At 61.4% G+C, this 55,859-nt stretch carries 51 protein-coding genes, 1 tRNA gene and 1 pseudogene (1 of these 53 only partly in view); 25 read left to right on the top strand and 28 right to left on the bottom strand.

The annotated features are described in order from the left end of the window. The 7 genes from Q6A47_RS05750 to Q6A47_RS05720 all read left to right on the top strand — a co-directional run. Positions 1-1,448 carry the 3' portion of a formylglycine-generating enzyme family protein gene (locus tag Q6A47_RS05750; RefSeq protein WP_369811419.1) on the top strand. The gene continues 313 nt to the left of window position 1, outside the view, so the window shows 1,448 of its 1,761 coding nt (coding positions 314-1,761); its start codon lies off the left edge, out of view; it ends in the stop codon at positions 1,446-1,448. A gap of 68 nt (positions 1,449-1,516) precedes the next feature. Then, positions 1,517-2,434: a type VI secretion system-associated lipoprotein TagQ gene (tagQ, locus tag Q6A47_RS05745; RefSeq protein WP_304483473.1), complete on the top strand. Its 918-nt coding sequence runs from the start codon at positions 1,517-1,519 to the stop codon at positions 2,432-2,434. A 126-nt stretch (positions 2,435-2,560) separates the two neighbouring features. Next, entirely contained in the window at positions 2,561-3,463 is a 903-nt protein-coding gene (ssp4, locus tag Q6A47_RS05740; RefSeq protein WP_039582649.1) for an Ssp4 family T6SS effector, read from the top strand. Continuing rightward, positions 3,463-3,894, top strand: a complete 432-nt coding sequence (locus tag Q6A47_RS05735; RefSeq protein WP_304483470.1) for a hypothetical protein — start codon at positions 3,463-3,465, stop codon at positions 3,892-3,894. The genes ssp4 and Q6A47_RS05735 overlap by 1 nt, the downstream gene beginning before the upstream one ends. Positions 3,895-3,976: 82 nt before the next feature. Next, positions 3,977-4,210 carry a hypothetical protein gene (locus Q6A47_RS05730; RefSeq protein WP_304483468.1) on the top strand — a complete coding sequence of 78 codons (234 nt, stop codon included), beginning with the start codon at positions 3,977-3,979 and terminating at the stop codon, positions 4,208-4,210. Continuing rightward, positions 4,207-4,665, top strand: a complete 459-nt coding sequence (locus tag Q6A47_RS05725; protein WP_304483466.1) for a hypothetical protein — start codon at positions 4,207-4,209, stop codon at positions 4,663-4,665. The genes Q6A47_RS05730 and Q6A47_RS05725 overlap by 4 nt, the downstream gene beginning before the upstream one ends. 53 nt (positions 4,666-4,718) lie before the next feature. Continuing rightward, complete coding sequence (locus tag Q6A47_RS05720; protein WP_295486416.1) at positions 4,719-5,120, top strand: hypothetical protein; 402 nt, start codon at positions 4,719-4,721, stop codon at positions 5,118-5,120. Position 5,121: 1 nt separating this feature from the next. Here the strand turns inward: Q6A47_RS05720 and Q6A47_RS05715 are convergent, their stop codons facing one another. Next, positions 5,122-6,489, bottom strand: a complete 1,368-nt coding sequence (locus tag Q6A47_RS05715; RefSeq protein ID WP_304483463.1) for an ATP-binding protein — start codon at positions 6,487-6,489, stop codon at positions 5,122-5,124. A 1-nt stretch (position 6,490) separates the two neighbouring features. Next, positions 6,491-7,207, bottom strand: coding sequence for a response regulator (locus tag Q6A47_RS05710; protein ID WP_029612677.1), 717 nt, complete (start codon positions 7,205-7,207; stop codon positions 6,491-6,493). A gap of 136 nt (positions 7,208-7,343) precedes the next feature. Here Q6A47_RS05710 and Q6A47_RS05705 point away from each other — a divergent pair, with 136 nt between their 5' ends. After that, on the top strand, positions 7,344-9,641 hold the full coding sequence (locus tag Q6A47_RS05705) for a TonB-dependent siderophore receptor (protein WP_304483459.1): 2,298 nt from the start codon (positions 7,344-7,346) through the stop codon (positions 9,639-9,641). 413 nt (positions 9,642-10,054) lie between these two features. Here Q6A47_RS05705 and Q6A47_RS05700 read toward each other — a convergent pair whose 3' ends face one another. Together Q6A47_RS05700 and Q6A47_RS05695 are read right to left on the bottom strand one after the other, a co-directional pair. Next, positions 10,055-10,519, bottom strand: coding sequence for a GNAT family N-acetyltransferase (locus Q6A47_RS05700; RefSeq protein WP_304483457.1), 465 nt, complete (start codon positions 10,517-10,519; stop codon positions 10,055-10,057). A 51-nt stretch (positions 10,520-10,570) separates the two neighbouring features. Next, entirely contained in the window at positions 10,571-11,677 is a 1,107-nt protein-coding gene (locus Q6A47_RS05695; protein ID WP_304483455.1) for a hypothetical protein, read from the bottom strand. A gap of 20 nt (positions 11,678-11,697) precedes the next feature. On the opposite strand from Q6A47_RS05695, the gene Q6A47_RS23240 reads away from it, so the two are divergent. Beyond that, positions 11,698-12,120, top strand: coding sequence for a DUF365 domain-containing protein (locus Q6A47_RS23240; RefSeq protein ID WP_501985952.1), 423 nt, complete (start codon positions 11,698-11,700; stop codon positions 12,118-12,120). Then, entirely contained in the window at positions 12,111-12,638 is a 528-nt protein-coding gene (locus tag Q6A47_RS05690) for an AAA family ATPase (RefSeq protein WP_304483453.1), read from the top strand. Before Q6A47_RS23240 ends, Q6A47_RS05690 begins: the two co-directional genes overlap by 10 nt. Positions 12,639-13,012: 374 nt before the next feature. Here Q6A47_RS05690 and Q6A47_RS05685 read toward each other — a convergent pair whose 3' ends face one another. The 11 genes and pseudogenes from Q6A47_RS05685 to Q6A47_RS05635 form a co-directional block, all read right to left on the bottom strand. Continuing rightward, complete coding sequence (locus tag Q6A47_RS05685; RefSeq protein WP_304483452.1) at positions 13,013-13,978, bottom strand: hypothetical protein; 966 nt, start codon at positions 13,976-13,978, stop codon at positions 13,013-13,015. Continuing rightward, the gene (locus Q6A47_RS05680; RefSeq protein WP_304483451.1) at positions 13,960-14,235 is read right to left on the bottom strand and encodes a hypothetical protein; all 276 of its coding nucleotides are present in this window, start codon (positions 14,233-14,235) and stop codon (positions 13,960-13,962) included. Before Q6A47_RS05680 ends, Q6A47_RS05685 begins: the two co-directional genes overlap by 19 nt. Further along, a complete protein-coding gene (locus Q6A47_RS05675; RefSeq protein ID WP_304483517.1) occupies positions 14,232-15,212 on the bottom strand; it encodes an integrase domain-containing protein in 981 nt (326 codons plus the stop codon). The genes Q6A47_RS05680 and Q6A47_RS05675 overlap by 4 nt, the downstream gene beginning before the upstream one ends. A 927-nt stretch (positions 15,213-16,139) precedes the next feature. Then, positions 16,140-17,114 (bottom strand): annotated as a pseudogene (locus Q6A47_RS05670) (tyrosine-type recombinase/integrase); the annotation flags it as partial. Between the two features lie 478 nt (positions 17,115-17,592). Next, a tRNA-Thr gene (locus Q6A47_RS05665) sits at positions 17,593-17,668 on the bottom strand. Positions 17,669-17,765: 97 nt separating this feature from the next. Continuing rightward, on the bottom strand, positions 17,766-18,017 hold the full coding sequence (locus Q6A47_RS05660; RefSeq protein WP_039582662.1) for a hypothetical protein: 252 nt from the start codon (positions 18,015-18,017) through the stop codon (positions 17,766-17,768). A 416-nt stretch (positions 18,018-18,433) separates the two neighbouring features. Next, positions 18,434-19,651, bottom strand: a complete 1,218-nt coding sequence (locus Q6A47_RS05655; protein ID WP_304483448.1) for a methyltransferase — start codon at positions 19,649-19,651, stop codon at positions 18,434-18,436. A 63-nt stretch (positions 19,652-19,714) separates the two neighbouring features. Beyond that, on the bottom strand, positions 19,715-20,404 hold the full coding sequence (locus Q6A47_RS05650; protein WP_029612671.1) for an ABC transporter permease: 690 nt from the start codon (positions 20,402-20,404) through the stop codon (positions 19,715-19,717). Beyond that, positions 20,401-21,096 carry an ABC transporter permease gene (locus Q6A47_RS05645; protein WP_029612670.1) on the bottom strand — a complete coding sequence of 232 codons (696 nt, stop codon included), beginning with the start codon at positions 21,094-21,096 and terminating at the stop codon, positions 20,401-20,403. Before Q6A47_RS05645 ends, Q6A47_RS05650 begins: the two co-directional genes overlap by 4 nt. 57 nt (positions 21,097-21,153) lie before the next feature. Further along, the gene (locus Q6A47_RS05640; RefSeq protein WP_304483445.1) at positions 21,154-21,909 is read right to left on the bottom strand and encodes an ABC transporter substrate-binding protein; all 756 of its coding nucleotides are present in this window, start codon (positions 21,907-21,909) and stop codon (positions 21,154-21,156) included. 11 nt (positions 21,910-21,920) lie between these two features. Then, a complete protein-coding gene (locus Q6A47_RS05635) occupies positions 21,921-22,694 on the bottom strand; it encodes an ABC transporter ATP-binding protein (RefSeq protein WP_039582666.1) in 774 nt (257 codons plus the stop codon). Between the two features lie 616 nt (positions 22,695-23,310). On the opposite strand from Q6A47_RS05635, the gene gabP reads away from it, so the two are divergent. Next, positions 23,311-24,699, top strand: a complete 1,389-nt coding sequence (gabP, locus tag Q6A47_RS05630; RefSeq protein WP_029612667.1) for a GABA permease — start codon at positions 23,311-23,313, stop codon at positions 24,697-24,699. A 154-nt stretch (positions 24,700-24,853) separates the two neighbouring features. Further along, complete coding sequence (locus Q6A47_RS05625) at positions 24,854-24,988, top strand: hypothetical protein (RefSeq protein WP_275898074.1); 135 nt, start codon at positions 24,854-24,856, stop codon at positions 24,986-24,988. Between the two features lie 60 nt (positions 24,989-25,048). Here the strand turns inward: Q6A47_RS05625 and trmL are convergent, their stop codons facing one another. After that, a complete protein-coding gene (gene trmL / locus Q6A47_RS05620) occupies positions 25,049-25,504 on the bottom strand; it encodes a tRNA (uridine(34)/cytosine(34)/5-carboxymethylaminomethyluridine(34)-2'-O)-methyltransferase TrmL (protein ID WP_039582668.1) in 456 nt (151 codons plus the stop codon). Here trmL and Q6A47_RS05615 point away from each other — a divergent pair. Then, on the top strand, positions 25,503-25,940 hold the full coding sequence (locus tag Q6A47_RS05615) for a hypothetical protein (RefSeq protein ID WP_029612666.1): 438 nt from the start codon (positions 25,503-25,505) through the stop codon (positions 25,938-25,940). The two genes, trmL and Q6A47_RS05615, sit on opposite strands and share 2 nt — an antisense overlap. Before the next feature lie 519 nt (positions 25,941-26,459). On the opposite strand, the gene ntrC is transcribed toward Q6A47_RS05615, so the two are convergent. From ntrC to glnA, 4 genes are all read right to left on the bottom strand, one after another. Next, positions 26,460-27,896, bottom strand: coding sequence for a nitrogen regulation protein NR(I) (ntrC, locus tag Q6A47_RS05610; protein WP_039582669.1), 1,437 nt, complete (start codon positions 27,894-27,896; stop codon positions 26,460-26,462). After that, on the bottom strand, positions 27,893-28,978 hold the full coding sequence (gene glnL, locus Q6A47_RS05605) for a nitrogen regulation protein NR(II) (protein ID WP_039582670.1): 1,086 nt from the start codon (positions 28,976-28,978) through the stop codon (positions 27,893-27,895). Before glnL ends, ntrC begins: the two co-directional genes overlap by 4 nt. A 251-nt stretch (positions 28,979-29,229) precedes the next feature. After that, positions 29,230-29,772: a chorismate mutase gene (locus tag Q6A47_RS05600; protein WP_304483440.1), complete on the bottom strand. Its 543-nt coding sequence runs from the start codon at positions 29,770-29,772 to the stop codon at positions 29,230-29,232. 150 nt (positions 29,773-29,922) lie between these two features. Further along, positions 29,923-31,329 (bottom strand): glutamate--ammonia ligase, encoded by a 1,407-nt coding sequence (glnA, locus tag Q6A47_RS05595; protein ID WP_039582672.1) that lies wholly within the window; start codon positions 31,327-31,329, stop codon positions 29,923-29,925. 427 nt (positions 31,330-31,756) lie between these two features. Here glnA and thiI point away from each other — a divergent pair, with 427 nt between their 5' ends. Next, on the top strand, positions 31,757-33,211 hold the full coding sequence (gene thiI / locus Q6A47_RS05590) for a tRNA uracil 4-sulfurtransferase ThiI (RefSeq protein WP_304483437.1): 1,455 nt from the start codon (positions 31,757-31,759) through the stop codon (positions 33,209-33,211). A gap of 127 nt (positions 33,212-33,338) precedes the next feature. Continuing rightward, positions 33,339-35,159, top strand: coding sequence for a translational GTPase TypA (gene typA, locus Q6A47_RS05585; RefSeq protein ID WP_029613514.1), 1,821 nt, complete (start codon positions 33,339-33,341; stop codon positions 35,157-35,159). A 96-nt stretch (positions 35,160-35,255) separates the two neighbouring features. On the opposite strand, the gene Q6A47_RS05580 is transcribed toward typA, so the two are convergent. After that, on the bottom strand, positions 35,256-36,956 hold the full coding sequence (locus tag Q6A47_RS05580) for an acid phosphatase (RefSeq protein ID WP_304483434.1): 1,701 nt from the start codon (positions 36,954-36,956) through the stop codon (positions 35,256-35,258). Between the two features lie 61 nt (positions 36,957-37,017). Here Q6A47_RS05580 and Q6A47_RS05575 point away from each other — a divergent pair, with 61 nt between their 5' ends. Next, positions 37,018-37,347: a hypothetical protein gene (locus Q6A47_RS05575; protein ID WP_304483520.1), complete on the top strand. Its 330-nt coding sequence runs from the start codon at positions 37,018-37,020 to the stop codon at positions 37,345-37,347. A gap of 103 nt (positions 37,348-37,450) precedes the next feature. Here the strand turns inward: Q6A47_RS05575 and Q6A47_RS05570 are convergent, their stop codons facing one another. Continuing rightward, positions 37,451-37,849 carry a YkgJ family cysteine cluster protein gene (locus tag Q6A47_RS05570; RefSeq protein ID WP_029614709.1) on the bottom strand — a complete coding sequence of 133 codons (399 nt, stop codon included), beginning with the start codon at positions 37,847-37,849 and terminating at the stop codon, positions 37,451-37,453. Between the two features lie 185 nt (positions 37,850-38,034). Here Q6A47_RS05570 and Q6A47_RS05565 point away from each other — a divergent pair, with 185 nt between their 5' ends. From Q6A47_RS05565 to Q6A47_RS05545, 5 genes are all read left to right on the top strand, one after another. Beyond that, on the top strand, positions 38,035-40,485 hold the full coding sequence (locus tag Q6A47_RS05565; RefSeq protein WP_039582687.1) for a glycogen/starch/alpha-glucan phosphorylase: 2,451 nt from the start codon (positions 38,035-38,037) through the stop codon (positions 40,483-40,485). Between the two features lie 174 nt (positions 40,486-40,659). After that, positions 40,660-41,670, top strand: coding sequence for a class 1 fructose-bisphosphatase (locus Q6A47_RS05560; protein ID WP_039582689.1), 1,011 nt, complete (start codon positions 40,660-40,662; stop codon positions 41,668-41,670). A 3-nt stretch (positions 41,671-41,673) separates the two neighbouring features. Then, the gene (locus Q6A47_RS05555) at positions 41,674-42,270 is read left to right on the top strand and encodes a DUF924 family protein (RefSeq protein ID WP_029614710.1); all 597 of its coding nucleotides are present in this window, start codon (positions 41,674-41,676) and stop codon (positions 42,268-42,270) included. A gap of 205 nt (positions 42,271-42,475) precedes the next feature. Continuing rightward, positions 42,476-42,730, top strand: a complete 255-nt coding sequence (gene bamE / locus Q6A47_RS05550; protein WP_029614711.1) for an outer membrane protein assembly factor BamE domain-containing protein — start codon at positions 42,476-42,478, stop codon at positions 42,728-42,730. Continuing rightward, positions 42,727-43,299, top strand: a complete 573-nt coding sequence (locus Q6A47_RS05545) for a lipocalin family protein (protein WP_304483428.1) — start codon at positions 42,727-42,729, stop codon at positions 43,297-43,299. The genes bamE and Q6A47_RS05545 overlap by 4 nt, the downstream gene beginning before the upstream one ends. Positions 43,300-43,344: 45 nt before the next feature. Here the strand turns inward: Q6A47_RS05545 and Q6A47_RS05540 are convergent, their stop codons facing one another. Beyond that, positions 43,345-44,709 (bottom strand): formimidoylglutamate deiminase, encoded by a 1,365-nt coding sequence (locus Q6A47_RS05540; protein WP_304483426.1) that lies wholly within the window; start codon positions 44,707-44,709, stop codon positions 43,345-43,347. Positions 44,710-44,850: 141 nt separating this feature from the next. On the opposite strand from Q6A47_RS05540, the gene hutC reads away from it, so the two are divergent. Together hutC and Q6A47_RS05530 are read left to right on the top strand one after the other, a co-directional pair. Then, complete coding sequence (gene hutC / locus Q6A47_RS05535) at positions 44,851-45,561, top strand: histidine utilization transcriptional repressor HutC (protein WP_162889581.1); 711 nt, start codon at positions 44,851-44,853, stop codon at positions 45,559-45,561. Next, the gene (locus Q6A47_RS05530; protein WP_304483424.1) at positions 45,558-46,133 is read left to right on the top strand and encodes a HutD/Ves family protein; all 576 of its coding nucleotides are present in this window, start codon (positions 45,558-45,560) and stop codon (positions 46,131-46,133) included. The genes hutC and Q6A47_RS05530 overlap by 4 nt, the downstream gene beginning before the upstream one ends. Positions 46,134-46,468: 335 nt before the next feature. Here the strand turns inward: Q6A47_RS05530 and Q6A47_RS05525 are convergent, their stop codons facing one another. From Q6A47_RS05525 to Q6A47_RS05510, 4 genes are all read right to left on the bottom strand, one after another. Continuing rightward, positions 46,469-46,678: a hypothetical protein gene (locus Q6A47_RS05525; RefSeq protein ID WP_304483423.1), complete on the bottom strand. Its 210-nt coding sequence runs from the start codon at positions 46,676-46,678 to the stop codon at positions 46,469-46,471. Between the two features lie 340 nt (positions 46,679-47,018). Continuing rightward, positions 47,019-48,281, bottom strand: coding sequence for an OmpP1/FadL family transporter (locus Q6A47_RS05520; RefSeq protein WP_039579414.1), 1,263 nt, complete (start codon positions 48,279-48,281; stop codon positions 47,019-47,021). Between the two features lie 146 nt (positions 48,282-48,427). Then, positions 48,428-48,910: a hypothetical protein gene (locus Q6A47_RS05515; protein ID WP_029612001.1), complete on the bottom strand. Its 483-nt coding sequence runs from the start codon at positions 48,908-48,910 to the stop codon at positions 48,428-48,430. A gap of 247 nt (positions 48,911-49,157) precedes the next feature. Continuing rightward, positions 49,158-49,382: a hypothetical protein gene (locus Q6A47_RS05510; protein ID WP_039579408.1), complete on the bottom strand. Its 225-nt coding sequence runs from the start codon at positions 49,380-49,382 to the stop codon at positions 49,158-49,160. A gap of 952 nt (positions 49,383-50,334) precedes the next feature. Between Q6A47_RS05510 and Q6A47_RS05505 the strand changes: the two genes are divergently transcribed. Both Q6A47_RS05505 and Q6A47_RS05500 read left to right on the top strand, forming a co-directional pair. After that, complete coding sequence (locus tag Q6A47_RS05505; protein WP_304483420.1) at positions 50,335-50,751, top strand: tetratricopeptide repeat protein; 417 nt, start codon at positions 50,335-50,337, stop codon at positions 50,749-50,751. Between the two features lie 62 nt (positions 50,752-50,813). Then, the gene (locus tag Q6A47_RS05500; RefSeq protein ID WP_304483419.1) at positions 50,814-52,286 is read left to right on the top strand and encodes a DNA recombination protein RmuC; all 1,473 of its coding nucleotides are present in this window, start codon (positions 50,814-50,816) and stop codon (positions 52,284-52,286) included. On the opposite strand, the gene Q6A47_RS05495 is transcribed toward Q6A47_RS05500, so the two are convergent. Continuing rightward, a complete protein-coding gene (locus tag Q6A47_RS05495; protein ID WP_304483418.1) occupies positions 52,258-55,734 on the bottom strand; it encodes a hybrid sensor histidine kinase/response regulator in 3,477 nt (1,158 codons plus the stop codon). The two genes, Q6A47_RS05500 and Q6A47_RS05495, sit on opposite strands and share 29 nt — an antisense overlap. Positions 55,735-55,859 lie beyond the last annotated feature (125 nt).

Below are 55,859 nucleotides of genomic sequence, written 5' to 3'. Positions count from 1 at the left end.
TCATCAACGGTCAGTTCAGCGTGAAGGACCTGTCGTCCGACTGGCAGAAACAGATCGCCGGCAGCCTGCCCAAGGTCGAGGCCGGCAGCCCGCTCAAACCGATGATGTACTTCATCGGCAAATACGAAGTCACCGCGCGGCAGTACGCGCAGGTGATGGCCCAGGCCCAGTCGCTGGCCAGTGGCGAGGCGGCGCCGACCTGCGAGCCGGTCACCGAAGCGGCCGGGCGCCTGCCCAAGGTCAAGTTGTCGCGCTTCGAGGCCGAGCGCTTCGCGGCGGTGTACAGCGCCTGGTTGATGAAGCATCACCGCGACCTGCTGCCGGTCAGTGGCCGGGGCAGCAAGGCCGAGGACGGCGGCATCGGCTTCGTGCGCCTGCCCACCGAAGTGGAATGGGAATTCGCGGCCCGTGGCGGCTCGGCGGTCAGCCGCCAGCAGCTCGACGGTCGGTTGTTCCCGCGTCAGGTCGAGGGCAGCGACAGCGAGGGGCCGCTTGCCGACTGGGCGGTGTACAACCAAGTGGCCGGCGGCACCGGCCAGGCGGCGCGGCTGATGCCGATCGGTACCAAGCTGCCGAATCCGCTGGGGCTGTTCGATGTGATCGGCAATGCCGCCGAGATGGTCCAGGAGTCGTTCCAGTTGGTGCATGCCGGGCGTCGCCAGGGTGCCTATGGCGGCTTCGTGGTCAAGGGCGGCAACTACCTCGAAGGCGAAACCACACTGTTCACCGGCATGCGCCGCGAGTACCCGCTGTTCGGCGCCGACGGCACCGAGCAGCGCAACGAGACCACCGGCTTCCGGGTCGCCATCGGTGCGCTGTCGGCGCCGCGTTCGCGCTATCAGGAACTGTTCGAGCAGTGGCAGAAGGAAGGCCGATTGGCGGGCCTGACCGATGACATCGACGCCGCCGCCGACCCGACCCAACGCCTGGACAGCATCATCGCCGGCTCCGGCGATCCGCGCCTGCAAGCCGAGCTGGGCCTGGTCAACGAAGAACTCAAACGCAATGTCTCGCTGATCGCCCGCCAGCGCGAGGAAGCGGCCGGCAACCTGATCCAGTCCGCCGCTTTGGTGGCCGAGACCATCAACAACTACAACATCCGCCTGACCAACCTGCAGAACACCCAGGCCAAGGCCCAGGCGGCGGGCGACCAGACCAGCGCCAAGCTGTACGGCGCGGCCATCGCCAACGGTCGCAGCGCGCTGGACGGTGCGCTGGCGATCTACATCGACAACCTGGCCAGCGGCACGCGCTACACCGATGCGGTGATCCAGGCGCAGTTCCAGCAGGTCAAGCAGGAACTGGAGCGCAAGCCGGTACTGGGCCGAAGCCTGGAGGCGCGCGCGACCCTGTTCGTTCGCCACGTCGGCGAATACCGCCAGAACCGACGGGCCGACCCGGCGACGATTCTCAAGGAGCTGCTGGCCTCGGCCGCTCCACGACCCTGAACCCTTTGCCCAACCTCCGGCCGGCATGACGCTGGCCGGATTTGCACAACCCGAGAGAGAACCCGACCATGCGCATGAACCGCACCTCCCTGATCTCCGCTTCCAAGGCTCGAACTGCCCTGCTGCTCGCCGCCGGCTTCAGCACCGTGCTGCTGACCGGCTGCGCCGGCTCGCCGGTGTCCAAGGTGGGCGCCAGCACCAAGGTGGAGTACTACCCCAACTGCTACGAGCCGGTGCAGCACCTGCGCTCCACCGACGGTGACATGACCCGTTCGGTCGCCACCGGCGCGCTGCTGGGGGCTGTCGGCGGTGCCCTGACCGGTGCCATGGTCGATGGCGACAAGCGTGGCCGTAACGCCGCCATCGGCGCGGCCGGCGGTGCCTTGGTAGGCGGCGCGGCGGGGTACTACACCGAGCGTCAGAAGCAGATCAGCGACGACAAGCAGCGCATCGCCTCCTACGCCGCCGACATCGACAAGAGCGCCGCCGACCTGGACCGCACCACCCAGTACGCCAAGGCCTCGCAGTCGTGCTACCAGCGCGAGTTCGCCAGCCTGATCCAGAACCGCAAGGCCAACCGCATCAACGACACCGAAGGCCGCAAGCGCCTGGCCGAGATCGTCTCGGGCCTGCAGGAATCGAACAACCTGCTGACCGCCGTGAACGGTCGTCTGGGTGAGAACCTGAACAACTACACCCAGGCCTACGAGCAAGACCTCAAGCAAGTGGGCGTGCAGCGCTCGCAAGTGGTCGCTGCGGTCGAGCCGCCGAAGGCCACCGGCAAAGCGGCTGGCAAGAAAGCCTCGTCCAAGGCCAGCAGCACCGTGCCGAGCGAAGCCGTAACCACCGAGAAGACCCTGCAGAACGCCAGCAGCAAGAAGGCCCAGGCCCAGCAAGTAGCCAAGGCTGGTACCGATCAGGTCAACAGCATGTGCCGCAACCCGGACATGGGCGACTGGGCACCGGTGCCTTGCCCGAACGTTTGATGGGATGCCATGGGGCGCTGCGCGCCCCTTTTCGCGACGCCGGTCCGCCCCGTGCGACCGGTGGCGCGTCGGGTGCAGCGCCGAGGTTTCAGGCGTTGCGCTGCGTGTTGAACGGGGACGCTTTCAATGACGGATCTTCTGGTCAATCAACTGGCCAACTCTTCGCAATTCATGGCGCGGCAGCGTCTTCAGTCACGTATCAATCTGCCGCAAATGTTCGCTGCCATCGATGCGGATCCGCGCATCGTGGGGGCTGGGGTGGTTTACGTAGATGCCGATTACAACGTCATCACCCTGCGTGAATTCCAGCCGATTTGCAGCATCAAGCCCAAGCGCGTGATTCTTCGTGAGATCAACAAGTACCAGACACCTGCACAGTACACAGAGCAGCTACAGAACAATCCGCGAGAAACACGCGTGGTGAAGGAGGCGGTCAACACGACGCTGTCTTGCGCAGGTGCAATCATCGGCTGGTGGGTGGTTTTCAGTGGCACCATTGCGGCACCCTTCACAGCAGGCACCAGCTTGGTGCTGACGTACATCGGGGGAGCGGCAGCCACGGCGAGCACGGCCCAGTGCCTCATTGGCGGAGTACGTACGGTGCGTGAGGTCACTAATCCTGCAGCCAATGACGCAATGGACGACAGTAAGTGGTATCAGGCGACTTCCACGGTGCTCGATGCGGTCTCGCTCATGGGGGTAGGGGCTTCCGGCCTGACCACTCTCAAATACCTTCAGGTTCACAAGGCTGCGACGGGCCGCAGTTGGTTTGAATTGACCAGATCTCTCAGCCGTCAGCAGCGCAAGGCGTTGACCGATGAGTTGCTCTCGATCAAGCACCCGTCACTGACGCCCAAGCAGCTCAAGTTGCAGCAGGCCGCCGGGACCATGACCAAGCGATATACACCCACCCAGATCAACCACGCGACCCAGACACTGTTGCGCGACTCGCTGGGCGCATCGTTCGGCCTGGCGGGAAGTTCGACGGTACAGAGCATTGCCGTGGGGCTCTACGAGGAAATCGACTGATGATGAACTTCAGCGCTTTCCAAGCATTCATGCGGCAGTACTTTCCCATCTTCCTGACGGGGCTGTTCGTTTCGATCCTATCGATGGTCTTGGCGGTTGCGCTGTGGGTCGATAATCATTGGCGCGACCACCCGGATAATTCCCTCTACACCCTGCTGACGTGTGGTGTGCTATCACTGCTGCTGTGTGTAGGTCACTTCGCGATGATTCGCGGCTTGGGCTGGGCGATATGGGTCGTGCTGTTATCGCTGGCACTCACTTGGCTGATGGCCTTGAGCCTCGTAGGCACGGGGTTGAGCCCAATTCTCTTGATCATTGTGACGGCGATGCCGTTGCTGGCGGTTCTGGTGTTGAACAGCTCGCGGCATCGCGAAATGCGCCGAGGCCTGGCGCATCTCCGCGAACAGCGGCGCGCCGCACGCAAACCCTGAATCACCGCACCGCAGTTATCATCGGTCCGCCGCTCCCGCGCATGACGCAGAGCGGTTTTGTGCAACTCGAGAGAACCCGGCCATGCGTATGGACCGCGCCACCCTCATATCCGCCTCCAAAGCTACCAAGCAAATCAAGTTGAAGCAGAGGACGGGCGCCCTCACCAAGCGATACACGCCGACCGAAATCAAGCACGCCACCCAGACGCTGATCAAGGATTCGATCGGTGCATCCCTGGGCTTCGTCGGCAGCAGCACTGTCCAAGGCCAAGCTCAAAGTATCGCGCTGGGGCTTTACGAGGAGTTCGGCGAATGAGCCGTGATCCTGAGCTGCAAAGATTTCTCGATCGGTATCTGCTGATCTTTCTAGCCGCCTACTTTCTGTCCCTCTTTGCTATGGCGGGCACCTTTTCAATGGTATGGAGTTCGTACTGCCGCGAATGCACTCGGGAGATCGCCTACCCTGCGAGTCTCGCCGTTTTGATCCTGGCACTTTCCACGGCGCATGCTGCGGTAGTTCGAGGCTTCTACTGGGGGGCATGGTGGGTCGCTGGGCTGTGTATCGGATCAATTGCATTTCTGATTCCGACCTATGCCTACGGACCTCACAAAATGGTCTTCACAAGCATTCTGATCGCAGCGTTGCTTGGCTTGTTGGTGCTCAATAGCCGCACTTATCGGCAGATGCGGATCGTGTTGGCGGAGTATCGAGCCAAGCGTAGGCAGGAGCGTGCGGGGCGAGATTCAAAAGGGCGTACCCCGAAACCATGAGCACTAAGTCACACAACGAAAATCCATCGCCCGACTCTGAACGGTCTTCGTTCATGCGCCGTTATTTTCCGATGTTCATTCTGGGCTTTCTATTGTCCTGCGTGAGCTTGAGTGGCGTAGTGTCGCTGACATTCGCCACCTACCTTCGCGATTTTGAGGGAGATGGGACGTTCTCCTTCGCTGTGACGTTGGGCATTGCTCTGATTGTTGCAGGATCACACATCGCTATCGTGCGAGGCCGCTATTGGGGTGCATGGGTCATGTTGGCGGTATTGGCCGCAGGTATGGTCGCGGTGGCTCCCTGCTATGCATACACCTCGTTCAGAGGCTCCTTGATAGCGATCGTGCTGCTTATTTTGGTTGCCTTGCTGGTATTCAACACTCGCCGCTACCGCGAAATGCGCCGAGGCCTGGCGCACTACCGCGAGCAGCGCCGCGCCGCACGCAAACCCTGAATCACCGAGCCACCGTCACCGTCACCACCAGTCCGCCGCCCTCCCGATTCTCCAGATGCAACGCGCCGCCATGGCTGGCGGCGATGCGCTGGGCGATGCTCAGGCCCAGGCCGTAGCCGCCGGAGCGGTGGTTGCGCGAGGTCTCGCCACGGACGAAGGGGTCGGTGACGGTCGCCAGCAATGCCGGGTCGATACCGGGGCCGCGGTCTTCGACGTGGAGGCGGATGTGTGTCGAGTCAGCGTCCAGTCGCAGCGTCACCTGGCGCCCATAGCGCAGCGCATTGACCAGCAGGTTCTGCAGGCAGCGCTGCATCAGCAACGCATCGACGCGCACCTTGCCGACACTGCCCTGCACCGGCAGCGGTTCCTCGGCGCTGGCCAAATCGGCGCACACCCGCGCCACCAGCCGATCCAGATCGACCTCTTGCAGATTCTGCTGCTCCCCGGCATGCAGGTAATCGAGGACCTGGCCGATCATCGCGTCCATCTGCGCGATGTTCTGCTGCAGCCGTACCTTGTGCTCTCCGTCCTCGAGTCGTTCCAGGCGCAGCCGCATGCGCGTGAGTGGGGTGCGCAAGTCGTGGGACACGGCGGCGAGGAAGTAGGCCTTGTCGTTGACCATGGCGATCAGCCGCTGCTGCATGGCATTGAACGCCTGGGCGGCCTGGCGCACTTCCTCCGGGCCTTCCAGCGGCAGTGGCGGCTGCTCGAGGTTGCGGCCCAGGCCCAGCGCGGCGTCGGCCAGGCGCCGCAGCGGGCGCAGGCACAGGCGCACCGCCACCAGGCACACCAGCAGCACGGCCAGAATGCGCAGGGCATAGACCCGCAGCAGGTAGTCGCTGATCAGCACCCAGGCCGACTCACCGCTCCAGCCCTGCAACTCTTCGCCATCGACCAGCAACCAGTGGCCGTCCTCCAGCGGTACGGCGAACTGCAAGTGCGCCTGGGCGATGCGCAGGCCGAACAGGCTGCGCCACAGCACCGGTCGGCCCAGTTCGTCGGTGAGCTGCAGTTTGAGCACGCGCGCCTTGAGCGCGTGACCGAGTTCGTAGCTCAGGGCCTGATTGAGCAGCAGCTCGATGCGGTGGCGGCTGTGCGGGTCGTCGGCCTGTGGCGAGGGCAGTGATTCGGCGCAGCGCAGGTGATAACGGGCAGGGATACGCGGCGGTGTGGCGTGGCAATCGGCCTGGGCGATCAACGGCGCGCTACGCGCCGCGATCAGCCGCACCGGCGCTTCGAACACCTGGGCGAAGCGCACGTCGAACCAGATGCTGCTGGACACCAACTGCACCAGCAGCGTGCCGCTGATCATGATCAGCAGCAGTTGGCCGAACAGGGTACGGGGCCACAACCGGCGCAGCAGGCGCACCTTAGACGCCCGGCCTCTGGGCGATGCTGAGCAGGTAGCCTTCGTTGCGGATGGTGAGGATCTGCGCGCTGCCCTCGGCGCCACGGCGCAGTTGCTGGCGCAGGCGGCTGATGCACATGTCCACCGAGCGGTCGTCGGGCAGGTGGTCGCGGCCGAAGGCGCTGCGGGTCAGGTGATCGCGCGACACCACACGGTCGTTGGCGTCCAGCAGTTCGCGCAGCACGCGGTAGTCGGAGCGGGGCAGGTTCAGGGTGTGGCCGTCGGGGAGGGTGAGCAGGCGCTTGATGTGGTCGAGGCTGAAGCCGGCGAAGCGCTGCAGAGACTGGGCCTGTTCTTCGGCAGGGGCGTCCAGGCGCTGGGGGCGGCGTAGCACCGCCTTGATCCGTGCCACCAGCTCGCGCGGCTCGAAGGGCTTGGCCAGGTAGTCGTCGGCGCCCACTTCCAGGCCGATGATGCGGTCCAGGGTGCTGCCCTTGGCCGAGAGCATGATCACCGCCAGGCCCGGTTGGGTTTGCAGGTAACGGCACAGGCTCAGGCCGTCTTCGCCGGGCAGCATCAGGTCGAGCACCACCAGCTCGACCTTGTGTTGCGCCAGTTGCTCGCGCATGCGCTCGCCGTCGGCGGCAGCCAGCACGTGGTAGCCGGCATCTGCCAGGTAATCGCAGAGAAGTTCGCGGATCTCGTCGTCGTCGTCGACGACCAGCAGGGTCGTGCTCATTGCGGGGGCACCTGTGTGGCGCGCGCTGGCGCGCCGTTACGTTCCATTACATCCCCGTACATGTCGGGCATGGAGCCCGGAGGGCACATCCCTAGAATCGTAGCAAAAACCATCTGCGAATACGAAACCTTCCCAAATGAATCCCCTGAAACTTTCCAGCGATTGCGCACGCTCAAGCCGTGGCGGCAGTCGTCTCTCGCCGCTCGCCCTGTGCGTTGCCTTCAGCCTGTGCACCAGTGCTTACGCCGCCGACGGCCAGCCCATCGAACTGAGCGCGACCAGCATCGAGGACAGCGCGCTGCCCAGCGCCGACGCTACCGGGCAGCTTGGCTACACGGTCGAGAGCACACGCAGCTCCACCGGGCTCGATCTTACCCCACGCCAGACCCCGCAGTCGGTGACCACGATCACCCGTCAGCAAATGGACGACCGCGATGTGCACAGCATCGAGCAGGCGTTGGAGACGGCGCCGGGGATCAGCGTCAGCAAAATGGAAGTGGGCGGGCGTACCGACTTCCGCGCCCGTGGCTACGCCATCACTAACTGGAAACTCGACGGCCTGCAGTTTCCGGGCGGCTCGGACTTCAGCGGCAGCGGTAACGCCCTGAACCTCGACTTGTACGAGCGCATCGACATCGTTCGCGGCGCCAACGGCCTGCTCGGCGGTACGGGCGACCCGTCGGCCACCGTGAACCTGATTCGCAAGGCCCCGACCCGCACCTTCGGTGGCAGCGCCTACGCCACCTACGGCAGTTGGGACAAACGGCGCCTGGGCGCCGACCTCAACGTTCCGCTGTCCGAAGACGGCCGCCTACGCTCGCGCTTCGTGGTCACCCAGCAGGACGCCAACTCGTTCCGCGACAACGAATCCCAGCGCGCCCGCGCCGCCTTGGCCAACTTCGAGTTCGATCTGGACGACGCCACCACCCTCGGCGCCGGCTACCAGTACGAATACAACAAGGTGGTCGGCGGCGGCTGGGGCGCGAACATCCCGATCTGGTACGGCGACGGCAGCAAGACCCACCTGCCGCGCAGCAGCAACGTGGTGCCGAGCTGGAGCTTCGGCGAATACGTCACCCGCACCACCTTCGGCTCGCTGCAGCACCGCTTCGACAACGACTGGACCCTGGACCTCAAAGGCGCCCAGAGCACCACCGATGCGCTCAACCATCGCGGCCTGGCCAAGGTCAACTCATCGGGACGCGGGGTGTACGGCGGCTACTGGGACCAGGACGGCAGCGGCGCCGTGCTCAATGGTTTGCACAGCTCCAGCGACACCACCCAGCAATCGGCGCAGATCGACCTCTCCGGCCCGTTCCAACTGCTGGGCCGCACCCATCAGGCGATGGTCGGCTACAACGACAGCCGCACCGTGGCCTGGTCGCCGGAGTACACCTGCACCCTGACCAGCGCCAACCGCGTCAGCGCGCCGGCGCTGGGCTGTCAGTTCCGCGCCAACAACGGCTTCCCGTTGAGCAACTGGCTCAACGGCGTGGACAGCGACTACAACATGCTCGCCTCGCAAACCGGCCGCCACAGCAAGACCACTACGCGTTTGCAGGGCATGTACGCCGCCACCCGGCTGAGCATCACCGATCCGCTGTCGGTCATTCTCGGCGCCCGCGTGACCGACTATTCCTCGACCACACGCAGCGTCGGCGGCGTGCGCAGCAACCAGCAGAACAATGGCATCGTCACTCCCTACCTGGGCGCGGTGTATGACCTGAACGACACCTACTCGATGTACGCCAGCTATACCGATATCTTCAATCCACAGACCCAGGAAACCGCCAGCGGCAGCAAGGTCGAGCCGATCCGTGGCCAGAGCTACGAAACCGGCCTGAAGGCCGCCTGGTTCGACGGTCGCCTCAACGCCTCGGCGGCGTACTTCCGCACCAAGCAGGAAAACAAGGCGGTCACCGAAGGCGACCTGCTCACCCCGACCGGCGCCACGGCCTACAAGGCCGGCTCCGGCCAGGAAACCGACGGCATCGACCTGGAACTGGCCGGCGCCCTGACCGAAAACTGGAACGTCTACGGCGGCTACACCTACCTGCACTTCCGCCGCCTCGACAGCGACGGCCGCAGCGACCCGTCGCACCTGTTCAAGGCCTCCACCACCTATCGCCTGTCCGGCCCGCTGGACCGCCTGACCCTGGGCGCCGGCGTCACGGCGCAGACCAACATCCGCGCACTGTCCACCCCGGCGGGGCAGCCGACCAATGGCGTAAGCCGCAGCGCCACTGACGTGAACTGGTCGGGTTATGCGATCTGGAACGCCATGGCCAAGTATCAGGTGACCGACGACACCAGTGTCAGCCTCAATGCCGATAACCTGTTCGACAAGCGGTACTACACCCGCTACGGGTTCTACGCGGGGGCAATCTATGGGGATCCGCGGAGTTTGTCGTTGACGGTGAGTACGAATTTTTGAGGTGATTTGGGTGAGGGGTGTTTAAATGTTTTTCGGCATGCCGGTCCTAGTGACCGGCATTGTTGTTTTTAGGGGATTCGGGACATGACGGGAGGGGTTTAGTCTGTGGCAGCTAAAATGCTGGGGCACCAGGAGTCGAACTCAGATTTAACTTGTTGTTCAACATAATTTTTTCTGAGCTGCCGCTCTCCGCTATCTCTAAAAATATCCTTTACGACTTTTATCGGCTCCGAGGTGATATATCAATCATTCGCTTCGTAGTAGATATAACATAGAGGTTAGAAGAGTATTTTGCGGAAAATGCGAATCACTATATGTGAGGCGTGTGCTACAGGCTTGAGGGAGTGTGATATTTACAAGTGTAAGGCTACCCCTATAAGGGATAGCCTCTCGAAACTGGGTGTGGCGCTTTTTTATAAATTATAGAAAAATTCAGATTTTTCGCTTCTATAATGCCCCGGCATTACCGAAGTAAGCGAGAATCCGCATGAGCGAAGCAGAGGGCTCAGCTCACTATTCCTTTCTTCAGAAACAGAAATGCCGATATCACTATGACCTAGAGTTTGCATCGCTTCGTGCATAAGACTCCGGCCAATACCATCCTCTCGGTATTCTGGAAGAACGTAGAACGTACAGATTTTTTTCTCGCTGCTGGAGTTTTTCAGGAGCGCTAAACCTGCAATATCTCCATCAGAGTGAGCGACGAGAATTTTCCGCTCACCCACGAAAATACCGGCCCGGAAAGTAAAGTAAAGCCAGCTTTTAAATTCAGGGTAATAGGAAACAACATCGGAAAGTGATGCAGCAATCTTTTTGAAGTGAAGATCACTTTCAATTATTTCAAAGTCAGCGGTGGCCTTCGAAATTATAGCTAGCACGACATTTTCCTTTAGTTGCTATACAAGCACAAGCACGCGTATTATAGCTGGCTATCTGGCGTCCGTCAAATTCGACTTTTTTGAGTCTTCTGAATCTGAGCTTTTCTCAGCGCATACAACCGGCTGATTGCTACTGGTTAAGTATGAATAAATATAATTGCCTATAATGCCGGAGCTTGCACCAAGCACTAAAACGGAGATAATGAACCAAAATATGGTTGCGCGAGTTATAACGGTTTTAGAGAATTTCGCAAAGGCGGAAAAGTTTTCAAGGTGCTCAAGCAGTTCTCCATCGGAATCCCTCTTGGATTGCTCTCTCCAGTGGTAAATAAGCATCTGCTCAGGAAGATTGATTTCTTCATTGTTCTCTTTGAGGTATGTCTCCCAAAGATCTTTTTCTAATACGCGGCAACGTTTAAATTCAGTGTGTGAAAGCTTATGCTCTGAGTTAGTTTCCCGGATTAAAAAAAAGTGAACGCTAGAAATAAACGAGTCATATTCTAATTTTGATCGAATTTGCGCGGGGAGATTTCTGATTTCGTTGACTCTGAAGTCGACAATTTCTGTGGAGTCAAACCGACTGAGAAGCTTCGAGTCTTTTTGTTTAGATAGCTGAGAAATTACCTTCTTGTCTTCAGCGCTCATTTTTATTCGAAATCTGAAGTAGTGTGGAATGCTCTCTAGGGAGGGTTCCTTTTCTTTTTTAAATAGCACTAAGGGGAAAGACAACGTTGTTCCGTCGCCCTCTCTGTTGAGTCTGTTAAGCGTTACGCCTTCGCCATGTGGTCCAACCTCGATTTGGCAATGAAAGCGGAGTTTGGATTCCTTCTCGTGCCGGAAGGTTATATCCATTCTTTCGCCATCTAATAGCGTTTCTTTAACGCGAGTGTTGAAAATTGCCGAGATTAGGGTTGGGGTGTTGCAAACAGCTCTGCCTAAGTTAGCGGCGTAGTTTTGTTCGGTGACATGGAATGGGATGAAGATTTTAATTGCGTCAAAGGTTTCTAGTCCCGAAAATTTTACACCGACATCTAAATAGTCGATTACGGTTTCGGATTTCCCGGAAAGAGACCAGTAGTTGAAGTGCAACTCAACATCTGGCTTGATGTTCTCTACGGGCTTGCTGCCTTCGACCCAAAAGGCTAAGCTTTTAGCCATCTCACTACGCCCTTTTCATCATGAAAAACATAATTATTAGTATAAAGCCGAAGTTTTGTAAAGAAATATATTCTGGGGCGAAAGCTTTGGAGTTAAGAAAAATCGTTGGTAATGAGTTCGTTTCGGGCGCGAGGATGTATATATATGAGAGCGCTCCAGCTAAGTCAATTACTGGGGAAGCTGTTATAAATAAGGTGTCCAGGTTATCGGTTGAGTACATAAAAGATCAGTATCTATCTGCCGCGTGCATAGCTGAAAGGGAGTTTGATAAGTATTACTTCGGCAAGTCCTTTGGGTACGTAATTTTCTTGCGAGAGGTAAAGCATTATAGTAATAGGATTCCATTGGCGGAATTGAAAAAACTAGGGTTTCATGCCCCGCAATCCTTTGCTTATGCGAGTTCTGGAGTCGCAGAATTTATTGAGGTTAACAAATGCACGTAGGGATTTTTGGGTTGGCCGGGGCGGGGAAAACAACCGTAGCTAAGTGCTTGGCTCGCGAAAATATTAACTACGTAGCTATATCGGCCTCGAAACTAATTAAAGACTATGGGGGGGTGATTGAGTACGAGAAATTAGAAGGGCGTATAATCTCTTCAAATCAAGATTCATTGGTAATGGCCTATTCGAATTTCAAGAGGATACATGAAAATACTTTGATTGAGTTGCATTCAATAATAGAGAGCGAGTCATCTGTTACAGATGTCGATGTTCGCATCTTGCAAGAGCTAAATTTGGATACTGCTTTTTTTATAAAAGTTGAGCCGCATGAACTGGGGCGTAGAAGGCGGTTGGATGCCACTAAAAAAAGAAAGCAAGTTTGTGATGATGAGCTAGAGATTTTACAGTTGCGTGCCATTGATGTATGTCGGAAGGCTCTGGGAAGTAAGCTTCGCGTTGTGGATAGTGTGATTGCTTTGGCGGTGATAGACGAATTTATACAATCAGTGCCTGCGGAATAGTTTGGCTTTTATATCTGATATTTCTGTTTGGATGATGCGCCTCGGGAAGCTTATAATGCTTGGGACTTTGGAGAAAGGGCAGAATTTATTTGTTTTCGATTAGGGTGTGTCGAGAAAGTATATTTTCCATCTTTTTCTGGGGGGCAGTTAAAGCAGGTTTGCTGCCCGAACAAAGACAAGTTTCTAAGCAACGTTTTGATCTGATGGCTAGACAAGACTTGGCAAAATTTACGTAGTAATGCAGGTTTCCCAAACCGTGCTTACGTGTTTGCCCACCCTCTACCAAGTTGGTCGTTTAGTATCAACTATTTTTCGAGGGGAAATTCACTCAGCCCCCCTTCGCGTTTCTTTTAAGTCGGGTTTAGGTGATCATCTCACTGCGTGGTCGCGAGCTCGGCAACAAGTTGTCGCTGAATTTGCTCGTCACTCTTAGCGATGCCTAAGCGCGGACTTATTGCCCATTGTGAAGTATGTACAATCAGGTTCCTGGCTTCCGAAGTAGCCATGAATGAGAACTTTATGATCGTTCCTATGATATTCTTATTTCTTCTTTCGTAAATTCGCTCCCAAATGTGATAGTGTTCCTTAATGAAATCATCCATTAGCTGATTCACTGATGTTAGTAACGTACTATCGTTACTAGTCATGAAAATCGAGTCGCCACGATTTAGAATTTTGGAAACATCTAATGCGACTATCCCACGATGACCAGAGCCTACCTCATCTGCAAAGATTCTCTCTAGCTGACTTGAAGCTTTTCGAACATTGCTCTCAATTTTTTCGACGGTTGTGACACGTTTGCATTCAATCCATATTTTTTTGCTGCCAATACTGATTCCTGTATCGGACCTTGCGTCGAGTATAGCCTCAACACCTCTATCAGGACGATGTGCCTTTGCTGCAACCGCAGCCTCAAAAAGAAAGTTTCGAGCAGCGGAAGATTCTGGTGTCTCGCTTGTAGCGTTGACCGGACCATTCACACCTTTTTGAAGTTTCTCAACGATAGCTTTCACCTCATGGTTCGGGAGGTTATGAAAGGCTTTGTGAATGTTCACAAATTCAAATACTTCAAACATTGAGCTGACAAAGTCTGGAAATATTTTTTGCCCTTCATGTACAGTTGCGTTTTTGTACGCATCTTTCCAGTAACCGATGATTCTTTCGTAATGAGATGTTCTTCCCGGACCCAGTTTTATGCCAAGCGCCTCCATCCATCTCAAAGCTGCCGAGTATTGTTTAAAAATAGTTTCGTAATTTTCTGTAGGAATGGACATAGCAGCCTGCCGTAAAGTTAAGTGGTCTTGTGAGCTTTTACGCAAGCTCAGAGATAGAAAACCCATGGCTTTCCTAGGCGTCGAGCGAGCAGCTGGACCGTCAGCATGTAGTAATACCGTGTAGCCTCCTTGCGGTGGCGCATGTGGTGTTCCAGGAACCAAGCTACATGCTTTCTCTGCCAACCCCAAGGCGTCTCTCGCTGCCAGCGCTCTGCAATGTCAGCCTGAATGACTTTCGCCTGCCGCAAGTGGCGTTGCCGTGTCGCGTGCGACCCGCTCAGCACGCCAGTCAAGAACAACTCCATATCGAATGGCTTGCTCATGTCCGTCCTCCAATGTAGGCAGCGACCACATCGATCCGTCCGTGCCCCAGCTCATAGCTGATTTGCCTCCGGGCCTCACGATCAATGTTCCTATCTACCTGGCAACACTGACCGCCGTTGATAGGCGCGGGGTGTTGGGTGATTTGCTCATAGCGTTCACATGCATACGCTGCTCGTAGCTCATGGAAGCCTTTGAGCTTGTGTGCATGCAGGACGTCCCGCGCTGGGCGGATGATTTCCTGCAGAACATTCAGATAGCTTCCGTCTGGCGCAATCAGGTTGCGGCTATTCGCAGGCGACACCTGCCGTGCAAACCCAAGCGCGTCTTGAACATGGTGGTCCACCGCAATCCATCTTGGCGCTGAGGCGCCAGCTCGGCCGCCTTTGGTGCCATCCTGGATGTTGATCCTGCCTAGGTCGTTAGCCTCACGGCTCAGCCGTGGCAAGTCGGCTAGGATGGCCTCACGCAAGCGCATGCCGGTGGCTCGCGCCAATAGAACGATTGCAGCGACCCGTAGCTGATGATCGCGGCAAAGCACATCGACAATCTGCTTAACCTGTTCGCGGTCTTGGCCTTGCGGAGCCGATTGGCGAACTCCGCTGCGCTGCATACCCAACGCCTTGTTCGGACTTGGCAGTTTCACATGCTGATCACCGCGAAGCGCTGCCATGGTCCTGTTAACGCTGGATAGTCGGTTTTGCGCGGTACTGACGGCGAGATCACCGCGCTTAACAATGTCGCGCAGATACGCCGCGTAGTCGGCCAATACCTTTCGATCAATCTGCCGCGCATCATTGATACCGGGCCCCTGTTCGGAGCGGCACCACTTCACGAATGCCTGCCAGCGATCACTGTGCGCCTTGACCGTGCCGTAGTGGCCGCCGCCGAACATGTCTCTCAACGCCTGCGGCCCTGCATAACTTAGTTGCCTGCCGTAGCCGAAATTGCGGCCATTGCGTCTACCCACCAATGCCATGTCGGTCACCTCATCTTCCGCTCTCCGATCCTCGCCCCACGTCATCCCGCCAAGAATGCTGGGTGTTATCAGGGATCAAGGCCCCTGCGGCCTGTGGGGAATGTCCTCTTCGCGGGACTGGCGGCTCCTTACGTCCGGGAGCAAGGGCATCTCATGATCTGGCCTCCTGAGCACCGTTACCGGTGGGCGGGTGGAGGCTGCATTGGCTGACGAGACCAGCGCCGCGAGATCCTGAGCCATGTGCAAGCAGCAATGCGATGACCGGGGCATGCCTGACTGTCAGTCGGGTGCAGTCCATTCCGTGGTCTGCGGCACCATCATCTACATGGCTGTTGCTGGTGACATCGGCGTTTGTCACGCCGATGTCACGAGGGGGAATGCCGCAAAGCCTTGTGCGATCAGGGCTGCAGCAGTGGTAGAAGTGCCCGTCTCTTTCCAGAAGAAAGAGACGGGCACAGGTTGGCGCAATATGCGGCCAAGCGGATAGGTTGCTGCAGGGCAGCGAGGTACGGTGCATCTGGCGCACGAGCGCTATATGTGTAAGAGCATCCATCACATGGGTAGTGACCGGGCGAGCTGCCGGATGCGAATCGCCCTTGGGGAGAACCACCGCGGGAGCGGCGTGACCTTTAAGGTTCGGGTCACCTGGGGTGCTGTCATCGACAGCGCTTGCAACTCCCGGTCTACGCCTGTGGACAATGTTCGTCAAGCAAAGCGATTTCAGGAATTTAGCACCTGTGGATAAAACTATCCCCCGGTGGACATCAGTGGTTTTCCACAGACGTACGCTGTGCCAGCAGTTTTTTCTTAGGTATGGTCCTTTCAAACGGGGCGGCTTTGCAGCCCCGTTTGAAAGGACCCGCGCGGAGGAGCTTCATGCGGTGCTGTGGGTAACTTCACTGCGAGTTGAGGTGGTGGTGCGGCGGGCTACTCGGTCCTTTTGGCACTGCGAAGCCGCGTGACGTTCTCGCCCGTCTGCTTGGCAAACTCATGCGGCGTCACATGGTCCTCGCGGTTCGCTTCCAGAAACCGGCTCCACCAAGTCATGATCATCCGGCGCTCTTCGAGGAACTCGGCCTTGTGGGTATAGGCGGCGCGCACGTTGTTGCGTTCCTTGTGACTCATCTGCCGCTCGATAGCCGTCTCCGACCACAGCCCGAACTCCACCACCGCCCTGCACGCCATGGCTCGCAGCCCGTGGCCGCAGATATCCACCTTGGTGTCGTAGCCCATCGTCCTGAGCGCGGCATTCACCGTGTTTTCGGACATCGGTTTCCACGGTTTGGCATCTTCAGGGAACACCAGCTCGAAATTGACGGTGATCGTGTGGTTCTGCTCACGCGAGGTCACTGTCTGCGGAGATTAAGGGTACAACGTGGATGTCCTCGGCCACCTTCATGTCCCCTGTGGAGAACGGAGAGCCGTCGAGCGCTGGGCGGCTGCCGGGGATCTCCCAGACGCCGCGCTTGAGGTGGAACTCGTTCCAACGGATGAAGCGCGGTTCGCTGGAGTGCACGAGTACGTACAGCATCACGATGAGGCACGTGAGCGGGTAGCCTCTGTAGTCCTCGGTGCATGCCAATTGCACTGGGAGTTGCGATAGGGGCGGTTCAAGATGTGGTGTCTTGATCAAGCCATCGAGGTGGTGAGCCGGGGGCGCTATGATCAGTCGCAGCCGTTTGGCTTCACGCGGGATGCTTTGCAGGTAGTTATAGATGTTGAGTGCAGTTTCTATGGTGCCGCGTTTCATCACGGTAGTCAGAAGCCGCATGAGGTGGCCGGTCTGGAGGATGTCTTGGCGTGGTCGGGCAGCTATTTGGGCGCCATGTTGGAATGCCAGTCGAGTGCAACACCTCTGAAGGGGTAGTCGTTAATCATGGCGTGGGTATTGGGCTCTGTGCGAAAAGTTTTGAGAGGTGAGGTTGCCGGGCGATGGTGGGCTCAGCGCTTGTTTGCCTGATATTCAATGGTGCCAAAGACGCCGTGGACTCAGGCTTTGCTGCCGCTTTGCGGCAGATCGCGGGGCAAGCCCGCTCCCACAGGGTTCTGTGCTGGCTTTTTGGAATTGGGTGGGGCAGTTGCCTTAACGGCGATGGATGGCCGTGCTTTTGGCATTGAACCGAGCGTGTTACTTGGGCTGGGAGAGGCTATTGCCGTCGAAGCGCGTCTACCCGCGCGTTCAGGGCTTGGCCATGCGGCAAGTGGTGTCTATCAGCGGGACTAGTGTGCGAGCTTCGGGCATACCTTTGGCATAGAACTAGACCGTTGCCAGCGCTGGCTGCCCTCCAAGCCCAACGGATCACCAAAACGAAAAAACCCGCCAAAAGGCGGGTTTTCCGTGTGTTCCAGAGATTTAAACAGCCTTCTCCGAAACCTTATATGGTGCCGGCACCAGGAATCGAACCCGGGACCTACTGATTACAAGTCAGTTGCTCTACCATCTGAGCTATACCGGCACAGGGGCGTCATTATAGCGATTGCCGGGCTGCTGTAAACCACTTCCTTGCAATTCGCTCGCAATCACCTAAGTCACCGCCGCGAAAGAAGAAAATCCTACCAGCCGCGATGGATGCTGGTGACGTTCGGCTCGGGTTCGGCTGGGTTGAAAAACAGCTTGTGATTGTCGCAGCCGCGCTTGCGGCACGGGGCGTCTGCTTGCAGGGGCAGGCCGCGGTCGCCGCCGAGCTGCATGGCAGGGGTTTCCCAGCCGAGGTTGGCGGTTTTCGGGGTGGAGGCGCTGTTGGGCGTGCAGCCGCCGAGGGCCAGGGCGAGGGCCAGGAAGGTGAGGGGTGTGGTCTGTTTCACGAGTCGAGATCCGTTCATCAAGCTATCCGGGTGGGCGGATGCGCAGGTGGGTGGGCGCGGGCGGGATTTTAACGGGTTGCGTGGGGCAGTGGGTAGGGTGAGGTGTGGTGGGTGTGATGGGGTTCTTGTTTGACTCGGGCGAGGGGCTGAGATGGCGGGGGCTGCCGTGCAGGTTTTTCGCGGCGTGTGGGGTGGTGTCGTGAGCGCTAGGCGCGGGGCTTATTCACAAGCGCGAAGCACAGCTTGGGGGAAAGGCAAGGATTTATGACAGTCCGTTGGTCTTTGCGCAAAGGCCTGTTTTTGCTGGTGTTAGATCAGCGATGTGGAATAAGCAAAGAGGCAAAACGTCGCGGGTTAGAGATGAACGGAGAGATTCATCAAAAGCTTGTTCACAGACTTATCCACAGGTTGCTCCGCTATTTTCGTTCGCCTAACAGGAGCAGATTGCGGGGCGTCAGGGGGTAGTCGCAGAAGATGCCGAGTCTGACGTCGTAGCCTTGTTCCTGCAGGAACAACGCGCGGTCGAGCACCAACCAGAGTTCCAGTGGGCGGCGGAACAGGTTGCGCAGCGCTTCGAGGTTGCGCACTTCGGCCAGGCGTTGCCAGCCTGCGGCTTGCAGGGCGGTCCAGTCGGGATTGCCGGTCAGCGGCACGTCGCGCAGGGCGGCGAGGTCGCGGCAGTAGGTTTCGAAGGATTTTTCCAGCCAGGCCGTGGGCAACGAGGGGGTTGGCAGGTAGTCGTCGGTCTGGCGTTGCTGACGCTGCAACAGGTCGAAGCCCAGGCGCCGGGCCATGGAGCGGTCGCGCTGGCGACGGGCGCGGGCGCCGGAGGTGACGGTTTCGCTCAGGGGCAGGCCGAGGTCGTCGAGGCCCAGGTGCAGCGGGGAGGCCTGGGCGGCGAGGGACAGCGGTTGATACTGCGGTGCCTGGATGCGGTTGTAGCAGCACGGGGCCACGGCGATCTGGCGGCAGCCTTGGGCGCTGGCCAGTTGCAGCAGGTGCACGTGCAGGTCGCCGCAGGCGTGCAGGGCCACGACGCTGCTGTCCGGGTGCAGATGGTCGGCGCTGCCGGGGGCCAGTACGTCTTGCTGCACATGCTGGGCCGCGAGTCGGTGGTGATCGCTGAGTGTCTGGCCCGCCGTCACCAGCGCTGGATCGTACTCCAGGCAGGTGAGGTGCTGGCCGGGTTGCAGCAGGCGTCGGCCCAGGTGGCCTTTGCCTGCGCACCAGTCGAGCCAGTGCTGGGCGGGCTGACCGAAGCTGAGGTGGCTGCCGAAGGCTTCGATCTGCTGCCACTTGCGGCCGGGCACGTGGACGTCCAGGCGGTGGCCGGGCGCGTGCAGCTCGCTGCGCGGCAGCTCGCCGAGGGCGGACAACTGCACGGCCTCGTGGGCCAGTTGCGGGAAGGGCGCTGGGGCGGGCAGTCGTTCGGGGTGCTGCTGCGCGGCTTCGGCGTCATCCAGGGTGCGGGTGCGCAGCCACTGGGCCAGCTCGGGGTGCTGGGATTCCCATGGCAAGTGCAGGGCGGTGAACGGGCGGGGTTTCCAGAGGTGTTCGTGCTGGCGCAGGAACAGGTCCAGGGCCTGGAAGCGCGTGCTCAGTTGTTCGGGGCGCAGGAAGGTGGGCTGGGGCATGACGCGGCGTCGGTGAGGGAAGGGCGCGGGTGGATCGCCGGGGCGACTCACCCGCGAAGGGGGTCAGCGCCCTTGGCAGGCATCGACGCGCAGCCAGCGCTCCAGCAGCTTGAAGCCTTGCACCAGCACGAACGAGATCAGCAGGTAGAACACCCCGGCGGCGAAGAAGATCTCCACCGGCAGGTAGGTGCGGGCGATGATCGTGCGGGCCATGCCGGTCAGTTCCAGCAGGGTCACGGTGCTGGCCAGGGCGCTGGCCTTGAGCATCAGGATCACTTCGTTGCTGTAGGCCGGCAGGCCGATGCGGGCGGCGCGCGGCAGCATGATGTAGACCAGCGCCTTGCCGCGTGACATGCCCAGCGCCCGAGCGGCTTCGATTTCGCCTTTCGGGATGGCCTGCAAGGCGCCGCGCAGGATCTCGGCGATGTAGGCGGCGGTGTGCAGGGTCATGGTCAGCACCGTGCACCAGAACGGATCGCGCAGGTACGGCCACAGCGAACTGCTGCGCACCACGTCGAACTGCGCCAGGCCGTAGTACACCAGGAACAGTTGCACCAGCAGCGGCGTGCCACGGAAGAAGAAGATGTAGCCGTAGGGCAGGGCGCGCACGTACCAATGGCGCGAGGTGCGGGCGATGCCCAACGGGATGGCCAGGATCAGCCCGGCGATGACGGCGATGGCCAGCAGTTCGAGGGTGAGCGTGGCGCCCTGGGCCAGGCGCGGCAGCCACTTGATGATCACTTCCCAGTTCATTGCGCAGCCCTCGCGAAGCCGCGAGCGGCGCGTTGTTCAAGGAAATGCATGCCGATCATGGCGACGATGGTCAGGCACAGGTAGATGCACGCGGCCACGGCGTAGAAGGTGAACGGCTCCTTGGTCACGGTCACGCCGATCTGCGCGTGACGCATGATTTCTTCCAGGCCGATCACCGACACCAGCGCGGTGTCCTTCATCAGGATCATGAACAGGTTGCCCAGCCCCGGCAGGGCCACGCGCCACATCTGCGGCAGGATGATGCGCGACAGGATGCGGCCTTTGGACAGTCCCAGCGCCAGGCCCGCTTCGCGATGGCCTTTGGGAATCGCCAGGATGGCGCCGCGGAACACTTCCGTGGCATAGGCGCCGAAGCACAGCCCCAGGGCGATCACCCCGGCGGCGAAGGCGCTGAGTTCCAGGCCCGGCATGTTCAGGGCCTCGCCGAGACTGTTCATCAGCCCGACGGTGCCGAAATAGATCAACAGGACCCACAGCAGTTCAGGCACGCCGCGAACCAGGGTCGAGTAGGTGCCGCCCAGCCACTGCAAGGGCTTGAACGGGGAGGTCTTGGCCAAGGCGCCGAGCAGGCCGAGGATCAGCCCCAGCAGCAGGGCACAGAGCGCCAGTTTTACGGTCATCAGGGTGCCGGCCATCATGGCCGGACCGAATCCGTGCAGATCGATATTCATGGGCAGGGTGCATTCAAGGGACGGGCACCGCGCAAAGGCGGTGCCGGTCGGGGTGAATCATTCGATGCTGAACGGGAAGTACTTTTCGTTGATCTTCTTGTACGTGCCGTCGGCCTTGATTTCGGCCAGGGCCTTGTTCAGCTCGTCGCGCAGTTTGGTATCGCCCTTGCGCACGGCGATGCCGATCTTGTCGCTGTCGACCACCGGCTCGCCCTTGAACTCGTAGTTCTGGCCTTCCGGGCTTTTCAGCCAGTCGTACTGCACGTACTTGTCGGCGAGGATGGCGTCGACACGGCCCGAGGTCAGGTCGAGGTAGGCGTTTTCCTGGGTGTCGTACAGCTTGATGGTGATGTCGCTGCCGTAGGTGTCTTCCAGCCAGGTGCCCGCCAGAGTGGCGCGCTGGGTGCCGATGATCTTGCCCTTGAGCGAGTCTTTGTCGGTCTTGAAGTCGACATTCTTCGGCGCGATGAACTGCAGCTTGTTGGAGTAGTACGGGTTGGTGAAGTCCACCGCCTGCTTGCGCTCGTCGGTGATCGACAGCGACGACACCAGGAAGTCGAACTTCTTGGCGTTCAGGGCGGGGATGATGCCGTCCCAGTCGGAGGTGACGACCGAGCATTCGACCTTCATCTTGGCGCACAGGGCGTCGCCGATGTCCTTGTCGAAGCCGACCACATTGCCGCTGGCATCCTTATTGTTGAACGGCGGGTAGGCCGCTTCGATACCCATGCGCAGTTTTTCCGCAGCCAGGGCGTTGGCCGACATCACCAGCGTGGCGGTCGCGGCCAGGAGAAATTTCTTGTAGGTCTGCATGTGTTGCTCCGTTAGCGGTGGCTGGACATGAATTGCTTGCAACGCGCCGAGGTCGGGTTCTCGAAGACCTGCTGCGGCGATCCCTGCTCTTCCACCAGGCCCTGGTGCAGAAACACCACTTCGCTGGACACCTGGCGGGCAAAGTTCATCTCGTGCGTTACCAGCAGCATGGTACGGCCTTCTTCGGCCAGTGCGCGGATAACGTTAAGCACTTCCTGGACCATTTCCGGATCGAGCGCCGAGGTGGGCTCATCGAACAGGATGACCTTCGGCTGCATGGCCAGGGTACGGGCGATGGCGGCGCGCTGCTGCTGACCACCGGACAGCTGCGCCGGGTAGCTGTGGCGCTTGTCGAAGATGCCGACTTTCTCCAGCAGCGCCTCGGCGGCCTGCACGGCTTCGGCCTTGCTCTGGCCGAGCACGCGGCGTGGCGCCTCGATGATGTTGTCGAGGATCGACATGTGCGGCCACAGGTTGAAATTCTGGAAGACGAAGCCGATTTCGCTACGCAGGCGGTTGATCTGCCGGTTGTCGGCGGCGATCAGCTCACCGGTTTTATCGGCCTTGAGCTTGAGCGCTTCGCCGGCCACCAGGATTTCGCCCTGGTGCGGGTTCTCCAGCAGGTTGATGCAGCGCAGCAGGGTGGACTTGCCGGAGCCGGACGATCCGAGGATCGAGATCACGTCACCATCGCGCGCGGTCAGCGAAATGCCCTTGAGAATTTCCTGGTCGCCGTAGCGTTTGTGCAGGTTGCGGATTTCCAGCGCGGGCGTGGCCTGGGCCATGTGCGGTCCTCATGTGATCGGGTGCGTTCCCAGCTGTTGGCGGCCTTCCTGGCGTGCGCAACGCTAGCATAGCGGGTCGGGGCGGCCAACCGGGACGCAGGGGACTCGGGTCGCTGGCGGGACAGTTTGTCGCATCGCTGCAGTGCAACGTCGCGCGGATGTCCGCAACGCGTTGCGCTCGGCGCCGGAGCCTTGATGAAAAAAGGCGCGATGGTGCCAGTTTTGGTTTGGCGAGGAAAGGCTTTTTGCTTCGCGGGTGGATGGCAGGCTCTTGAGTAAGCTTCCTAGCACGGAGTTGGGTTGCGCCTGAGGGTTGCACCTAGGATGCGTCTTTTTGGTGCGGCGGTGTTACTAAGGACTACCTTTGGTGCGTTTGTAAGTGAGTATTTCAGTAATGCACACTGCGCGGACAGCTTCGACGACCCTTCGGTCATTGCTTGGCCGAAGGGCGGCAAAGCCACGTCAATCGCGGTAGCGCGAAGATTCATGTGCATGACCTGCACCGCTGGCGCAGTTATTGCCAGCAGCAAGACGCCGATTGCCAAGCCGTCTAAATCAACCCTTGGCGCGCTTCGTTCCAGTAATCGGGTGGTCCACTCCTTACAAAGGTAGTTTTATGAGCGGTAAGCACAATTCCAATGACCTCGCTCAGGGGCTCAAACAACGGCATGTCACCATGCTCTCCATTGCCGGCGTGATCGGCGCCGGCCTGTTCGTCGGCTCCGGCCACGCCATCGCCGCTGCCGGCCCTGCCGTACTGCTGGCCTATGCCGCAGCGGGCACCTTGGTGGTGCTGGTGATGCGCATGCTCGGCGAGATGGCGGTCGCGTCGCCCGACACAGGTTCCTTCTCCACCTACGCCGACCGCGCCATCGGGCGCTGGGCCGGGTTCACCATCGGCTGGCTGTACTGGTGGTTCTGGGTGCTGGTGATTCCGCTGGAAGCCAACGCCGCTGCGGCGATCCTGCATGCCTGGTTCCCGGCCGTCGATCTGTGGGCCTTCTCGTTGATCATCACCCTGGCGCTCACCGTCACCAACTTGTTCAGCGTGAAAAACTACGGCGAGTTCGAGTTCTGGTTCGCCCTGCTCAAGGTGCTGGCCATCATCGCCTTCATCGTGGTCGGCTGCGCGGCCATGTTCGGCCTGGTGCCGGGCAGTCAGGTCAGTGGTGTCAGCCACCTGTTCGACACCCAGGGCTTCATGCCTAACGGCCTGGGTGCGGTGCTGGCGGCCATGTTGACCACGATGTTCTCGTTCATGGGCACCGAAATCGTCACCATCGCTGCCGCCGAATCCAAGGATCCGGGCAAGCAGATCAGCCGCGCCACCAACTCGGTGATCTGGCGGATCTGCCTGTTCTACCTGGTGTCGATCTTCCTGGTGGTGGCCATGGTGCCGTGGAACGATCCGGCCCTGGCCGAGAAGGGCTCCTACCAGACCGTGCTGAGCTTGATCGGCGTGCCCAACGCCAAGCTGATCGTCGACATCGTCGTGCTGATCGCGGTCACCAGTTGCTTGAACTCGGCGCTGTACACCTCTTCGCGCATGCTGTTCTCGCTGAGCAAGCGTGGCGACGCCCCTGCCGTCGCCCAGCGCACCACCCGCGCGGGCACCCCGCACTGGGCCGTGCTGCTGTCCACCGCAGCTGCCTTCCTGTGCGTGTTTGCCAACTTCCTCGCACCGGCCGAGGTGTTCGAGTTCCTGCTGGCCAGCTCTGGCGCCATCGCCCTGCTGGTGTACCTGGTGATCGCCGTGTCGCAGTTGCGCATGCGTGCCCAGCGTGAGGCGCGGGGCGAGAAAATCTCGTTCAAGATGTGGCTGTTCCCGGGGCTGACCTGGGCCACCATCGCTTTCATCGTCGCCGTATTGGGCGTGATGGCTCTGCGCGAAGACCACCGCATCGAGATCATCGCCACGGCGCTGTTGAGCATCGCCGTGGTGATCACCGGGCTGCTGGTGCATCGCAAGCGCGGCGTCGCCGGACGGGCCGTGCTGGATAACTGAGTCGGCATCTGCATCGAAAAGGCCGCATCCTCTGAAGGATGCGGCCTTTTGCGTTTATCGGACCAGTGGTCGAATCGGCCCGGTAAAAAAATGAATCCCCGGTTTGTCCCCTCAGTCAAGAATTATGTACGCAGTAATCTGACGAGGTAACAGCATGACTATCGAAGCAGAAACACTTGCCGAACTGACCCAGGCGCTCAAGCGACGCGGCCTGAAACGCCTGGTCGATATCGCCTTCACCCGCGCGCCGTACCGCTGCAACCACCGCTGGATCTGCATCGTCGAGTAACGCTTCTCTTTGCCGGCAGCAGGGATTCGCTCTGCCGCCGGCCACCCTTCCTACGCCGATTCAGGCGAATCCTTGCTGGCGCCACGCCTCATACACCGTCACCGCCACCGTGTTGGACAGGTTAAGGCTGCGGCACCCCGGACGCATGGGCAAGCGCAGGCGTTGTTCGGCGGGCAGGCTGTCGAGCACTTCAGCGGGCAGCCCACGACTCTCCGGGCCGAACAAAAACGCATCGCCGGGTTGATAGGCTACTTCATGGAACGGCTGCGAGCCCTTGGTGGTGAAGGCGAACAGGCGCGGCTGGCCGAGGCTTTCCAGGCACTGGGCCAGGCTGTCGTGGCGCTTGAGCGTGGCATACTCGTGGTAATCCAGCCCGGCCCGGCGCAGGCGCTTGTCGTCCAGCTCGAAACCGATCGGCTCGATCAGGTGCAGGTCGCAGCCGCTGTTGGCGCACAGGCGGATGATATTGCCGGTATTCGGCGGAATTTCAGGTTGAAAGAGGATGACGTGGAACATGCACGGCCCCAGGCAGGAAGATGACGCGCATTCTACCCTCGAACCGGACCCGCGTTCGAAGGCATGGCCGCGGGTGTTGATGTCGATGGCCATCGTCGGGGTGATGGTCGGTTTGATGATCGGTCGGCTGACGGCGCCCGAGCCGCGTGTGCTGGAACAGGTGCAGGTCATGGATGAAGGCCTGGACCTGTTGTTCAACGCCTCGCCCAAGCTGCATGGCGAGAACGTCAATGGCACCGTGGCGCTGGTGTTCCAGGCCGAGGGCAAACCGCAGCGTGGCCAGTTGACCCTGCAAGGAAGGCCGGTGGGCTGGCGTTTGCAGCGTAGCGATGAGGGACTGGTGCTGAGCCTGGTGGCCGCGCGTCCCCTGCGCGGCACCTGGAGCGCTGCAGAGGACGCGGGGCGTTGGCGGGTGCAGGTCAGGCTGCACGAATAAAAGAGGGGAGTCTCGGCCTGCCTGTACCGAGGTCCCCGAAGCGGGCGGTGTTGCGAATAAAAGAGGGAGTCTCGGCCTGCCTGTACCAAGGTCCCCAAAACGGGCGGTGTTGCGAGTAAAGAGGGGGATGTCCCGACCTGCCTGTACCGGGGTCCCCGAAACTGTCGTTATCAGTGTTATTGCAGGTGTCGTGCCAGTTTTTAAAAGCCTTTAAATTCAATGGCTTGACTGTTTTATTCGGTGAGGTGCTCCCTATCCTGTGCCTTGCGCAGGTGCAGCGGGCACTGCATCGGTGCAAGTCCCGGCAGACATGAAAAGGGCCGCTTCGCGGCCCATCGCGGCACAAGGCCGCTCCCACAAAATCCGTGCAAACCCTGAAATAGGGGGTGTACGGACCCTGTAGGAGCGGCCTTGTGTCGCGATGGGCTGCGCAGCAGCCCCTATATGCCAGCCAAACAGATCTCAAGTGAACCGCAGCACGCCATGAGCGGCCCCGGTCATGACAGCGACCGCTGACTATCAGTGTTCCTCGCCGTCGTCCTCATCGCTGCCATCGACCTTCATCCCCAGCTCCTTGATCTTGCGAGTCAAGGTGTTGCGGCCCCAGCCCAGCAGCACCGCCGCATCACGCCGACGCCCGGCCGTGTGCTTGAGGGCGGTCTCGATCATGATCCGCTCGAAGCTCGGCACGGCGCTGTCGAGCAGGTTCGACTGGCCGCGGGCCAGGGCCTGGTCGGCCCACTGGCGCAGTGCCTGCTCCCAGTTGGTGATCGGTGCCGCGTCGTGGGGCAGGTTGAGCAGTTCTGGCGGCAGGTCGCTGATCAGCACTTCGCGGCTCGAGGCCATCACCGTGATCCAGCGGCAGGTGTTTTCCATCTGACGCACGTTGCCCGGCCACGGCAGGTTGCGCATGAACTCTTCGGTTTCCGGCTTGAGCAGTTTCGGTTCGACTGCCAGCTCTCGTGCCGCTCGCCCCAGGAAGTGACGGGCCAGCGCGGGAATGTCCTCGCGGCGGTCGGCCAGGCGCGGGATATGGATGCGGATCACGTTCAGGCGGTGGAACAAGTCTTCGCGGAACTTGCCGGCCTGCACCAGCGATTCCAGGTTCTGGTGGGTCGCGGCGATGATGCGCACGTCCACCTTGACCGGTAGGTGTCCACCGACCCGGTAGAACTCGCCGTCGGCCAGCACCCGCAGCAGGCGCGTCTGGGTGTCGGCGGGCATGTCGCCGATTTCGTCGAGGAACAGCGTGCCGCCATCGGCTTGCTCGAAGCGGCCGCGTCGCAAGTTGGCCGCGCCGGTGAAGGCGCCTTTTTCGTGGCCGAACAGCTCCGACTCCATCAAGTCCTTGGGAATCGCCGCCATGTTCAGGGCGATGAACGGCGCGGCGGCGCGCGGGCTGTGGCGGTGCAGGGCGTGGGCGACCAGCTCCTTGCCAGTACCGGACTCGCCGTTGATCAGCACGGTGATGTTGGAGTGGCTCAGGCGACCGATGGCGCGGAACACCTCCTGCATCGCCGGCGCCTCGCCGATGATCTCCGGAGTGCGCGCCAGGGTCGGTGGGGCTTGTAGCGCCTGCTGCTCCTGGGCGTGCTGGTTGGCGCGCTTGACCAGCGCCACGGCCTCATCGACATCGAATGGCTTGGGCAGGTACTCGAAGGCGCCGCCCTGGTACGACGCCACCGCGCTGTCCAGGTCGGAATGGGCGGTCATGATGATCACCGGCAGGCGCGGGTGCGCTTCGCGGATCTGCGCCAGCAGGTCCAGGCCGCTGGTGCCGGGCATGCGGATGTCGGAGATGATCACGTCCGGCTGCTGGCGGGCCAGGCGTCCCATGACCCCGTCGGCGCTGTCGAAGCTCTGGGTGGTCATGCCTTCCTGCTGCAGGGCCTTTTCCAGGACCCAGCGGATGGAACGATCATCGTCGACGATCCACACGGTTTCACTACGGCTCATGGGGCTGTGGCTCCTTGTTCCAGGGGCAGGAAAATCGAAAAGGTGGTGTGGCCAGGGTGGCTTTCGCACTCGATCAGCCCCTGATGCTGACTGATGATGTTCTGGGTGATGGCCAGGCCCAGCCCGGTGCCGTCCGGGCGTCCGCTGACCATCGGATAAAAGAGGGTGTCCTGCAGTTGCGCGGGGATGCCGGGGCCGTTGTCGGTGATTTCGATCCGCGCCACCAGGCGGTGGCGCACGTGGCCGATGGTGAACTGGCGCACGGCGCGGCTGCGCAGGGTGATGCGGCCCAGGCGCAATTCGTTCTGGCCGTTGATCGCCTGCATGGCGTTGCGCACGATGTTGAGCACGGCCTGGATCATCTGCTCACGGTCGATCAGCACGTCCGGCAGGCTTGGGTCGTAGTCGCGCACCAGGGTGATGCTGCCTTGGGCTTCGGCGTCCACCAGGCTGCACACTCGCTCCAGCACTTCGTGCACGTTGGTCATCGCCAACGACGGTAGTTTGTTCGAGCCCAGCATGCGGTCGACCAGGTTGCGCAGGCGGTCGGCCTCTTCGATGATCACGTTGGTGTAGTCGCGCAGACCGTCCTCGGGCAGTTCGCGGGCCAGCAGTTGTGCTGCGCCGCGAATCCCGCCCAAGGGGTTCTTGATTTCGTGGGCCAGGCCACGCACCAGCATCTTGGTGGTTTCCTGCTTGCTCAGTTGCGCCTCTTCCTTGGTGATGCGCAGCAGCCGATCACGCGGGTGCACTTCGAGCAGCAGCAGGGTGTTGCCCTGATGCAGGATGGGCGTGACAGCGTAGTCCACGGTGATGCTCTGGCCGGTCAGGGAGGTCAACTGGGCTTCGCGCTTGGTGAACGGATGCGCCTGCTCCACGGCCTGGCGCAGGGAGTGCAGCGCTTCGGTCGATTCGGTGAACAGTTCGCTGATGAACTGGCCGTGGCTGCGCTGACCGCTGACCGCCAGCAGCATCTCGGCGGCCGGGTTCATGTACTCCAGGCGCAATTCGCTGTTGAGCAGCAGGGTCGCGGTGGTCAGGTTGTCCAGGAGCAATCGGTGCTGTGCATCGCTGATGGTCATGGTGCGTTGTCGACCTCTATTGGCGCTGTTCCGGCCCGCATGCCTCAAGAAGCAGACGAGTCAGCCGCTGGTTGCCCTGGAAAATGCAAGAAACAAACCAAGGCTCCGAAAAGAAGCGGAATTGGCCGATGAAGCGCAGGTTGTGCGCAAAATCGGCTCAATAATTCACGCTTTATCGATTCAACTGACCTGATTTGGGCTGCACCGCAGGGCGTTCAGCTATTTGTTGCACCAATATAGAGCATTGCTCGTCAGCCGCGTGGGCAGAGGCTTGCGGTGGCGCGGATCAGCATGAGGCGGCGAGTGGCATCGCTGGAGCGCAGGCCGATGGCCTTGGCCAGTGCGTGCTCGCAGTGCGCGGGCCGGTGGCGGTCGAAACGCGCCAGGCGATCAAGCATCTGCGCCTGCAACAGGTCCAGTTGTGGGCGAATCTCGCGGGTGAGGTCCAGGCGTGGAATGTCTGGCGCGGCTTCCACCAGGCTCCACTGGCTGAGCAGATGGTACTGGCGCAGCTTGTTGGCCTCGATCTGATCGCTGAAGGACAGGGTCGCGCGTTGCGGGCTGACCTTATGGCTCGATGCGGCCTTGCGCACTCTTTCCAGCACCTGCTGCTCGCGAGCACTGTCCTGCACCGGCTGGCCGCTGTCCCACTTGTGCAGGGCTACGGCGTCGGCGATGGCCAGACGTTGTTCGATGCTGTCGAGCAGGGCCTCGAAGGTGGGGTCGGGATCCGGGGCTTTCAGGCAGCCGGTGAGGGCGAGGATGCACAACAGGCAGAGCGGGGTGAGGCGCATGGCGATCTCCTTGAAATGGGAGACCTGAGTGTGGCCAATGCCCTTTTGTGTACCAGTAGGACGCGTCCGAACCGCGTGACCGTAAAAATACAAACGGCTTCCCGAGGGAAGCCGTTTGGGTTGATCGCTACGGCGCAAGCGCCGCAGTCATCAGACGCTGTAGTACAGGTCGTATTCCAGCGGGTGAACGAAGGTGCGCACCTTGATCTCTTCTTCGGACTTCAGCTCGATGTAGGCATCGATGAAGTCGTCGGAGAACACGCCGCCTTTGGTCAGGAAGGCACGGCCCTTGTCCAGCTCTTCCAGGGCTTCTTTCAAGCTACCGCAGACCTGCGGGATTTCCTTGGCCTCTTCAGGCGGCAGGTCGTACAGGTTCTTGTCGGCGGCATCGCCTGGGTGGATCTTGTTCTGGATACCGTCCAGGCCGGCCATCAGCAGGGCGGCGAAGCACAGGTACGGGTTGGCGGCCGGGTCCGGGAAGCGCGCTTCGATGCGGCGAGCTTTCGGGCTGGACACGTAAGGAATACGGATCGAGGCTGAACGGTTGCGGGCCGAGTAGGCCAGCATGACCGGCGCTTCGAAGCCAGGCACCAGACGCTTGTAGGAGTTGGTGGCCGGGTTGGTGAAGCCGTTCAGGGCCTTACCGTGCTTGATGATGCCGCCGATGAAGTACAGGGCGGTGTCGGACAGGCCGGCATAGCCTTCGCCGGAGAAGGTGTTCTTGCCGTCTTTGGAGATCGACATGTGCACGTGCATGCCCGAGCCGTTGTCGCCGTACAGAGGCTTGGGCATGAAGGTGGCGGTCTTGCCGTAGGCATCGGCCACGTTGTGCACGCAGTACTTCAGGGTCTGAACTTCGTCAGCCTTGGTGACCAGGGTGTTGAACTTCACGCCGATTTCGTTCTGACCGGCGGTGGCCACTTCGTGGTGGTGCACTTCGACGACCAGGCCCATTTCTTCCATGGCGTTGCACATGGCGGTACGGATTTCGTGGTCGTGGTCGCACGGCGGAACCGGGAAGTAGCCGCCTTTGACGGCCGGGCGGTGGCCCTTGTTGCCGCCTTCGACGTCCTGGTCGGTCATCCAGGAGCCTTGCTCGGAGTAGATCTTGAACATCGAGCCGGAGATGTCCGACTTGAACTTGACCTGGTCGAAGATGAAGAACTCAGGCTCAGGGCCGACGAATACGGTGTCACCGATACCGGTGGACTTCAGGAACTCTTCGGCGCGCTTGGCGATGGCGCGTGGGTCGCGGTCGTAGCCTTGCATGGTGGAAGGTTCGATGACGTCGCAGACCAGGATCAGGGTCGGCTCTTCGGTGAACGGGTCCAGCACGGCGGACGAATCGTCCGGCAGCAGGATCATGTCGGAGGCTTCGATGCCTTTCCAGCCTTCGATGGAGGAGCCGTCGAACATCTTGCCGGCTTCGAAGAACTCATCATCCAGCGCATCGCGAGCCGGCATGGTGACGTGGTGCTGTTTGCCTTTGGTGTCCGTGAAACGCAGATCAATCCACTTGACGTCATGATCTTTGATGAGTTGAACCGACTTCGACATGTTGTCCTCCGGATGGTCTAGAGCGCGGTAGGCCGCTGCCCTGGAAAAAGGGTGTCGCCGGGCGCGGATAGTCGGCCAAGCTTACCTGCATCACAAGGGAGCAAATTGCATGCCAGTGCCCGAAAATGGCTAGGGCGGGATAAAAGGCGGCGTCCATAGGCATCTAAGGGCACCTTGCAACGGCGATGCGCACCTAAAAAAGGCGTCATTCGCTGGCAATGCACTGATATGGTGCGGAGGTGGGGCAGGCGTGCTTTGTTTGGGGGCTGCGGCGATTCATCAGCCATCAGGCCGCTAAAAGCACTGTCAGACCGCCACGCGGCACCTATCTGTAAACCTCTGATCAAAAGTTGCTCAAATCTCTACCTGTTTCCGCTATAATTCGCGCCCCTCATTTTCGGCAGGCTCCGCGCGCGCTGTTAACCCAATGAAACTTATCGTCAAAGTCTTCCCAGAGATCACCATCAAGAGCCGGCCGGTGCGCAAGCGCTTCATCCGCCAGCTCGGCAAGAACATCCGCAACGTGCTCAAGGATCTGGATCCGGAGCTCGTGGTCAACGGTGTCTGGGACAATCTCGAAGTGGTCACCCGCCTCGAGGACGAGAAGATTCAGCGCGAGATGATCGAGCGCCTGACCTGCACCCCGGGGATCACCCACTTCCTGCAAGTGCAGGAGTATCCGCTGGGCGACTTCGACGACATCGTCGAAAAATGCAGGCAGCACTACGGTCATCTGCTGGCCGGCAAACGCTTCTCCGTGCGCTGCAAGCGCGGGGGTCACCACGATTTCACCTCGATGGACGTCGACCGCTACGTCGGTAGCCAGTTGCGCCAGCAGTGCGGCGCGGCCGGTATCGACCTCAAGCGTCCGGAAGTGGTGGTGCGCCTGGAGATCCGCGACCAGCGCCTGTTCGTCATCCACAGTCAGCACGACGGTATCGGCGGCTACCCGCTGGGCGCGCTGGAGCAGACGCTGGTGCTGATGTCCGGTGGCTTCGACTCCACCGTGGCGGCCTACCAGATGATGCGCCGCGGCCTGATGACCCATTTCTGCTTCTTCAACCTCGGCGGTCGCGCCCACGAGCTGGGGGTGATGGAAGTCGCTCACTTCCTGTGGAAGAAGTACGGCAGCAGCCAGCGCGTGCTGTTCATCAGCGTGCCGTTCGAAGAAGTGGTCGGCGAGATCCTCGGCAAGGTCGACAACAGCTACATGGGCGTCACTCTCAAGCGCATGATGCTGCGCGCCGCTGCGCGCATGGCCGAGCGTTTGCAGATCGATGCCCTGGTCACCGGCGAGGCGATTTCCCAGGTGTCGAGCCAGACCCTGCCGAACCTGGCGATCATCGATTCGGCCACCGACAAGCTGGTGCTGCGCCCGCTGTTGGCCAGCCACAAGCAGGACATCATCGACACCGCCTACCAGATCGGCACCGCCGATTTCGCCAAGCACATGCCCGAGTACTGCGGCGTGATTTCGGTGAACCCGACCACCCATGCCAAGCGTCACCGCCTGGAGCACGAAGAGAAGCAGTTCGAGATGGCCGTGCTCGAACGCGCCATCGAGCGCGCCCGGTTCATCTCCATCGACCATGTGATCGACGAGCTGGGCAAGGACATCGAGGTCGAGGAAGTGGCGCAGGCGATGCCTGGCCAGATCGTCGTCGATATCCGCCACCCCGATGCCCAGGAAGACGAGCCGCTGGTGCTCGACGGCATCGAGGTACAGGTCATGCCGTTCTATGCCATCAACAGCAAGTTCAAGCACCTGGACGACACGCGCCAGTACTTGCTGTATTGCGACAAGGGTGTGATGAGCCGTTTGCACGCACACCATCTGCTCAGTGAGGGACATGCCAATGTGCGTGTTTATCGTCCGGCATAAGACGCCAGGGCTGTATGGCGGCAGCATCCGCCATCGCCCTCCCGACCCACGGGCCCGCTGAGTCTGCTTTCGTACATATTCGCCGCCTACACTGGCGGCCACCGAATCCTCTGCACGAGATACAGTTGTGATCGAAAATCTGCGTAACATCGCCATCATCGCCCACGTTGACCATGGTAAAACCACCCTGGTCGACAAACTCCTGCGCCAGTCCGGCACCCTGGAACGTAACGAGCTCAACGACGAGCGCGTCATGGACTCCAACGACCAGGAAAAAGAGCGCGGCATCACCATTCTGGCGAAGAATACCGCCATCAACTGGAATGGCTACCACATCAACATCGTCGACACTCCCGGCCACGCCGACTTCGGTGGCGAGGTCGAGCGTGTGATGTCGATGGTCGACTCGGTACTGCTGCTGGTCGACGCCCAGGACGGCCCGATGCCGCAAACCCGCTTCGTGACCAAGAAGGCCTTCGAAGCCGGTCTGAAGCCGATCGTCGTGATCAACAAGGTCGACCGTCCGGGCGCGCGTCCTGACTGGGTCCTGGACCAGATCTTCGACCTGTTCGACAACCTCGGCGCCACCGACGACCAACTGGACTTCCAAGTGGTCTACGCCTCGGCCCTGAACGGCATCGCCGGCCTGGACCACACCGCCATGGCCGAAGACATGACCCCGCTCTACCAGTCGATCGTCGACAACGTACCTGCGCCTTCGGTCGACCGTGACGGTCCGTTCCAGATGCAAATCTCGGCACTGGACTACAACAGCTTCCTCGGCGTCATCGGCGTTGGCCGTATCGCCCGTGGTCGCGTCAAGCCGAACACCCCGGTGGTCGCCATCGACACCGACGGCAAGAAGCGCAACGGCCGTATCCTCAAGCTGATGGGTCACCACGGTCTGCACCGTGTGGACGTCGAAGAAGCCCAGGCCGGCGACATCGTCTGCATCAGCGGTTTCGACGAGCTGTTCATCTCCGACACCCTGTGCGACCCGACTGCCGTGGAAGCGATGAAGCCGCTGACCGTCGACGAGCCCACCGTTTCGATGACCTTCCAGGTCAACGACTCGCCGTTCTGCGGCAAGGAAGGCAAGTTCGTCACCAGCCGTAACATCAAGGACCGTCTGGACAAGGAGCTGCTGTACAACGTAGCCCTGCGCGTTCAAGAGACCGACTCCCCGGACAAGTTCAAGGTCTCCGGCCGTGGCGAACTGCACCTGTCGGTACTGATCGAAACCATGCGCCGTGAAGGCTTCGAGATGGCCGTAGGCCGTCCTGAAGTGATCATCCGCGAAGTGGACGGCGTCAAGCAGGAACCGTTCGAGAACGTCACCATCGACATCCCTGAAGAATCCCAGGGCAAGGTGATGGAAGAGATGGGCCTGCGTAAGGGCGACCTGACCAACATGGTGCCGGATGGCAAAGGCCGTGTGCGTCTGGAGTACAACATTCCAGCCCGTGGTCTGATCGGTTTCCGTAACCAGTTCCTGACCCTGACCAACGGCGCAGGCATCCTGACCTCGATCTTCGACCGCTACGACACCATGAAGTCGGGCCAGATGTCCGGTCGTCTGAACGGCGTCCTGGTGTCGGTCGAAACCGGCAAGGCTCTGACCTACTCGCTGGAAACCCTGCAGGCGCGCGGCAAGCTGTTCGTCGAGCACGGTCAGGAGATCTACAACGGTCAGATCATCGGTCTGAACAGCCGTGACAACGACCTGGGCGTGAACCCGACCAAGGGCAAGAAGCTGGACAACATGCGTGCTTCGGGCAAAGACGAAGTCATCGCCCTGGTTCCGCCGGTTCGCCACACCCTCGAGCAGGCCCTGGAATTCATCCAGGACGACGAGCTGTGCGAAGTGACGCCCAAGTCGATCCGTCTGCGCAAGAAGATCCTGGACGAAGGCGAGCGTACCCGCGCTGCCAAGAAAGCCAAGAACTGAGTGAGCGCTGGCTGAATGAAAACGCCCCCGGTCGAAAGGCCGGGGGCGTTTTTTTTGCGGCAAGCGGCAAGTGTGCGGTGGGCTCACTTGGGTGAGCTAGGCGCCGAACTGCAAGGCGTTGGTCAGATCGCCCATGGGCTGCTGGCCGCGAGCGATCATCGCCTCGTCGCGGTGCTTGAGACCTTCCAGGGTTTCCAGTTTGAACACCCGCGTGATGAAGCGCAGGATCGAGCCAGTGTCGTACACGGTGTGGTCGACCGTGCCTTTACGGGCGAAGGGCGAGACCACCAGCGCGGGAATCCGTGAGCCAGGGCCCCATCTGTCGCCTGCCGGCGGGGCGACGTGGTCCCACCAGCCGCCGTTTTCATCGACGGTGACGATCACCACCATGTCGTTCCATTGCGGGCTTTCTCGCAGCACCTTCAACACGCGGTTGATATGCCGGTCGCCGGACGCGACATCGGCATAGCCGGCGTGCATGTTGAGATTGCCTTGGGGCTTGTAGAAGGTCACCGCAGGCAGCGTTCCGGCTTGCGCGTCACGTAGAAACAGATTGGTGGCCGGCGTGTCGCCCAGCCCTGCGTCGCGCAGTCTTCGCGTGCGCTCGGCGGGATTGTCCGGTCCCTGCTGCTGGAAGTAATTGAACGGCTGGTGATGGAACTGGAAGTTGGGGATCTTCGGAATGCCGCCCGAATCCTTGAATTGCTCCAGGGTGGCTTGCCAGGCGCCCGCGTACCACGCCCAGTCCACGTTCTTTTTGGACAGCTTGTCGCCAATGTGTTCGTGCGTCTGCGCGACCATGACATTGGGCAATCCGGATTTGGAGTAGTCCGGGCGTTCTGGATCGCGTATCCATGTGGGCCAGTAGGGCGGCGCCAGGGTGTTCACGCCGTAGCCATCGGGTGTCAGGGCGCTGGGGCCAAACTGTGGAGGGCCGTCCATGGCGCTGGCAGGCGAGGTGGGAAGCGGCTTGAGGCGCGGGTCGGTCGGGTCGTCGGACTGCAGCGTGGCGATCTGCGACTTGGCGACCGAGTTCAGCGCATCTGGGTAGTAGGGCGGTCTGGCTGCCACCAGGTAGTGGTGATTGAGGAACGAGCCGCCGAAAGCACCCTGGAAGAAGTTGTCACAGAGCACGAACTCCTTGGCGACATCCCATAAGCGCAACTCGTAGCGCGACTGCGCATAGTGGCCCATCACCAGCCCGCCCGAATCGCCCCAGGCGACGAACCCGTCGTTCTTGCCCCCGTTTATCTGCATCTGGTTCTGGTAGAACACATGCCACAAGTCGCGGGTCACGAGACTGAACGGCAAGTCTTCGCCCTGTGGACCTTTCAGCGCGAAAGGTGCGTTGGGCACGTTGTCCTGAAACGCCTGCCCGGTGGGGTAAGTCACGCCATCCACGGTCTGAGGCCCGACGTGCAGCACCCCTCCCCAGGGTGCAGGCAGCGACGGTAACGCGCTGCCATCTCGGTCGAGCTGGCGATAATCGGCTGGCGCCAGCGACGACAGCGGCTTCTGCAATCCGGGGAAGTCCGCGAACAGGTTGTTGAAGCTGCGGTTCTCGGCATAGATCACCACGACGGTCTTGACCTGCCGTTGCAGCGCCTCGTCCAGTTCCTCCGCGCCCAGCGGCGGGCGGCTGGGCGGCGTGCGTGGCTTCTCGGTGTCCTCGCAAGCGCCCAGGGTCAGGCCGACCCCCAGCAGTGCGGCGCCGCCGATGAAGCGTCTACGGTTGGGGTCTTGAGGCGAAGGGCTTGGTGTCACGCCATCGCGTTTGTCTTTGGGGGTGTCTGTCATGCTGGTGGTTACCTGAGGTCTGCACGTGTCCACGATCTACTGGGCAGAGTAGCGAGCGCAGATGACTGAAAAAAAACACGGGTCACTGCACGCCAGTGACCCGCTCGCGATCAGTTCTTGCGCACGATCCGCCCGGCGCTGTGCGTGGCACATGCGCGTCTGCTGCCGCATCGATTTTGACCAGCTCGCGCAGTTCCAGGTGTACCGTAGCGAACAGCCCTGTATCCCAGCCAAAGGCAGCGATAGCGGCTATGTCTCGGTGACCTTGGAGCCGCGACAAATGACAACGCGCTTCCAGGTGATTTCAGAGCGCCGCGATCCCGCAGCGACGATCTCCACGTTGAGGCGCTTCGTCGTCGAAGACGGCCGCGCAGGCGCCCAGCCCGGCTGAGGCGAAGCCCATTACGCCCTCAAAGCTCTTGCTCTTGCTCTTGCTCTTGCTCTTGCTCTTGCTCTTGCTCTTTCTTGCCGCTTGCCGCTTGCCGCTTGCCGCTTCAAACTTTCTTCGGCTTGTAGGCGCAATACCCCGGCCGTGGTCCGACCTTGGGATGATTGCGGCAGGTGTCCGGGCGCTTGTCATAAATGGTGCACAGCCGGCTCTTGCGGTCCAGATAGAGGCAGTCGTCGTTGCTCATGCGGGTCAGGGTAAAGATCCCCGACTTCTGATTGAAACGCTCGATGATGCCGTCTTTCTGCAGGCGCTTGGCGACGTTCTTCGGCGGCTCGTCCTTTTCGAATTCGTCCACCACGCCGATGCGGATCAAGTCCTTGATCTTCACTTCCACCGGCAGCGTGCAGCAGGTCGAGTGGCAGCCCCCGCACATGTGGCTGGCGTAGCGTTGCCAGGTTTCCAGGCGGTCGACTTCGGCGGCGGCAATCAGGGTCGGTTTCATCGTTTTCGGGCGGATCTGGGGCTGAGGGCGCGCGATCATACCGGAGTTGTACAAATTATGTACAACCTTTTGCCGGATACCCCGGCTAGGCATGAAAACTGCGAACCGTCATGTCAACGCCCTGTCGAAGGGTCTAGTCTCATCACTCTCCCTTGCGTATTCGTCAACTTGCCCGAGGATGCCCGATGTCTCAGGAACCCAAAGCGCGTGACGCCGAGGTGGCTGCTTTTCGCACCGCTGTACTGGACAAACTGACCTACGCGGTCGGCAAGGATCCGGAACACGCCTTCGACCACGACTGGTTCGAAGCCATCGCCCTGGCCGCACGTGATCACATGGTCGATCACTGGATGGATCACACGCGCCAGGCTTACCGGCGCAGTCAGAAGCGGGTCTATTACCTCTCCCTGGAATTTCTCATCGGTCGCTTGCTGTACGACAGCCTGAGCAACCTGGGCTATCTGGAGATCGCTCGCGAAGCCCTGGAAGGCCTGGACGTGGACCTGGAGCGCATCCGTCTGCTGGAGCCCGACGCGGCGCTGGGCAACGGTGGCCTGGGGCGGCTGGCCGCCTGCTTCATGGAGAGCATGTCGACCCTCGGCATCGCTGCCCATGGCTATGGCATCCGCTACGAGCACGGGTTGTTCCGCCAGGCCATCGTCGATGGCTGGCAGCAGGAGCAGACCGAGAACTGGCTGGATTTCGGCAACCCCTGGGAGTTCGAGCGCGCCGAGGTGATCTACCCGATCAGTTTCGGCGGCAGCGTCGAGACCCTGCATGACGCCCACGGCGTGGCGCGTCAGGTGTGGACGCCGGGCGAGACCGTGCGCGCGGTGGCCTACGACACGCCGGTGGTGGGCTGGCGCGGCTCCAGCGTCAACACCCTGCGCCTGTGGCGTGCGCGGGCGCTGGAAGAGCTGCACCTGGAGCGCTTCAACGCCGGCGACCACCTGGGCGCGGTGGCCGAGGTGGCCCGCGCCGAGAGCATCTCGCGGGTGCTGTACCCGGCCGACAGCACCGAAGCGGGGCAGGAACTGCGCTTGCGCCAGGAGTACTTCTTCGTCTCCGCCTCGCTGCAGGACCTGCTGCGCCGTCACCTGAACATGCACCAGAACCTGCTCAACCTGCCGGATGCGGCCGCGATCCAGCTCAACGACACGCACCCCTCGATCGCCGTGGCCGAGCTGATGCGCCTGCTGGTGGACCAGCACGAGATCCCGTGGGACACCGCCTGGGAGCTGACCGTCGGCACCTTGGCCTACACCAACCACACGCTGCTGCCCGAGGCGCTGGAGACCTGGCCGGTGGCGCTGATGGAGCGCATGCTGCCGCGGCACATGCAGATCATCTACCTGATCAACGCGTACCACATCGATGCGCTGCGCGCCAAAGGGCAGCATGACTTCGACGTGCTGCGCGCGGTGTCGCTGATCGAGGAAGACAACGGCCGGCGCGTGCGCATGGGCAACCTGGCGTTCCTCGGTTCGCATAGCGTCAACGGGGTGTCGGCGCTGCACAGCCAATTGATGAAGAGCACGGTGTTCGCCGAACTGCACAAGCTCTACCCGCAGCGCATCAACAACAAGACCAATGGCATCACCTTCCGCCGCTGGCTGTACCAGGCCAACCCGCCGCTCACGGCCATGCTGGTCGAGGCGCTGGGCGCCGGGCTGCTGGACGACCCGCAAGGCGGGCTCAAGGCGCTGGAGCCGTTCGCCGAAAAGAACACCTTCCGTAAACAGTTCGCGGCCCAGCGCCTGCACAGCAAGCGCGCCCTGGCCAGCATCATCCAGGACCGGGTCGGCGTCACGGTCAATCCCGAGGCGCTGTTCGATGTGCAGGTCAAGCGCATCCACGAGTACAAGCGCCAGTTGCTCAACCTGCTGCACACCGTGGCGCTGTACCAGGCCATGCGCAACGATCCCGGCACCCAGTGGGCGCCGCGGGTGAAGATCTTCGCCGGCAAGGCGGCGGCCAGTTATCACCAGGCCAAGCTGATCATCAAGCTGACCAACGACATCGCCCGGGTGGTCAATAACGACCCGACCGTGCGCGGCCTGCTCAAGGTGGTGTTCCTGCCCAACTACAACGTCAGCCTGGCCGAGAGCATCATTCCGGCGGCGGACCTCTCCGAGCAGATCTCCACGGCCGGCTACGAGGCGTCCGGCACCAGCAACATGAAGTTCGCCCTCAATGGCGCGCTGACCATCGGCACGCTCGATGGCGCCAACGTCGAGATGTGCGAGCAGTTGGGCGCGCAGAACATGTTCATCTTCGGCCTGACCGCGCAGCAGGTGGAAGCGCGCAAGCGCGCCGGCGACTTCGGCGCCACGGCGGCGATCGACGCCTCCGGGCGCCTGGGCGACGTGTTGCAGGCCATTCGCAGCGGGGTGTTCTCGCCGGACGATCCGGGGCGCTACGCCGGGCTGATCGACGGTCTGATCGCCTACGACCGCTTCCTGGTTTGCGCCGACTTCGACGCCTACTGGGATGCCCAGCGGCGTGTCGAGGAGCTGTGGCACGCGCCGCAGGACTGGTGGCGCATGGCGGTGCTCAACACCGCGCGGATGGGCTGGTTCTCCTCGGACCGCACCATTCGCGAGTACGCGACCGATATCTGGAAGGCCTTGGATTGAGCTCAGGCCGCGCCGGTGAACCTGCATCTGTCGGCCAGCAGGATCACCGGCGCGGCTGAACTCCCGACCTTATTCGTCGTCTCACTGCCCAGCCCCACCTCGACGCTCGCTAGGGCGCAGCTCTCCCTGTAAACTGCGAGGGTTTTTACCCCCTCTTCCTTTTCGGAGCCATACATGTCCCGCGTTACCCTGAGTCGCTATCTGATTGAGCAGACCCGCAGCAACAACACTCCTGCCGATCTGCGCTTCCTGATCGAAGTGGTGGCGCGCGCGTGCAAGGAAATCAGCCACCACGTGTCCAAAGGCGCCCTGGGCGGCGTGCTGGGCAGCATGGGCACCGAAAACGTGCAAGGCGAAGTGCAGAAGAAACTCGACGTCATTTCCAACGACATCCTGCTGGAGGCCAACGAGTGGGGCGGCCACCTGGCCGGCATGGCGTCCGAGGAAATGGACAACGCCTACCAGATTCCGGGCCGTTATCCCAAAGGCGCCTATCTGCTGGTCTTCGACCCGCTGGACGGTTCGTCGAACATCGACGTCAACGTCTCGGTCGGCACCATCTTCTCGGTACTGCGCTGCCCGAACGAGTACCTGAGCCAGAACGAAACCCTGAACGAGAACGCCTTCCTGCAGCCAGGCACCGAGCAGGTCGCCGCCGGTTATGCCATCTACGGCCCGCAGACCATGCTGATCCTCACCCTGGGCAACGGCGTCAAGGGCTTCACCCTGGACCGCGAGCTGGGCAGCTTCGTGCTTACCCACGAAAACATCTGCGTGCCGGAAACCACCGCCGAGTTCGCCATCAACATGTCCAACCAGCGTCACTGGGAAGCCCCGGTCAAGCGCTACGTCGACGAGCTGCTGGCCGGTGAGACCGGTCCGCTGCAGAAGAACTACAACATGCGCTGGATCGCTTCGATGGTAGCGGACGTGCACCGCATCCTCACCCGTGGCGGCCTGTTCATGTACCCGCGCGACGCTCGCGAGCCGAGCAAGCCGGGCAAGTTGCGCCTGATGTACGAAGCCAACCCGATGTCCTTCATCATCGAGCAGGCCGGTGGCGCATCGACCAACGGTTACGAGCGCATCCTCGACATCAAGCCGGAGAGCCTGCACCAGCGCGTGTCGGTCATCCTCGGCTCGAAGCAAGAGGTCGAGCGCGTCACCGCCTATCACAAGGAGTAAAACATGCTCGCACCTTGGCAGCCGTTGCTGGAGTGGTGGTTCGGTTGGGGCAGCAGTGCCCAGGCCGTGGCTGACGAGAAGAGCACGCTGTGGTTCGGCAAGCACCATGACGCCGACGCCCAGGCGCTGTTCGGCGATCAGGTCGAGCAGGCCCTGGCCGGTGGGCTCGAGGACTGGCAGCAGAGCCCGCAAGGCTGGCTGGGGCTGCTGCTGTTGCTCGACCAGCTCCCGCGCATGATCTACCGCGACACGCCGCGCGCTTTCGAGGGCGACCGGCGTGCGCAGGTGGTGGCCATGCAGGGCCTGCAAAAGGGCTGGGATTACCAGTTGCTGCCGATCCAGCGGGTGTTCGTGCTGCTGGTGCTGGAGCACGCCGAGGTGCTGGACTGGCAGAACCTGAGCGTGGAGCGCTACCGCGCGCTGCTGGACGAGCAGCCCGAGGCCAACCGTCGTCTGTTCGAAGGCTTCCTCGACTACGCCGAGCAGCACCAGCGAGTGATCGAGCGCTTCGGTCGCTTCCCCCATCGCAACCTGGTGCTCGATCGTCCCAGCACCAGCGAAGAGATGGATTTCCTGCTCGAACCGGGCTCCCGGTTCTGAGTTGACGGGGCCCGCTTCCGGGCTCCGTTTTCCCCTTGCATCGCCCTTGACGCACCGCGCTTACACGCGGTGCGTCGTGGTGGGCGTGTGCCGACGAACGGTCTGATACGAAAGCAGGCTTGTCAGGGAACCGGGGAGGCATTTTCGCTTCTAAGGGCTCTGCAGGCTGTCTCGCCTGTTGCATTCATCTCCAGGAGAGCCCTTCATGTCGTTGCGTTCTATCGCCCTGCTGTCGTTGATGGTCGTGCTGACCGCGTGCAGCAAGATCAACCAGGAAAACTACGCCAAGCTCAAGGCCGGCATGACCAAGGTCGAGGTCGAGCAATTGCTCGGCACGCCGAAGGAATGCTCCGGTGCGCTGGGTATGAGCAGTTGTACCTGGGGCGACGAGAGCAGCTTCATCAGCGTCCAGTACGCCGCCGACAAAGTGCTGATGTACTCCGGGCAGGGCCTCAAATGAAGCGCTGGCCTGTGCTGCTGGCGCTGGGTTTGGCGCTGGCGCTGGGCGGCTGTGCGAGTTCGTCGGTGGATCCGCTGGCGCCCAAGACCTCCGGCCACGTCGACCTCAAGCGCTATCAGGGCAAATGGTACGAACTGGCGCGCTTGCCGATGCGCTTCCAGCAGGACTGCGCGCAGTCCGAAGCCCATTACAACCTCAAGCCCGACGGTAGCCTGGGCGTGCTCAATCGCTGCCGCACCGAGGGTGACGAGTGGCTGCGCGCCGAGGGCCATGCGGGCATTGAAGAGCCGGGGCACACCGACAAGCTGTGGGTGGAGTTCGACAATTGGTTCAGCCGCCTGGTGCCGGGTCTGACCCGCGCCGATTACTGGATTCTGTACGTGGACGAGCACTACCAGACGGCAATCGTCGGCAGTCCGAACCGTCGCTATCTGTGGATCTTGTCGCGGACCCCGAGCCTGCCGGCCTGGCAGCGCGAGCACTTGCTGTCCAAGGCGCGCCAGCAGGGCTATGACACCAGCCGGCTGGTCTGGCGTGTGTCGGACAAGCAGATCGTCGCCCGGCACTGATCGGTGCGAATCGCGCGGCCCTCTACTGAAGTGGCCGCGCTTCACTCAGCCCAGTAATGCGCGCAACACCTGCGCGAACGCCTGGGCACTGTCGTCTTCCAGGGCATGGCGCCCCTGTCTCACCACCCACCGTCCGTTGACCATCACATCGCGCACCTGCCGGTCGCTGCCGGCGAACAGCCAGCGGTTGAGCACGGCGTCGCCCTGCGAGGTGGCGATGTACGGATCCTGACCGTCGAGCACCAGCCAGTCGGCGCGCTTGCCGACCGCCAGTTCGCCGACGTTTTGCCCCAGCGCCTGCGCGCCGCCGGCCACGACCGCGTCGAACAGCGTGCGGCCGACCATCGGCTGGTCGCTGCGGTACAAGCGGTTGCGGCGTTGGTCGCGCAGGCGCTGGCCGTACTCCAGCCAGCGCAGTTCCTCGACCACGCTGAGCGAGACATGGCTGTCCGAGCCGATGCCCAGGCGTCCGCCCTGGGCAAGGAACGCCACGGCCGGAAACAGGCCGTCGCCCAAGTTGGCCTCGGTGGTCAGGCACAGCCCGGCCACCGCGCCGCTGCGCGCCATGGCGCTGACTTCGTCGGCTTCGGCATGGGTGGCGTGGACCAGGCACCAGCGCTGATCCACCGGCACGTGCTCATACAGCCACTGCAAAGGGCGGCGCCCGCTCCAGCTCAGGCAGTCGTCGACTTCCTTCTGTTGCTCGGCGATATGGATATGCACCGGGCAGGTGGCATCGCTGGCCTGCAGCACCTCGGCGATCTGCCGTGGGGTGACCGCGCGCAGCGAGTGGAAGCACAGCCCCAGGTGTTGCGCAGGTTGTGCGGCCACGAGCGGCGCGAGTTGCTGCTGCAGGCGCAGGTACTGTTCGGTGGAGTTGATGAAGCGGCGCTGGCCGTCGTTCGGAGCCTGCCCGCCAAAGCCGGAATGGCTGTAGAGCACCGGCAGCAGGGTGAGACCGATACCGCTGGCGCTGGCGGCAGCGCTGACCTGGCGTGACAGCTCGGTGGGGTCTGCGTACGGCTGGCCGGCGGCGTCATGGTGCACGTAGTGGAACTCGGCCACCGAGGTGTAGCCGGCCTTGAGCATCTCGATGTAGAGCTGGCGGGCGATGACCTGCAACTGGTCGGGGGTGATCAGGCCGACCAGGCGGTACATCAGGTCGCGCCAGGTCCAGAAGCTGTCGTTGGGGTTGCCGACCACTTCGGCCAGGCCCGCCATGGCGCGCTGGAAGGCGTGCGAATGCAGGTTGGGCATGCCCGGCAGCAGCGGGCCGGCGAGGCGCTCGGCACCTTCGGCACTGGCGTCGCAGTCCAGGCGTTGGATCTGTCCGTTGGCGCAGACTTCCAGGCGCACGTTGCTGGCCCAGCCCGAAGGCAGCAGGGCACGTTCGGCGAAATAGGCGGACATCGGTCGGTCACCCTGTGGTTATTTGTATATACATATACAGACGTTTGCCTGCCGGGTAAACTGCGGCAAGCTACCGCCACTCACTTTGCACAAGGATGCACGACCGTGCCGACACCCTCCGTCTCCGCGCTGGTGGCCCAGATGGGCGAAGGGCCGGCGCCGCTGTATGCCCGGGTCAAGCAGATGATCGTCCAGCAGATCGAAACCGGCAGTTGGCCGCCGCATCACCGCGTGCCGTCGGAGAGCGAGCTGGTCAGCCAGTTGGGCTTCAGCCGCATGACCATCAACCGCGCCCTGCGCGAGCTCACTGCCGACGGGCTGCTGGTGCGCATGCAGGGTGTCGGCACCTTCGTCGCCGAGCCCAAGACCCGCTCGGCGCTGTTCGAAGTCAACAACATCGCCGACGAGATCGCCAGTCGCGGCCATCGGCACCGCTGTCAGGTGATCGTCCTCGCCGAGGAAGCGGCCGGCTCCGAGCGCGCCCTGGCGCTGGACATGCGCGAAGGCCAGCGGGTGTTTCATTCGCTGATCGTGCACTTCGAAAACGAGGTGCCGGTGCAGATCGAAGACCGCTACGTCAACGCCGCCATCGCGCCGGGTTACCTGGAGCAGGACTTCACCCGGCAGACGCCCTACGCCTATTTGTCGCAAGTGGCGCCTTTGACCGAGGGCGAGCATGTGGTCGAGGCGATCCTGGCGGAGCCCGACGAATGCCAGTTGTTGCAGATCGAGCGTGGTGAACCTTGCTTGCTCATTCGTCGACGTACGTGGTCGGGGCGTCAGCCGGTCACCGCGGCGCGGTTGATTCACCCTGGCTCGCGCCATCGCCTGGAAGGACGGTTCAGCAAATGAGCGGGGTCCGTGTGTTGCGTGCCCGCGATTATCCGCGCATGCCCTGGAAGAACGGGGGTGGCTCCACTGAAGAAATTGCCCGCGATGCGGGGGAGGGGCTCGAGGGCTTTGGCTGGCGGTTGTCGATTGCCGATATCGAGTCTTCTGGGGGCTTTTCACGGTTTGCGGGGTATCAGCGGATCATCAGTGTATTGCAGGGTGATGGTATGTACTTGACGGTGGATGGGCAGCGGAGCCGGTTGTTGCGGGTGTTCGATGCCTTTGCCTTCAAGGGGGACAGTGAGGTGGCTTGTACGTTGCCTGGTGGGGGGATTCGGGATTTCAACCTCATTTATGCGCCTGATCTTTATAGGGCTCGGTTGCAGTGGTTTGAGGGGCGGGCTCGATTCTTTAGTGATGCTGGGACGGTGGTGGTGTTTGCGGGGGGCGGGGAGGTGGGGGTTGAGGTTGATGGGGGTGGGGTTTTGTTGGGGGGTTATGACTGTTTGCTGGTGAGTGGTCGTGAGGGGGTGGTGGGGGTTGAGGTTTCTGGGGGTTGTTGTGTTGTTGAGTTGACTCGGGTTGGTGGGTGATTGGCTGTTGGGGGTTTGGGTTTTGGGTTTTGGGGGGCTGCTTTTTTTGGTGGGCTTATCCGGTGGATTGGGTGAGGCTGATTCACCTTTTCGCCCTTACGGCGACCCCCTTTTTTTCTTGGAAAAAAGGGGGGCAAAAACCGCTTGCTCCCGCATCCGGCCCCTTCGCTGCGCTGCGGGGTTCCCTCGCGCCGGTGGCACTCCGGGGGTACCGCGCTTAGGGGCCATCCATGGCCCCAAGCGCTTGACGGGCATCCATGCCCGTCAACCCCCTCCATGCCACCTCTGCTCGGCCTCCTGAGGTCGCGATGGGCGGCGTCTGAACTAGCGCGCGCTTAGAAGCAGGGCGGTGGGGCAGATGCTCTGGAGCGCTGCGCGATCAAACCGCCGTTGCCGTTGCCGTTGCCGTTGCCGTTGCCGTTGCCGTTGCCGTTGCCGTTGCCGTTGCCGTTGATCTTGATCTTGATCTTGATCTTGATCTTGATCTTGATCTTGATCTTGATCTTGATCTTGATCTTGATCTTAGTGCGCGGTAGCTCAAACACCGCCCATCGCGACCTCAGGAGGCCGAGCAGAGGCGTTGCGCAGGGAGGTGACGGGCATGGATGCCCGTCAAGCGCTTGGGGCCAGGACGGCCCCTAAGCGCGGTCCTCCCGGAGCGACGCCGGCGCGAGGGAACCCCTGCGCGCAGCGCAGGGGCCGTATGCGGGAAGCAAGCGGTTTTTGCCTACTTTTTTCCAAGAAAAAAAAGTAGGTCGCCGTAAGGGCGAAAAGGTGACCAAGCATCACCTTAAAATCCGGATCTTCACCCCAAGAAAAGCAGCCCTAAAAGCCCCAAAGAAAAAACCGCCACAAGGGCGGTCTTCTCACAACCTCAAAACCCAATCAGAACCGATAAGTCAGCGAAGCACCAATCCCGTGAGCGCTGTTCTCATACTTGGCCTGATAGCTCCCTTTGGTCCGGCTGGCCAGGTTCACCTTGGTGTCTTCCTCCCACAGGTAGGAATACGCCACATCGATGGTCACGTCGTCGGTCGGGCTGTAACCCGCTCCCAAGCTGAAGATCTTGCGATCGCCGGTAGGGATGCGCGGCGAACGATCCTGGTTGTTGGTCGGCGACTGGTCGACGGTAAAGCCAGTACGCAAGGTCCATTCCTTGTTGACCTTGTAAGAAGCACCCACAGCATGCGCCCAGGTGTCGTGCCAGTTCTGCTCTTCGCTGATGGTGCCGAATTGAGCTGCCAGCGGCGCAGGCACCTCGTTGTTGACGGTGATGTCTTTCAACCGGCTCCAACGCGTCCAGGTGCTGCCCGCATAGAGGGTCCACTGATCGTCGAGTTCGTGGGTGACCGAGAAGTCTACCGACTCAGGTGTCTTGATCTTCAGCTCGGCGTCGAACTTGCTACCGCTGAATGGTCCGATCAATGGGTTGTTGACGCGGGTCTTGCCTTCGAGCTTGTAGTCGACCATCGAGTGATAGGTCAGGCCCAGACGGGTGCGGTCAGTGGCTTGCACCATCACACCGATGTTGTAGCCGACCGCCGTGTCGTCACCCTTGATCTTGACTTCGCCATCGTTGCGGCCCGGCGTGAAAGGGTTAATGGTATTGGAACCCAATTCACCCTTGATCCGGTTGATGGTCGGACCGAAGCCGATGGACACCTTGTCGTTGAAGGCATAGCTGATGGTCGGCTGGAAGGTCACCACTTCGACGTGGCTCTTCTTGCCCCAATAGCGCGCAGCGTCGTCGCTGCCGTAGTCGGTCACCAGGCCGAAGGGCACGTAGACGCCGAAGCCCACGCTCCAGTGATCGTCGAGCGGCTTGACGTAGTAACCCATCGGCACACCGACCACCGGCACCATGTCACCGTCGGTTTCCCCACCCAGGTTGCTGCCGCGGCCGGAAATATCGGATTTGGCGATGACTGCCGCGCCCCCTACGGTGACCTGTTCGCGCTTGAGGCGCGACATGCCGGCAGGGTTACCGTAAATGGTGCTGGCGTCGTCAGCAGCCGAAGAACGACCCGCGAAACCTGTCCCCATACCACTGACGCTTTGCTCGTTGAGCGCGAAACCGCTGGCGAAGAGTTGGCTAGAGGCGACCGCGATTGCGACGCCGAGGGAGGTTTTGAGCATGACTGTTTTCATTATTAGAACTCCTTGGGATCTCCGGGGCCAAAAGCTACCAACAAATCGCGAAGTACGCCATAGGCTGTATACGCGGAGATAGAGCGGTTTTGTAGGACAATCCGACCAAAATAAGCAGCAATTCTGATTCTTTCGTAAGAAGGTTCCTATGATGGCTCCGCAACCCTCGGGTTTACCCAGCAATCCCACGCCTGGGTGAAGTCACGCAGGCGCCCTTGCGGATGAAAGGTCTGTCGCCAGATCCTGGCCAGGCCGAGCACATCGTCGGCGGCCGGGAGCGGTGTTGCCTGTTCCTCGATGAGCATCCAGGCGATGGCGGTGGCGTAGCGCAGATTGACGGTCAGTTCCAGATGTGGACCGCCAAGGAAGGCATGCTGACTGGCCAGCCCACGCACCAGGCTGGCCAATTCCGGATCACGGGCGAGGTAACAATCCCACAGCGCCCGATGACGCGTCTCACCGATGCGGTACAGCCCGTGGCCACGGCGGTCGTGCAAGGCCTGGCCAAGGCAAGACTGGCTGGCAGCGACGCCCAGGAGCAAGGCTTCTGCGCTCGCGTTGTGCCGCCCTAGATAGACCAGCGTGGGGCGGATGACATAACGGCTCAATTCGTTCGCAGCGATACCCATGGTGCCCTCGAACTGTCAGGGACCGATGGGTGCGGGGAGCTTGGCAGCTGGCTGAAGGATCACACCCATCGGAAGCGGCTCGCACCGCTCGAGTTGAAGTCTAGTGTGATATTCATGGTGTAAAGGGCTGTTTTTAAATCGATTGCTGCCGCTGCGATCAGGCTATATGCCTTGTGGCAATTACACCGGTGCAGCGCTAGCAGCAATCAGAGTGGCACATTCACGGGGCGAATCTTCGCCCATTCGTTCATGCGACCAGCGACTGGCGCGTGCGGTCGATCACCGCCTGCAGCGGCTCTGCGCCAGTGTACTGCTCTGGGTAAAGACGTTCGGTGTGGCATGCCACGCCGTGTTCGTCTACCAGGGTGAAGCTGAAGCTGCCCTTGCGGGGAGCAACGATCAGGCACTGCAGTGGAGCGAAGGCCTGAGAAAGCGTGCCGAATGCGCGCTGAATGTGATGATGATTGGTCATTTTTTTAGAGTTTCCTGCTCAAGACACGGGTTCGATCCGTGCACAATAGAAACGTTCCGGTGACGCCTTTATTAAGGGAGGCGAAAAACCTGACCGGAACAGAGCAGCCAGAGAAAGCGCAAGCACAATGTAGGCGCCGGGCTGACTGGTAGGTACTTAGGAAGGCGGGCAGCATCCCACGGGCCAGGTTCGAGGCCATGGGTGAAGATCCCGATCAATCGTTCGTTGGCTGATTCGTGCTGGAGTGGCGTATGCCATTCAGTGAATCATCGCGTAGGCCGTCCTGGTTTCAGCGAGGCTACCCGGGGTGGGAGCAGTCGCAAGGACATGGTGGCCAGAATTGATTTCAGCTTGGTACTAACGGTGGCCACACTACCTAAGTATTGGCAGCGATGCAAGCTTTTTTTAAATCATTCAGCCAAGCCAACCATTATCGCTGCTGAAAGCGCTCCTGTGAAGTGGGCGACCGGGTGAATAGTGGGGTGACGCGTGGCAACGATCCCCGCTCGGACCAGTGCCAGTACCCAGTTGTACACACGCGTGGCGCGACTTGTAACCGTATTGCAACACGCCCTCAAGAAGCCGCCAATGACTTGACTGCGACCTTAAGTCAATGAAAAAAAACACTTATTTTGGCTGGTGAAAAAATCGTCAGTTTGACTGAAGCCCCCATTCCATAAGGGTTTGCGGGCACGCAAGGGGGGTTGTCCACCGAGTTATCCACAGTATCTGTGGATTGTGTTGCAGGGTTGCTCTAGGACGGGCATGTCAAGTCGACCTGGGAAATATCTGACGTTTGAGTCAACACCCTCTCGCACTCGATTGCTGGATTGAAAAACGTCAAGAAAAGAACCATGAAATATTTTTTTCCGCGCTGTCAGGCGCGTATCGAGCCATCACGCAAAAAAAACGGTAGAGTGGCGCGCTTTTCGAATTGCCTTCGCTGTCCGTCATGAAGTTTCGTGTCTCCTCCCAAGCCGATTGCCCTAATACGGGACCGCGCGTCTTTTCCAAACGCTTTTCTTTGAAAGTCGCTCTCTGGCTGCTCGACAGCCCTCGCCTGGGCGTCAAGCCCAGCGTCAAGCACTTGGCCGGACGCCTGCTCAAACAGCCGGCGCGACGGGGCGTGGTGGTTGCCCAGAGTCGCTTGGGACAGTTGCTGTGCCGCGATTGCGGCAATGCACGCGACCGACGCATCGGCCACGAGCTGTTGCGTCAGGCAGCGCGGGCTGGGGATGGACTTGCCCAACTCGAATACGCCCGTCTGTGCCTTGCGCAGGATGCCGAGCAAGCGCGGCATTGGCTGGAACTGGCGGCCGGGCAGGGTTCGCAGGATGCGCAGCGATTGCTCGAGCGCCTGCATCCCTAGCGTCATGAGTGGGCAAACCCCTGTAAGCTGCAGCCTGCATTGGAACAACGATCGGGGTGAGCATGGCAGTGGATCTGGCCAGTATTTTGATGGGCATCGTCGCCGCTGCGGTGCCTTGCCTGGGCTGGGCGTTGCAGCTTCAGCGACGACTCGCCATCCGTCAGGGTGAAGGCAGTCTATGGCAGGAGCGCCTCAACGCAGCGCAACTGGCGCAGGCCGGTCTGCAAGCCCAGCTTGATGCCAGCCGTGACGAAATCAGCGATCTGAGCGAGGCCAACAGCCATAAGCAGGCACAGCTGGCGGCGCAACACCGTGAGCTGGAGCTGCTGCAGATCGAGCGCGACAACGCCCGCGACGCTGCTCATGCCTGGAGCCTGGAGCGCGCCAATCGCGAAGCCGAACTGCGCCGCCTGGAGGCGCAGGCGGCACGCCTGGATGCCGAGCTTCGCGAGCAACAGGACAGCCACGCCCAACGTCTGGAAGACCTGCAGCAAGCCCGCGACACCCTGCGTGCACAGTTCGCCGAAATGGCCACGCGCATTTTCGACGAGCGTGAGCAGCGCTTCGCCCAGACCAGCCAGCAGCACCTGGGGCAATTGCTCGATCCGCTCAAGGAACGCATCCAAGCGTTCGAAAAGCGCGTGGAGGAGAGCTACCAGCACGAAGCCCGCGAGCGCTTCTCGCTGGCCAAGGAACTGGAGCGTTTGCAGCAGCTCAACTTGCGCTTGTCCGATGAAGCCACCAACCTCACCCAGGCCCTCAAAGGGCAGAAGACCCAAGGCAACTGGGGCGAACTGATTCTGGAGCGGGTGCTGGAGCACGCGGGCCTGGAGAAGGGCCGCGAGTACCAGACCCAGGTCAGCCTCAGAAGCGCCGATGGCGAGCGCTTCCAGCCCGATGTGCTGATCATGCTGCCCGGCGACAAGCAGGTGGTGGTCGACGCCAAGGTCAGTCTCACCGCCTACCAGCAGTTCGTCGCCGGCAACGACGAGGCGGCGCTCAAGCAGCATGTGCAGTCGCTGCGCAGCCATGTGAAGGGGTTGTCGAGCAAGGACTACAGCCGTCTGGACGGCCTGCACAGCCTGGACTTCGTGCTGCTGTTCGTGCCCATCGAAGCGGCCTTTTCTGCGGCGCTGCAAGCCGAGCCGGGGCTGTTCCAAGAGGCGTTCGACCGGCAGATCGTGATCGTCAGCCCCACCACCTTGCTGGCCACCCTGCGGGTCATCGACAGCCTGTGGAAACAGGAGCGCCAGGGACAAAACGCCCGAGAAATCGCCGAACGCGCCGGTTGGCTGTACGACAAATTCGTCCTGTTCATCCAGGATCTGGACGAGTTGGGTGTGCGCCTTCAGCAGGTCGACAAAGCCTACGCGGCGGCGCGCAATAAACTGTGCGAGGGTCGCGGTAATCTGATCAGCCGTAGCGAACAGCTCAAGCTGCTCGGCGCCCGCGCCAGCAAGAGCCTGCCGGCCGACCTGCTGGAGCGCGCGATGGCCGACGAAGGCCTTACTGCACCAGGCTCAGATGCCGATTGAGCAGGGCGCGCAGGGCTGCCGGCTTGACCGGCTTGGCCAGGTAGTCCAGGCCCGCCGCATGTACTTGGGCGATGGTCTCGTTGCGCCCGTCGGCGCTGATCACCACGCCGGGAATCGGCTCGCCCAATTGCGTGCGTAGCCACGCCATCAGGCCGGTGCCGGTCTCGCCGTGGTCCAGGTGATAGTCCACCAGCGCCAGGTGCGGGCGCATGCCCTTGACCAGCAGCGCTTCGCACTCGGCCTGGTCGCGAGCGGTCCAGACCTGGCAGCCCCAGCGTCCGAGCAGACTGTTCATGCCGATCAGGATGCTGTCTTCATTGTCCACGCACAGCACCTGCAGTCCCGCCAGCGGTTGTCCCATCTGCTCGGCAGGGGCTGCCGGGATGGCCAGCGGCTGGCGGGCGATCGGCACGCTCACCCTGAATACGCTGCCTTTACCCGGCCATGAGCGCACCTGCAAGGTGTGACCCAGCACCCGGCACAGGCCATCGGCGATCGCCAAGCCCAAGCCCAGGCCTTTTTCAGCGCGCGTCTGGTGGCTGTCCAGGCGCTTGAACTCCTGGAAGATCACCTGCAACTTGTCGTCGGCAATGCCAGGGCCGCGATCCCACACCTCCAGCCACAGCCGCTCACCCTCACGCCGCGTGCCCAGCAGGATCGGGCTGCTGCCGTAGCGCAGCGCGTTGGTCAGGAAATTCTGCAGCACCCGGCGCAGCAGCTTGATGTCGCTGCTGATCTGCAGGCGACTGCCGCGCAGGCGGAACGCCAGGTCTTTTTCGGCAGCCAGCACCTTGAACTCGGCACCGAGGGTGTCGAACAGCGTATTGAGTGCAAAGGGCTTGATGTCCGGGGTGATCTTGCCGTTCTCCAGGCGTGAGATGTCCAGCAGGTCGCTGATCAATTCTTCGGCCGAGCGCAGCGAGCTGTCCAGGTGCCGCACCAGTTGCCGGGCTTCGTCGTTCAAGGTCTCGGCCTGTTGCGACAGGGCAGCGGAGAACAGCCGTGCGGCGTTCAGCGGCTGCATCAGATCGTGGCTGACCGCCGCGAGGAAGCGCGTCTTGGACTGGCTGACCGCCTCGGCGTGGCTCTTGGCGTCGGACAGTGCCTGGTTCAATTGCGAGAGTTCGTGGGTGCGCTCGGCCACCCGTTGCTCCAGGCCCTCGTTGGCATCCTTGAGCGCCTGCTCGGCTTCGCGGAACGGCGTGATGTCGGTGAAGCTCATGACGAAGCCGCCACCGGGCATCGGATTGCCGATCAACTCGATGACCCGGCCATTGGGGAACAGGCGCTCGGAGGTGTGCGCCCGTCCTTGGCGCATCCAGTGCAGGCGCCGCGCGACGTGGACCTGCGCTTCGCCGGGACCGCACAGTCCCCGCTCGGCGTTGTAGCGAATGATGTCGGCGATCGGCCGGCCGACGGCGATCAACCCGTCCGGGTAGTTGAACAGCTCCAGGTAGCGGCGGTTCCAGGCGACCAAATGCAGGTTCTGGTCGACCACGCTGATGCCTTGGTTGATGTTCTCGATCGCCCCCTGCAGCAGTGCGCGGTTGAACTGAAGCACCTCGCTGGCTTCGTCGGCGATGCGTACCACGTCCTCGAGCTGCATGTCGCGGCCCTCGATGGCCGCCTTGACCACCGCTCTTGTCGAAGAACTGCCCAGCACCCCGGCCAGCAGGCGCTCGGTGTGCTCGATCCAGTCGCCATCGGCGTTCTGGTTGGGGTTGAAGCCCTTGCCCTGGCGGTAGGCGAAGCGAATGAAGCTCTGGCGTGCGCGCTCCTCGCCCACGAAGCGTGCGGCGAGGTTGAGCAGGTCGTCGATCTGCACCGCCAGCAGTGTGCGCCCACTGGGTCGGGCGCTGGTCTGCTGACCGATGAAGCGACCGGCCTGCCAGTGCTCGGACACCCGTGTGCGCGAGAGGATCGACACCCAGGCGAACAGGGTGAAGTTGCCCGCCAGCGACAGCACCACGCCTTGCGTCAGCGGGCTGATGGGCAGGTTCAGCGGGTTGCCGTGCAACCACGCCAGGCCTGGAAACAGCTGCAGCGACCAGTCCAGGCTGTGCGCGGCGATGGGCAGTACCAAGGTGTAGAACCACAGGAAAATCCCGGCGGCCAGTCCTGCGAACACGCCGCGCCGGTTGGCCTGCTTCCAGTACAAGGCGCCGAGCATCGCTGGGGTCAGTTGGGTAACGGCGGCGAAGGCGATCTGGCCGATGGTCGCCAGGCTTGCGGTGGAACCCAGCAGTCGGTAGCTGACATACGCCAGCAGCAGGATGACCACGATGGTGACCCGGCGTACCGAGAGCATCCAGTGGCGGAACGCTTCGAACGGCCGCTCGGCGTTGTTGCGGCGCAGCAGCCAGGGCAGCAGCATGTCGTTGGAGACCATGGTCGACAGCGCCACGGCCTCGACGATGACCATGCCGGTGGCGGCCGAGGCGCCGCCGATGAACGCCAGCAACGCCAGGCTGGGATGGGCCTCGGCCAGCGGCAGGCTGATGACGAAGGAGTCGGACATCACCGTGCCCGGCAACAGCATTTGTCCGGCCAAGGCGATCGGCACCACGAACAGCGCGGCCAGCACCAGATACAGCGGAAACACCCAACGCGCCAGGCGCATGTCCTGCGGCTCGATGTTCTCCACCACGGTGACGTGAAACTGTCGCGGCAGGCAGATGATCGCCATCATCGCCACGGCGGTCTGCACCACCATCGACGGCCAGTTGATGGTTTCCTGCCAGTATCGCTCCAGGTGCATTGACTGTCGCGCCTGGCTGAACAGGTCGTCGACACCGTCGTACAGGTTGAACACCACGAAGGCGCCGACGGCGAGGAAGGCCAGCAGCTTGATCATCGACTCGAAGGCGATGGCCAGCACCATGCCGCGGTGGTGTTCGGTGACGTCCAGGCTGCGCGTGCCGAAGACGATGGCGAACAGCGCCAGCACGAGCGACACCACCAGTGCGGTGTCCTGAACGCGTGTGCCGGTGGCATCGGCATTGGCGCCGATCAACAAGTTGACGCCCAGCACGATGCCCTTGAGCTGCAGGGCGATGTAGGGCAGCACGCCAACCAGGCAGATCAGGGCAACCACCACAGCAAGGGTCTGCGACTTGCCGTAGCGTGCGGCAATGAAGTCGGCGATGGAGGTGATGTTCTGCTGTTTGCTGATCAGCACCATCTTCTGCAGCACCCAGGGCGCGAAAATCAGCAGCAGCACCGGGCCCAGGTAGATGGGCAGGAAGGCCCAGAGCTGCTCGGCGGCCTGGCCGACCGCGCCGAAAAAGGTCCAGCTGGTGCAGTACACCGCCAGGGACAGGCTGTATACCCAGGCGCGCAGGCGCGGCGGCAGCGGGGTGCTGCGACGGTCGCCGTAGAAGGCGATGGCGAACATGATGGCCATATAGGCCAGGGCGACCACGGCGATCAGCCCACTGGACAACGACATGCAAACTCCGCAGCAAGAGGGAAACGCGGTCCCGAGCAGTCTGGCACGAGCAGGGCGGTTTCGTCAGCGCAGACGATGGTCGCAGTGGCAAGGAGTCGCACGATCCTCTGGGTTTTATATCTGTA

Source organism: Pseudomonas boreofloridensis, from assembly GCF_030580795.1.
Classification (GTDB): Bacteria; Pseudomonadota; Gammaproteobacteria; order Pseudomonadales; family Pseudomonadaceae; genus Aquipseudomonas; species Aquipseudomonas boreofloridensis.
The sequence above is the reverse complement of the archived record's forward strand: the minus strand, read 5'-3'. Positions and strand labels throughout refer to the sequence as shown.

Excerpts from the sequence above, each read along its gene's own strand:
- Q6A47_RS23240 (WP_501985952.1), top strand. The coding sequence starts at position 11,698 with ATGAAAAACATAATTATTAGTATAAAGCCGAAGTTTTGTAAAGAAATA.
- hutC (WP_162889581.1), top strand. The coding sequence starts at position 44,851 with ATGGGCGAAGGGCCGGCGCCGCTGTATGCCCGGGTCAAGCAGATGATC.
- bamE (WP_029614711.1), top strand. The coding sequence starts at position 42,476 with ATGTCGTTGCGTTCTATCGCCCTGCTGTCGTTGATGGTCGTGCTGACC.
- Q6A47_RS05540 (WP_304483426.1), bottom strand. The coding sequence starts at position 44,709 with ATGTCCGCCTATTTCGCCGAACGTGCCCTGCTGCCTTCGGGCTGGGCC.
- Q6A47_RS05565 (WP_039582687.1), top strand. The coding sequence starts at position 38,035 with ATGTCTCAGGAACCCAAAGCGCGTGACGCCGAGGTGGCTGCTTTTCGC.
- glnA (WP_039582672.1), bottom strand. The coding sequence starts at position 31,329 with ATGTCGAAGTCGGTTCAACTCATCAAAGATCATGACGTCAAGTGGATT.
- Q6A47_RS05705 (WP_304483459.1), top strand. The coding sequence starts at position 7,344 with ATGAATCCCCTGAAACTTTCCAGCGATTGCGCACGCTCAAGCCGTGGC.
- Q6A47_RS05640 (WP_304483445.1), bottom strand. The coding sequence starts at position 21,909 with ATGCAGACCTACAAGAAATTTCTCCTGGCCGCGACCGCCACGCTGGTG.
- Q6A47_RS05615 (WP_029612666.1), top strand. The coding sequence starts at position 25,503 with ATGCACGGCCCCAGGCAGGAAGATGACGCGCATTCTACCCTCGAACCG.
- ssp4 (WP_039582649.1), top strand. The coding sequence starts at position 2,561 with ATGACGGATCTTCTGGTCAATCAACTGGCCAACTCTTCGCAATTCATG.
- Q6A47_RS05710 (WP_029612677.1), bottom strand. The coding sequence starts at position 7,207 with ATGAGCACGACCCTGCTGGTCGTCGACGACGACGACGAGATCCGCGAA.
- trmL (WP_039582668.1), bottom strand. The coding sequence starts at position 25,504 with ATGTTCCACGTCATCCTCTTTCAACCTGAAATTCCGCCGAATACCGGC.
- Q6A47_RS05515 (WP_029612001.1), bottom strand. The coding sequence starts at position 48,910 with ATGGGTATCGCTGCGAACGAATTGAGCCGTTATGTCATCCGCCCCACG.
- gabP (WP_029612667.1), top strand. The coding sequence starts at position 23,311 with ATGAGCGGTAAGCACAATTCCAATGACCTCGCTCAGGGGCTCAAACAA.
- Q6A47_RS05580 (WP_304483434.1), bottom strand. The coding sequence starts at position 36,956 with ATGACAGACACCCCCAAAGACAAACGCGATGGCGTGACACCAAGCCCT.
- Q6A47_RS05625 (WP_275898074.1), top strand. The coding sequence starts at position 24,854 with ATGACTATCGAAGCAGAAACACTTGCCGAACTGACCCAGGCGCTCAAG.
- Q6A47_RS05520 (WP_039579414.1), bottom strand. The coding sequence starts at position 48,281 with ATGAAAACAGTCATGCTCAAAACCTCCCTCGGCGTCGCAATCGCGGTC.
- Q6A47_RS05530 (WP_304483424.1), top strand. The coding sequence starts at position 45,558 with ATGAGCGGGGTCCGTGTGTTGCGTGCCCGCGATTATCCGCGCATGCCC.
- Q6A47_RS05575 (WP_304483520.1), top strand. The coding sequence starts at position 37,018 with ATGACTGAAAAAAAACACGGGTCACTGCACGCCAGTGACCCGCTCGCG.
- Q6A47_RS05730 (WP_304483468.1), top strand. The coding sequence starts at position 3,977 with ATGCGTATGGACCGCGCCACCCTCATATCCGCCTCCAAAGCTACCAAG.
- glnL (WP_039582670.1), bottom strand. The coding sequence starts at position 28,978 with ATGACCATCAGCGATGCACAGCACCGATTGCTCCTGGACAACCTGACC.
- Q6A47_RS05560 (WP_039582689.1), top strand. The coding sequence starts at position 40,660 with ATGTCCCGCGTTACCCTGAGTCGCTATCTGATTGAGCAGACCCGCAGC.
- Q6A47_RS05600 (WP_304483440.1), bottom strand. The coding sequence starts at position 29,772 with ATGCGCCTCACCCCGCTCTGCCTGTTGTGCATCCTCGCCCTCACCGGC.
- ntrC (WP_039582669.1), bottom strand. The coding sequence starts at position 27,896 with ATGAGCCGTAGTGAAACCGTGTGGATCGTCGACGATGATCGTTCCATC.
- Q6A47_RS05545 (WP_304483428.1), top strand. The coding sequence starts at position 42,727 with ATGAAGCGCTGGCCTGTGCTGCTGGCGCTGGGTTTGGCGCTGGCGCTG.
- Q6A47_RS05685 (WP_304483452.1), bottom strand. The coding sequence starts at position 13,978 with ATGGGTTTTCTATCTCTGAGCTTGCGTAAAAGCTCACAAGACCACTTA.
- Q6A47_RS05510 (WP_039579408.1), bottom strand. The coding sequence starts at position 49,382 with ATGACCAATCATCATCACATTCAGCGCGCATTCGGCACGCTTTCTCAG.
- Q6A47_RS05555 (WP_029614710.1), top strand. The coding sequence starts at position 41,674 with ATGCTCGCACCTTGGCAGCCGTTGCTGGAGTGGTGGTTCGGTTGGGGC.
- thiI (WP_304483437.1), top strand. The coding sequence starts at position 31,757 with ATGAAACTTATCGTCAAAGTCTTCCCAGAGATCACCATCAAGAGCCGG.
- Q6A47_RS05695 (WP_304483455.1), bottom strand. The coding sequence starts at position 11,677 with ATGGCTAAAAGCTTAGCCTTTTGGGTCGAAGGCAGCAAGCCCGTAGAG.
- Q6A47_RS05645 (WP_029612670.1), bottom strand. The coding sequence starts at position 21,096 with ATGAATATCGATCTGCACGGATTCGGTCCGGCCATGATGGCCGGCACC.
- Q6A47_RS05680 (WP_304483451.1), bottom strand. The coding sequence starts at position 14,235 with ATGAGCAAGCCATTCGATATGGAGTTGTTCTTGACTGGCGTGCTGAGC.
- Q6A47_RS05500 (WP_304483419.1), top strand. The coding sequence starts at position 50,814 with ATGGCAGTGGATCTGGCCAGTATTTTGATGGGCATCGTCGCCGCTGCG.
- Q6A47_RS05735 (WP_304483470.1), top strand. The coding sequence starts at position 3,463 with ATGATGAACTTCAGCGCTTTCCAAGCATTCATGCGGCAGTACTTTCCC.
- Q6A47_RS05495 (WP_304483418.1), bottom strand. The coding sequence starts at position 55,734 with ATGTCGTTGTCCAGTGGGCTGATCGCCGTGGTCGCCCTGGCCTATATG.
- Q6A47_RS05505 (WP_304483420.1), top strand. The coding sequence starts at position 50,335 with ATGAAGTTTCGTGTCTCCTCCCAAGCCGATTGCCCTAATACGGGACCG.
- Q6A47_RS05655 (WP_304483448.1), bottom strand. The coding sequence starts at position 19,651 with ATGCCCCAGCCCACCTTCCTGCGCCCCGAACAACTGAGCACGCGCTTC.
- Q6A47_RS05570 (WP_029614709.1), bottom strand. The coding sequence starts at position 37,849 with ATGAAACCGACCCTGATTGCCGCCGCCGAAGTCGACCGCCTGGAAACC.
- Q6A47_RS05635 (WP_039582666.1), bottom strand. The coding sequence starts at position 22,694 with ATGGCCCAGGCCACGCCCGCGCTGGAAATCCGCAACCTGCACAAACGC.
- Q6A47_RS05675 (WP_304483517.1), bottom strand. The coding sequence starts at position 15,212 with ATGGCATTGGTGGGTAGACGCAATGGCCGCAATTTCGGCTACGGCAGG.
- Q6A47_RS05650 (WP_029612671.1), bottom strand. The coding sequence starts at position 20,404 with ATGAACTGGGAAGTGATCATCAAGTGGCTGCCGCGCCTGGCCCAGGGC.
- tagQ (WP_304483473.1), top strand. The coding sequence starts at position 1,517 with ATGCGCATGAACCGCACCTCCCTGATCTCCGCTTCCAAGGCTCGAACT.
- Q6A47_RS05725 (WP_304483466.1), top strand. The coding sequence starts at position 4,207 with ATGAGCCGTGATCCTGAGCTGCAAAGATTTCTCGATCGGTATCTGCTG.
- Q6A47_RS05720 (WP_295486416.1), top strand. The coding sequence starts at position 4,719 with ATGCGCCGTTATTTTCCGATGTTCATTCTGGGCTTTCTATTGTCCTGC.
- Q6A47_RS05690 (WP_304483453.1), top strand. The coding sequence starts at position 12,111 with ATGCACGTAGGGATTTTTGGGTTGGCCGGGGCGGGGAAAACAACCGTA.